Annotated in this window: 57 protein-coding genes and 1 pseudogene (1 of these 58 cut by a window edge); 34 read left to right on the top strand and 24 right to left on the bottom strand. The window is 63.3% G+C overall.

The genetic code is table 11. From position 1 onward, the window contains the following. The 4 genes from ychF to NKI01_RS15310 all read left to right on the top strand — a co-directional run. Nucleotides 1–599: the 3' portion of a redox-regulated ATPase YchF gene (gene ychF, locus NKI01_RS15325; protein ID WP_352963750.1), read on the top strand. 505 nt of this gene lie to the left of the window's left edge; the window shows 599 of its 1104 coding nt (coding positions 506–1104); its start codon lies off the left edge, out of view; it ends in the stop codon at nt 597–599. A 214-nt stretch (nt 600–813) separates the two neighbouring features. Then, entirely contained in the window at nt 814–1788 is a 975-nt protein-coding gene (corA, locus tag NKI01_RS15320; protein WP_023719200.1) for a magnesium/cobalt transporter CorA, read from the top strand. A 135-nt stretch (nt 1789–1923) separates the two neighbouring features. Next, complete coding sequence (locus NKI01_RS15315) at nt 1924–2385, top strand: MaoC family dehydratase (protein ID WP_023719201.1); 462 nt, start codon at nt 1924–1926, stop codon at nt 2383–2385. Next, on the top strand, nt 2382–2852 hold the full coding sequence (locus NKI01_RS15310; protein WP_023719202.1) for a MaoC family dehydratase: 471 nt from the start codon (nt 2382–2384) through the stop codon (nt 2850–2852). Before NKI01_RS15315 ends, NKI01_RS15310 begins: the two co-directional genes overlap by 4 nt. A gap of 43 nt (nt 2853–2895) precedes the next feature. On the opposite strand, the gene NKI01_RS15305 is transcribed toward NKI01_RS15310, so the two are convergent. From NKI01_RS15305 to petA, 4 genes are all read right to left on the bottom strand, one after another. Further along, nucleotides 2896–3441, bottom strand: coding sequence for an adenine phosphoribosyltransferase (locus tag NKI01_RS15305; RefSeq protein ID WP_023719203.1), 546 nt, complete (start codon nt 3439–3441; stop codon nt 2896–2898). 214 nt (nt 3442–3655) lie between these two features. Then, on the bottom strand, nt 3656–4528 hold the full coding sequence (locus NKI01_RS15300) for a cytochrome c1 (protein WP_023719204.1): 873 nt from the start codon (nt 4526–4528) through the stop codon (nt 3656–3658). Between the two features lie 89 nt (nt 4529–4617). Beyond that, on the bottom strand, nt 4618–5919 hold the full coding sequence (locus NKI01_RS15295) for a cytochrome b (RefSeq protein WP_352516104.1): 1302 nt from the start codon (nt 5917–5919) through the stop codon (nt 4618–4620). A gap of 16 nt (nt 5920–5935) precedes the next feature. Further along, the gene (petA, locus tag NKI01_RS15290) at nt 5936–6496 is read right to left on the bottom strand and encodes a ubiquinol-cytochrome c reductase iron-sulfur subunit (protein ID WP_023719206.1); all 561 of its coding nucleotides are present in this window, start codon (nt 6494–6496) and stop codon (nt 5936–5938) included. A 280-nt stretch (nt 6497–6776) separates the two neighbouring features. Here petA and NKI01_RS15285 point away from each other — a divergent pair, with 280 nt between their 5' ends. After that, entirely contained in the window at nt 6777–7121 is a 345-nt protein-coding gene (locus NKI01_RS15285; RefSeq protein WP_352963747.1) for a cupin domain-containing protein, read from the top strand. A gap of 27 nt (nt 7122–7148) precedes the next feature. Here NKI01_RS15285 and NKI01_RS15280 read toward each other — a convergent pair whose 3' ends face one another. The 4 genes from NKI01_RS15280 to NKI01_RS15265 are packed head-to-tail and all read right to left on the bottom strand — an operon-like array spanning nt 7149 to nt 11826. After that, nucleotides 7149–7463 carry a DUF6665 family protein gene (locus tag NKI01_RS15280; RefSeq protein WP_352846587.1) on the bottom strand — a complete coding sequence of 105 codons (315 nt, stop codon included), beginning with the start codon at nt 7461–7463 and terminating at the stop codon, nt 7149–7151. A gap of 24 nt (nt 7464–7487) precedes the next feature. Next, nucleotides 7488–9371, bottom strand: coding sequence for an ABC transporter ATP-binding protein (locus NKI01_RS15275; RefSeq protein WP_352963744.1), 1884 nt, complete (start codon nt 9369–9371; stop codon nt 7488–7490). After that, a complete protein-coding gene (locus NKI01_RS15270) occupies nt 9368–11257 on the bottom strand; it encodes an ABC transporter ATP-binding protein (RefSeq protein WP_352482081.1) in 1890 nt (629 codons plus the stop codon). The genes NKI01_RS15275 and NKI01_RS15270 overlap by 4 nt, the downstream gene beginning before the upstream one ends. Nucleotides 11258–11283: 26 nt before the next feature. After that, nucleotides 11284–11826, bottom strand: a complete 543-nt coding sequence (locus NKI01_RS15265; protein WP_352482080.1) for a hypothetical protein — start codon at nt 11824–11826, stop codon at nt 11284–11286. 283 nt (nt 11827–12109) lie between these two features. Here NKI01_RS15265 and NKI01_RS15260 point away from each other — a divergent pair. Beyond that, a pseudogene (locus NKI01_RS15260) lies at nt 12110–12470 on the top strand (tRNA (cytidine(34)-2'-O)-methyltransferase); the annotation flags it as partial. 260 nt (nt 12471–12730) lie between these two features. Continuing rightward, nucleotides 12731–13177, top strand: coding sequence for a redox-sensitive transcriptional activator SoxR (gene soxR / locus NKI01_RS15255; protein WP_023719213.1), 447 nt, complete (start codon nt 12731–12733; stop codon nt 13175–13177). Here the strand turns inward: soxR and NKI01_RS15250 are convergent. After that, nucleotides 13174–13431 (bottom strand): hypothetical protein, encoded by a 258-nt coding sequence (locus NKI01_RS15250; RefSeq protein WP_023679487.1) that lies wholly within the window; start codon nt 13429–13431, stop codon nt 13174–13176. The genes soxR and NKI01_RS15250 overlap by 4 nt on opposite strands. Before the next feature lie 105 nt (nt 13432–13536). On the opposite strand from NKI01_RS15250, the gene hemF reads away from it, so the two are divergent. The 3 genes from hemF (at nt 13537) to NKI01_RS15235 (ending at nt 15439) form a co-directional block, all read left to right on the top strand. Beyond that, nucleotides 13537–14451, top strand: a complete 915-nt coding sequence (gene hemF, locus NKI01_RS15245; protein WP_352912542.1) for an oxygen-dependent coproporphyrinogen oxidase — start codon at nt 13537–13539, stop codon at nt 14449–14451. Nucleotides 14452–14709: 258 nt separating this feature from the next. Then, entirely contained in the window at nt 14710–14970 is a 261-nt protein-coding gene (locus NKI01_RS15240; RefSeq protein WP_023679489.1) for a DUF1344 domain-containing protein, read from the top strand. Nucleotides 14971–15253: 283 nt separating this feature from the next. Beyond that, nucleotides 15254–15439, top strand: a complete 186-nt coding sequence (locus NKI01_RS15235; protein WP_023679490.1) for a DUF1059 domain-containing protein — start codon at nt 15254–15256, stop codon at nt 15437–15439. Between the two features lie 3 nt (nt 15440–15442). On the opposite strand, the gene NKI01_RS15230 is transcribed toward NKI01_RS15235, so the two are convergent. The 3 genes from NKI01_RS15230 to NKI01_RS15220 are packed head-to-tail and all read right to left on the bottom strand — an operon-like array spanning nt 15443 to nt 17983. After that, nucleotides 15443–16711 carry a CCA tRNA nucleotidyltransferase gene (locus tag NKI01_RS15230; RefSeq protein WP_352963740.1) on the bottom strand — a complete coding sequence of 423 codons (1269 nt, stop codon included), beginning with the start codon at nt 16709–16711 and terminating at the stop codon, nt 15443–15445. Continuing rightward, complete coding sequence (locus NKI01_RS15225) at nt 16708–17340, bottom strand: CoA pyrophosphatase (RefSeq protein ID WP_023719217.1); 633 nt, start codon at nt 17338–17340, stop codon at nt 16708–16710. The genes NKI01_RS15230 and NKI01_RS15225 overlap by 4 nt, the downstream gene beginning before the upstream one ends. Before the next feature lie 13 nt (nt 17341–17353). Beyond that, the gene (locus NKI01_RS15220) at nt 17354–17983 is read right to left on the bottom strand and encodes a DUF1285 domain-containing protein (protein WP_023719218.1); all 630 of its coding nucleotides are present in this window, start codon (nt 17981–17983) and stop codon (nt 17354–17356) included. Nucleotides 17984–18128: 145 nt separating this feature from the next. Between NKI01_RS15220 and NKI01_RS15215 the strand changes: the two genes are divergently transcribed. The 4 genes from NKI01_RS15215 to NKI01_RS15200 are packed head-to-tail and all read left to right on the top strand — an operon-like array spanning nt 18129 to nt 24957. Then, the gene (locus NKI01_RS15215; RefSeq protein ID WP_023719219.1) at nt 18129–19133 is read left to right on the top strand and encodes an AAA family ATPase; all 1005 of its coding nucleotides are present in this window, start codon (nt 18129–18131) and stop codon (nt 19131–19133) included. Further along, nucleotides 19133–20047, top strand: a complete 915-nt coding sequence (locus tag NKI01_RS15210) for a DUF58 domain-containing protein (protein WP_352546818.1) — start codon at nt 19133–19135, stop codon at nt 20045–20047. The genes NKI01_RS15215 and NKI01_RS15210 overlap by 1 nt, the downstream gene beginning before the upstream one ends. Next, nucleotides 20044–22866 carry a DUF4159 domain-containing protein gene (locus tag NKI01_RS15205; RefSeq protein ID WP_023719221.1) on the top strand — a complete coding sequence of 941 codons (2823 nt, stop codon included), beginning with the start codon at nt 20044–20046 and terminating at the stop codon, nt 22864–22866. The genes NKI01_RS15210 and NKI01_RS15205 overlap by 4 nt, the downstream gene beginning before the upstream one ends. A gap of 3 nt (nt 22867–22869) precedes the next feature. Next, nucleotides 22870–24957, top strand: a complete 2088-nt coding sequence (locus NKI01_RS15200; RefSeq protein ID WP_352963738.1) for a hypothetical protein — start codon at nt 22870–22872, stop codon at nt 24955–24957. Between the two features lie 40 nt (nt 24958–24997). Here NKI01_RS15200 and clpS read toward each other — a convergent pair whose 3' ends face one another. From clpS to NKI01_RS15185, 3 genes are all read right to left on the bottom strand, one after another. After that, complete coding sequence (clpS, locus tag NKI01_RS15195) at nt 24998–25303, bottom strand: ATP-dependent Clp protease adapter ClpS (protein ID WP_023719223.1); 306 nt, start codon at nt 25301–25303, stop codon at nt 24998–25000. A gap of 170 nt (nt 25304–25473) precedes the next feature. Continuing rightward, nucleotides 25474–25689, bottom strand: a complete 216-nt coding sequence (locus NKI01_RS15190; protein ID WP_023719224.1) for a hypothetical protein — start codon at nt 25687–25689, stop codon at nt 25474–25476. 36 nt (nt 25690–25725) lie between these two features. Further along, nucleotides 25726–26070 (bottom strand): hypothetical protein, encoded by a 345-nt coding sequence (locus NKI01_RS15185; protein ID WP_023719225.1) that lies wholly within the window; start codon nt 26068–26070, stop codon nt 25726–25728. A 236-nt stretch (nt 26071–26306) separates the two neighbouring features. On the opposite strand from NKI01_RS15185, the gene NKI01_RS15180 reads away from it, so the two are divergent. Together NKI01_RS15180 and NKI01_RS15175 are read left to right on the top strand one after the other, a co-directional pair. Continuing rightward, the gene (locus tag NKI01_RS15180; protein WP_023719226.1) at nt 26307–27023 is read left to right on the top strand and encodes a response regulator; all 717 of its coding nucleotides are present in this window, start codon (nt 26307–26309) and stop codon (nt 27021–27023) included. Then, nucleotides 27020–28429 carry an ATP-binding protein gene (locus NKI01_RS15175; protein WP_352963735.1) on the top strand — a complete coding sequence of 470 codons (1410 nt, stop codon included), beginning with the start codon at nt 27020–27022 and terminating at the stop codon, nt 28427–28429. Before NKI01_RS15180 ends, NKI01_RS15175 begins: the two co-directional genes overlap by 4 nt. Nucleotides 28430–28667: 238 nt before the next feature. Here the strand turns inward: NKI01_RS15175 and choV are convergent, their stop codons facing one another. The 4 genes from choV to NKI01_RS15155 all read right to left on the bottom strand — a co-directional run bounded on the left by choV (nt 28668) and on the right by NKI01_RS15155 (nt 31898). After that, complete coding sequence (gene choV / locus NKI01_RS15170; RefSeq protein WP_352963733.1) at nt 28668–29849, bottom strand: choline ABC transporter ATP-binding protein; 1182 nt, start codon at nt 29847–29849, stop codon at nt 28668–28670. Beyond that, nucleotides 29846–30700, bottom strand: coding sequence for a choline ABC transporter permease subunit (gene choW, locus NKI01_RS15165; RefSeq protein ID WP_352640762.1), 855 nt, complete (start codon nt 30698–30700; stop codon nt 29846–29848). The genes choV and choW overlap by 4 nt, the downstream gene beginning before the upstream one ends. Nucleotides 30701–30818: 118 nt before the next feature. Beyond that, entirely contained in the window at nt 30819–31754 is a 936-nt protein-coding gene (locus NKI01_RS15160) for a choline ABC transporter substrate-binding protein (RefSeq protein WP_023719231.1), read from the bottom strand. A gap of 15 nt (nt 31755–31769) precedes the next feature. Next, complete coding sequence (locus NKI01_RS15155) at nt 31770–31898, bottom strand: hypothetical protein (protein WP_280940418.1); 129 nt, start codon at nt 31896–31898, stop codon at nt 31770–31772. A gap of 93 nt (nt 31899–31991) precedes the next feature. Here NKI01_RS15155 and NKI01_RS15150 point away from each other — a divergent pair, with 93 nt between their 5' ends. From NKI01_RS15150 to NKI01_RS15110, 9 genes are all read left to right on the top strand, one after another. After that, complete coding sequence (locus NKI01_RS15150) at nt 31992–32603, top strand: thymidine kinase (protein WP_023719232.1); 612 nt, start codon at nt 31992–31994, stop codon at nt 32601–32603. 120 nt (nt 32604–32723) lie between these two features. After that, nucleotides 32724–33113 (top strand): c-type cytochrome, encoded by a 390-nt coding sequence (locus NKI01_RS15145; RefSeq protein WP_023719233.1) that lies wholly within the window; start codon nt 32724–32726, stop codon nt 33111–33113. A gap of 212 nt (nt 33114–33325) precedes the next feature. Continuing rightward, nucleotides 33326–34414, top strand: a complete 1089-nt coding sequence (locus tag NKI01_RS15140) for a hypothetical protein (protein WP_352494786.1) — start codon at nt 33326–33328, stop codon at nt 34412–34414. A 35-nt stretch (nt 34415–34449) separates the two neighbouring features. Continuing rightward, nucleotides 34450–35595 (top strand): hypothetical protein, encoded by a 1146-nt coding sequence (locus NKI01_RS15135; protein WP_023719235.1) that lies wholly within the window; start codon nt 34450–34452, stop codon nt 35593–35595. Between the two features lie 24 nt (nt 35596–35619). After that, on the top strand, nt 35620–37530 hold the full coding sequence (locus NKI01_RS15130; RefSeq protein WP_352546816.1) for an AAA family ATPase: 1911 nt from the start codon (nt 35620–35622) through the stop codon (nt 37528–37530). Between the two features lie 137 nt (nt 37531–37667). After that, nucleotides 37668–38084 (top strand): endonuclease domain-containing protein, encoded by a 417-nt coding sequence (locus NKI01_RS15125; protein ID WP_084642682.1) that lies wholly within the window; start codon nt 37668–37670, stop codon nt 38082–38084. 109 nt (nt 38085–38193) lie between these two features. Beyond that, complete coding sequence (locus NKI01_RS15120) at nt 38194–39498, top strand: DUF6638 family protein (protein ID WP_352494784.1); 1305 nt, start codon at nt 38194–38196, stop codon at nt 39496–39498. A 15-nt stretch (nt 39499–39513) separates the two neighbouring features. Continuing rightward, nucleotides 39514–40638, top strand: a complete 1125-nt coding sequence (locus NKI01_RS15115; protein ID WP_023719239.1) for a DUF2333 family protein — start codon at nt 39514–39516, stop codon at nt 40636–40638. Between the two features lie 303 nt (nt 40639–40941). Beyond that, nucleotides 40942–42621, top strand: a complete 1680-nt coding sequence (locus tag NKI01_RS15110; protein WP_023719240.1) for a formate--tetrahydrofolate ligase — start codon at nt 40942–40944, stop codon at nt 42619–42621. Between the two features lie 71 nt (nt 42622–42692). On the opposite strand, the gene NKI01_RS15105 is transcribed toward NKI01_RS15110, so the two are convergent. Then, entirely contained in the window at nt 42693–43340 is a 648-nt protein-coding gene (locus tag NKI01_RS15105; protein WP_352482061.1) for a cysteine hydrolase family protein, read from the bottom strand. Nucleotides 43341–43468: 128 nt separating this feature from the next. Between NKI01_RS15105 and NKI01_RS15100 the strand changes: the two genes are divergently transcribed. After that, nucleotides 43469–44455: a helix-turn-helix domain-containing protein gene (locus NKI01_RS15100; protein ID WP_352856584.1), complete on the top strand. Its 987-nt coding sequence runs from the start codon at nt 43469–43471 to the stop codon at nt 44453–44455. 6 nt (nt 44456–44461) lie between these two features. Here the strand turns inward: NKI01_RS15100 and NKI01_RS15095 are convergent, their stop codons facing one another. Then, a complete protein-coding gene (locus NKI01_RS15095) occupies nt 44462–45019 on the bottom strand; it encodes a sugar O-acetyltransferase (protein ID WP_023719242.1) in 558 nt (185 codons plus the stop codon). Nucleotides 45020–45165: 146 nt separating this feature from the next. Between NKI01_RS15095 and NKI01_RS15090 the strand changes: the two genes are divergently transcribed. The 3 genes from NKI01_RS15090 to NKI01_RS15080 all read left to right on the top strand — a co-directional run bounded on the left by NKI01_RS15090 (nt 45166) and on the right by NKI01_RS15080 (nt 48190). After that, nucleotides 45166–45627, top strand: a complete 462-nt coding sequence (locus NKI01_RS15090) for a DUF4126 domain-containing protein (protein ID WP_352482058.1) — start codon at nt 45166–45168, stop codon at nt 45625–45627. Next, nucleotides 45624–47000, top strand: coding sequence for an FAD-containing oxidoreductase (locus NKI01_RS15085; RefSeq protein ID WP_352856587.1), 1377 nt, complete (start codon nt 45624–45626; stop codon nt 46998–47000). The genes NKI01_RS15090 and NKI01_RS15085 overlap by 4 nt, the downstream gene beginning before the upstream one ends. A gap of 140 nt (nt 47001–47140) precedes the next feature. After that, a complete protein-coding gene (locus tag NKI01_RS15080; RefSeq protein WP_352963730.1) occupies nt 47141–48190 on the top strand; it encodes a M14 family metallopeptidase in 1050 nt (349 codons plus the stop codon). Between the two features lie 14 nt (nt 48191–48204). On the opposite strand, the gene NKI01_RS15075 is transcribed toward NKI01_RS15080, so the two are convergent. Then, nucleotides 48205–48975, bottom strand: a complete 771-nt coding sequence (locus tag NKI01_RS15075; protein WP_023719246.1) for an isocitrate lyase/PEP mutase family protein — start codon at nt 48973–48975, stop codon at nt 48205–48207. Between the two features lie 319 nt (nt 48976–49294). Here NKI01_RS15075 and NKI01_RS15070 point away from each other — a divergent pair, with 319 nt between their 5' ends. Both NKI01_RS15070 and NKI01_RS15065 read left to right on the top strand, forming a co-directional pair. Beyond that, complete coding sequence (locus NKI01_RS15070; protein ID WP_352494779.1) at nt 49295–51484, top strand: anthranilate synthase; 2190 nt, start codon at nt 49295–49297, stop codon at nt 51482–51484. A gap of 32 nt (nt 51485–51516) precedes the next feature. Further along, nucleotides 51517–52446: a cation diffusion facilitator family transporter gene (locus tag NKI01_RS15065; RefSeq protein WP_023719249.1), complete on the top strand. Its 930-nt coding sequence runs from the start codon at nt 51517–51519 to the stop codon at nt 52444–52446. A gap of 216 nt (nt 52447–52662) precedes the next feature. Here NKI01_RS15065 and NKI01_RS15060 read toward each other — a convergent pair whose 3' ends face one another. Continuing rightward, entirely contained in the window at nt 52663–52911 is a 249-nt protein-coding gene (locus NKI01_RS15060; RefSeq protein ID WP_023719250.1) for an antitoxin, read from the bottom strand. Nucleotides 52912–52935: 24 nt separating this feature from the next. Beyond that, nucleotides 52936–54036, bottom strand: coding sequence for a hypothetical protein (locus NKI01_RS15055; protein WP_352494778.1), 1101 nt, complete (start codon nt 54034–54036; stop codon nt 52936–52938). 102 nt (nt 54037–54138) lie between these two features. Here NKI01_RS15055 and NKI01_RS15050 point away from each other — a divergent pair, with 102 nt between their 5' ends. From NKI01_RS15050 to NKI01_RS15040, 3 genes are all read left to right on the top strand, one after another. Beyond that, a complete protein-coding gene (locus NKI01_RS15050; RefSeq protein ID WP_352450551.1) occupies nt 54139–54591 on the top strand; it encodes a DsrE family protein in 453 nt (150 codons plus the stop codon). Between the two features lie 72 nt (nt 54592–54663). Next, on the top strand, nt 54664–55461 hold the full coding sequence (locus NKI01_RS15045) for an SDR family NAD(P)-dependent oxidoreductase (RefSeq protein WP_352494777.1): 798 nt from the start codon (nt 54664–54666) through the stop codon (nt 55459–55461). Between the two features lie 49 nt (nt 55462–55510). Beyond that, the gene (locus NKI01_RS15040; RefSeq protein ID WP_352494776.1) at nt 55511–55819 is read left to right on the top strand and encodes a putative quinol monooxygenase; all 309 of its coding nucleotides are present in this window, start codon (nt 55511–55513) and stop codon (nt 55817–55819) included. Nucleotides 55820–56038 lie beyond the last annotated feature (219 nt).

Here is a 56038-nt window from a genome sequence, read left to right as displayed (position 1 = left end):
CGCTTGAACTACTGCAGGCCGGCAAGCCCGCCCGCATCCTGCTCAACGGCATCTCGGCTGAGGATCTGCGCATCCTGCAGGGACTGAACCTTTTGACGTCGCACCCGGTGCTTTACGTGTGCAACGTCGCCGAAGCCGATGCCGCCATCGGCAACGCCCATACCAGGGCGGTCGAGCAGATGGCGGCCGCGCAAGGTGCCCGCACCGTTGTGATTTCGGCGGCGATCGAGGCCGAGGTCGCCCAGCTCTCGGACGAAGAGGAAATGGAATTCCTGGCAACGCTCGGCCTGGACGAACCCGGCTTGAACAAGGTCATCCGCGCCGGCTACGAGCTGCTGCAGCTCATCACCTACTTTACCGTCGGGCCGAAGGAGACACGCGCCTGGACCGTGAACAAGGGCGCCAGGGCGCCGCAGGCGGCAGGCGTTATCCACACCGATTTCGAGCGCGGCTTCATCCGCGCCCAGACCATCGCCTATGACCACTTCGTCAGGCTGGGCGGCGAAGTGGCGGCTAAGGAGGCCGGCAAGGCGCGCGACGAAGGCAAGGAGTATGTCGTCCAGGACGGCGACATCATGCTGTTCAAGTTCAACACCTGACCAGGCGAGGGAGCCCAGCGGCCACCATTGCCGCCGCTCGATGCCAAACTTCAAAGCAGGGGTCGCGGTGCCTCTTGCGCTGCTTGACGGGCCGTCGTGCGGGGTCTAAGGGGCCTTTGCACCGGCCTCGCGCCTCACCTGCCCGTGTCCGTGCGATCTGACTGACGCGCCCCTCCAACGAACGCTCTTTGGCAACAGCAAGGGAGACCCGGCGATGATCAAGGCCTTCGTCGTCGACAATGATCGCCTGCGCCTGGTCGACGATCTCCTGCAGAACAGCGACACTGTGGTCTGGGTCGACCTCTTCAACCCGACAAAGGAAGAAGAGACGACAATTGAGACCTGGCTCGGCATCGCCGTTCCGACCCGCGAAGAGATGGAAGAGATCGAGATCTCGAGCCGTCTCTACGTCGAGGACGGCGCCTACTTCATGACCGCCATTCTGCCTGCGCAGACCGAGGTGGACGATCCGTTGATGTCGCCGGTTACCTTCGTGCTCGCCGGCAGCAGGCTGATCACCGTGCGGTACCACGAACCGAAGGCGTTTAAGACCTTTCCGCAGCGCGCCGAGAAGGTGGCGACCGGTTGCACCAGCGGCGACACCATCCTGATCGGACTACTGGAGGCGATCGTCGACCGCCTCGCCGACATTCTGGAGCGCGCCGGCCGCGACGTCGAGGCGATCTCGCGCGACATCTTCGAGGCACGCTCGACCAAGGTTTCCAAGCGCAACCGCGACTTCCAGGAGCTGTTGAAAGGCATTGGCCGCAAGGAGGATCTCGCCTCCTCGGTCCGCGACAGCCTGATCTCGCTGCAGCGCCTTGCCGGCTTCCTCGCCCATGCCTCCACGCAGACCAGGATGAGCAAGGATACCCGCGCCCGCATCAAGACCTTGTCGCGCGATGTGCTGTCGCTCGCCGACCACGCCACGTTCCTGTCGCAGAAGATCAGCTTCCTGCTCGACGCGACGCTCGGCATGATCTCGATCGAGCAGAACGCCATCATCAAGATCTTCTCCGTCGCCGCTGTCATCTTCCTGCCGCCGACGCTTGTCGCTTCAATCTACGGCATGAATTTCGACATCATCCCCGAGCTCAAATGGCACTTTGGTTATCCCTTCGCCATCGGCATGATGGTGCTTTCGGCAATCCTGCCCTTCTGGTATTTCCGCCGCCGCGGCTGGCTGTAGGGTCATCAATACCTCCGCTGCGGCTTGGGCGCCGCAGGCTGGCGCACTAGAAATTGCTTGACCAAATGCCGCGCTGCCTGCATCCGGGACCCCGACCCGCAGCGATCGTACAATCCTGAACAGGATTTCCAGACCATGACCGCAAAGACCTGGGCTTATGAGGATTTTGTCGAGGGCGCTTCGCTCGACCTCGGCACCAAGCTGGTAAGCGCCGCCGAAATCATAGAATTCGCCGGCGAGTTCGATGCCCAGGCGATGCATCTCGACGAGGCTGCGGGTAAGGCCAGCATCCTCGGCGGGCTGGCGGCTTCGGGTTGGCACACCTGCGCCATGTTCATGCGCATGCTGTGCGATGCCTTCCTGCTCGACTCGACCTCCCAGGGCGCGCCAGGCGTCGACCAGGTCAAATGGAAACGGCCGGTCCTGGCCGGCGACCTGTTGAGCGGCAGCACCACCGTCCTTGCCAAGCGCCTGTCTAGATCGAAGCCCCGGCTTGGCCTGGTGACCATGCGCAGCGAGTTATTCAACCAGCGCGGCGAAGGTGTTTTCGAGCTCGAAAACGCCGTCATGTTCCTCACCCGCGAGGGCAGTGCGTGAGCCTCGACGAATTCTTCTGCATCGGTATCACCGTCACGCTCGGTTCGCATCGATTCGAACCGGAGGCGATCAAGGCGTTCGCCCGCAAATACGATCCGCAAGTTTTCCACATCGATGAAGAGGCGGCGAGGAACAGCATATTCGGCGGGCTCTGCGCCTCGGGCTGGCACACCGCCGCCACCTGGATGAAATTGAACCTCCAGGCTGGCATAGAGGCAGAGGTCGCCCGCTGGCCCGGCCCCGGGCCGGTGCCGGAATTCGGCCCCTCGCCCGGCTTCAAGAACCTCAAATGGCCCAAACCTGTCTATGCCGGGGAAACCGTGACTTTCACCCGCACGGCGCTGGCCCACCGCCCCATTGCCTCGCGACCGGGCTGGCGGCTGCTGACGCTCCGCTCAGAGGCCTTCGATTCGACGGGCGACAAGGTGATCGAATTCGAAAGTGCCGTGCTGGTGAAGGTGGGGTGAGCGGAATTCTTCCCTTCTGCCACGGGGGAGAAGGAAGAAACGCTCAATGCCCCTCAAACCCGATCAGCGTCCTCACCGGCACGCCGAGCCCCTCTAACCTCTCGCGGCCGCCAAGGTCCGGCAGGTCGATGACGAAGCAGGCGGCGAGAATGTCGGCGCCGATCTGCCGCAATAGCTTGACGGCCGCCTCCGCCGTGCCGCCGGTGGCGATCAAATCGTCGACGAGGATTACCTTCTCGCCCGGAGAAACACCGTCCTTGTGCATCTCCATCTCGTCCAGCCCGTATTCCAGGCTGTAGGCGACGCGCACCGTCTCGTAAGGCAACTTGCCCTTCTTGCGGATCGGCACGAAGCCGGCTGAGAGCTGGTGGGCGATGGCGCCGCCGAGGATGAAGCCGCGCGCCTCGATGCCGGCGATCTTGTCGATCTTCAGGCCGGCATAGGGATGCACCAGTTCGTCGATCGCGCGGCGGAAGGCCCGCGCATTGCCGAGCAGCGTGGTGATGTCGCGAAACAGGATGCCCGGCTTGGGATAATCCGGAATGGTGCGGATCGCGGCAAGCAGCGTCTCTTCGAGCGAGGACTTCATCAAGCGGCTCTCCGGGCCATTCAGATTCGGCTAAAGACGTGAAAGGAATTGGCCAATCGTAACCCGGTGCAGCCAAGTCCGGCTACCGCCATGTGACGCCTGACGGAAAATTGTCCGGCAAAGGGCCTTGTTCAGCGCCGGCTGCGATGAATCGACATGCCTGCAATGAAAAGGGCGCCTTTCGACGCCCTCGCATTCTCTTATATCGCAGGGCTCAGTGCGCCACGCCGGCCCACACCTTGCGCTTGGTCAGGTAGACCAGTGCGCCGAACAGCAGCAGGAAGACCAGTACGCGAAAGCCGGTCTTCTTGCGGTCCTCGAGGTGCGGTTCTGCCGCCCACATCAGGAAGGCCGACACGTCGCGAGAATACTGGTCGACCGTCTGCGGCGCCCCGTCATCATAGGTAACCTGGCCGTCGGAGAGCGGCTTCGGCATCTTCAGCGACACGCCGGACAGGAAGTACGGATTGTAGTGCGTGCCTTCTGGTATGACCATGCCCGCCGGCGGCTGTTGGTCGTAGCCGGTCAGCAGCGAGTGGATGTAGTCGGGGCCGCCCTGGGCATATTGCGTAAAGATGTCGAACACGAAGCGCGGGAAGCCGCGCTCGACGCCGCGCGCCTTGGCCAGCAGCGACATGTCGGGCGGTGCTGCACCGCCATTGGCCGCCGCCGCCGCTTCCTCGTTGGGGAACGGCGGCGGAAAATGGTCGGACGGCTTGCCGGGACGATCGAACATGTCGCCGGCATCGTTCGGGCCGTCATGGATCGTATATTCGGCCGCCAGCGTCTTGATCTGCGCATCCGAATAGCCAAGGCCTTCCAGCGTACGGAACGCCACCAAATTCATCGAATGGCAGGCCGAGCAGACTTCCTTGTAGACCTTGAGCCCGCGCTGCAGCTGGGCCTTGTCGTAGGTGCCGAATGGCCCGGCGAAGCTCCAGTCCATTTCCTTCGGTTCGTCAATCGGGAAATGCGTCGGCGCCGCCTCATTGTGCGCCTCTTCCTGGGCGCTCGCTCCAGTGCCTGTGGCCCCAATGCCCGCGGCCACAAGGCCAAGCAGCGCCAACGAGGCGAGAATCTTCTTCATGCCATATCCCCTTGAGATTCTCTGACGCGCGGTCATCGTCCCGAGCATGATCTTGTCCGAAAACCGGTTTCCACTTTTCGGGATCATGCTCAGCCTTTGGTTTCCGGCGCGGCCGTGGCGCCGGCAGGATGTCCACCGCCACCCTTGTTCTTCTCGAGCACCGCCTCGGTGATCGAATTCGGCAGCCGCCGCGGCGTCTCGATCAGCCCAAGCACCGGCAGCGCTACCAGGAAGAAGGCGAAGTAGAACAGCGTCGCCATCTGCGCCATGAACACATAGCTGCCCTCGGCCGGCTGCGAGCCCAGCCAGCCGAGCAGGATGGCGTCGGCCATGAACAGCCAGAAGAACAGCTTGTACCAGGGCCGGTAGACAGCCGAGCGCACCTTCGAGGTGTCGAGCCACGGCACCAGGAACAGCATTACAATCGCGCCGAACATGCAGAGCACGCCGCCGAGTTTGGAGTTGATGGGCCCGATATTGAAGGTGATGGCGCGCAGGATCGCGTAGAACGGCAGGAAGTACCATTCCGGCACGATGTGGGCCGGCGTCTTCAGCGGGTTGGCCACGGTGTAATTGTCCGGATGGCCGAGATAGTTCGGCAGGTAGAACACGAAATAGGCGAAGACGAACAGGAACACGATCATGCCGAACCCGTCCTTGATGGTCGCGTAAGGCGTGAAGGCGAGCGTGTCGGTCTTCGATTTGACCTCGATGCCGGTCGGATTGTTCTGGCCGACGACGTGAAGCGCCCAGATGTGCAGCACGACGACGCCGGCGATCATGAACGGCAGCAGGTAATGCAGCGCAAAGAAGCGGTTCAACGTCGGATTGTCGACCGCGAAGCCGCCGAGGAGAAGCTGCTGGATCCAGTCGCCAACCAGCGGTATGGCGGTGAAGAAGCCGGTGATGACGGTGGCGCCCCAGAAGCTCATCTGGCCCCAAGGCAGCACATAGCCCATGAACCCGGTCGCCATCATCAGCAGGTAGATGATGCAGCCGAGGATCCACAGCAGCTCGCGCGGCGCCTTGTAGGAGCCGTAGTAGAGGCCACGGAAGATATGGATGTAGACGGCGACGAAGAAGAACGACGCGCCGTTCGAATGCAGGTAGCGCAGCAGCCAGCCCGAATTCACGTCGCGCATGATCTTCTCGACCGAATCGAAGGCGAGAGTGCTGTCGGCCGCGTAGTGCATGGCCAGCACGATACCCGTCAGGATCTGCGCCGCCAGCATGAGCGCGAGGATGCCGCCGAAGGTCCAGGCATAATTCAAATTGCGCGGCACCGGATAGGCGATGAAGCTGTCATAGACCAGCCGCGGCAGGGGCATGCGCGAATCGAACCAGCGTCCGATGCCGGTCTTGGGCGTATAGGTCGAGTGTCCCTCGCTCATCGAAATATCCCTTGCCTCAGCCGATACGGATCTTGGTGTCGGAAATAAACTGGAACACCGGTACCGCCATGTTCTCGGGTGCCGGCCCCTTCCGGATGCGGCCGGCGGTGTCGTATACGGAACCGTGGCACGGGCAGAACCAGCCGCCGAAATCGCCTTCCTGGCCGAGCGGGATGCAGCCGAGATGGGTGCAGACCTGGACCATCACCATCCACGCTTCCTTGCCCGGCGTGGTGCGGTTGGCGTCGGTCGCCGGCGCGTCGGCCGGCAAATTGGCATTGCGGGCAATTGGATCCTTGAGCTCGGCGAGATTGACCGCCTCGCCGTCCTTCATCTCTTGCTCAGTGCGGTTGCGCACGACCACCGGCTTGCCCCGCCACTTCACAACGAGCGACATTCCTGGCGTCAGCGAAGAGACGTCGACCTCAACCGAGGCAAGGGCCAGCGTCGAGGCATCCGGACGCATCTGATCGATGAACGGCCAAGCGACGGCGCCCGCGCCGACCACCGCGGCCATGCCGGTGGCGACGTAGAGAAAATCACGACGGTTGGGATCCTGGGTGTCGGTTGCGCTCACGGGTGCCTGATCCTTTCGCCTCTTCCATGCCGGCGGCCGAGCCTTGTTCCCGCTCAATCGCGCCGGCCCGACAGCGCATGGCGAACAGGCTAGCGAATTCCTCCGGCATTTGGGACTTGGGTTTATGCGTGAAGCCTGTTTTTGTCCAGACGGGTGAAGGCACAAGGGCAGATTGTCGCGGGGACGGAATTTGCCCGATGGAATGATTGGAAAATCGCAGGAAAACCAAACGACTGCGTTCGCCTCGACAGCGGGCGCTGGCGCGGTTTATCCTCGCCCTATGGCGCATGTTATAGACCGCGACAAATGGGCCGAAGCGCCCGACCACTGGCAGGGCGAGTTGCAGTGCGGCGCCTACGGCTCCAACAGCTGCCTGATCTTCAACTACCTGCCTGAGATCGGCGGCGGCCCCAGGCTGCACAGCCATCCCTATTGCGAGATTTTTATCATCCGGACTGGGACCGGCCTGTTCACCGTCGGCGACCGGCATATCGAGGCCACATCCGGCCAGATCCTGATCGTACCGCCGGACACGCCACACAAATTCACCAATCTCGGGCCAGGCCCGCTGGAAACCACCGACATACACGAGAACGGCAGCTTCATCACCGAGTGGCTGGAATAACGCCTCCCAAACCGATTCCGGTTCGGATCATACGCTGGCGCCGAGCCTGGCCAGCACGGCCTTGGGAATATTGTATTCCCGGATCACCGCGTCGTGCTTGCGCAGGCCGCAGAGTTCGCGCTGGATGAAATAGCCGTGCACCGCGTCGGCTGCGTCCTTGAGCAGCCGGGGTCGATCGTCGCTGTCGCCATTCTCGCGCAGCCTCGTCAGTGTTTTCTCGACGCGCCGGCCGGCGCGGCCGAGCGCTGCCGCCTTTTCGCCGAGGATTTCATGGCCAAGCAGATCCAACGCGCTCTCCTGCGCGCCGGACCGTCCAAAATTCGATGGCAATCTCACCGCCATGATTTCACTCCGGTCTATGGAAAACTACTCCGCCGGCCGGGTCTCGGCCAACGCGCTCTCTTCGTTGAACAGGAAGCCGCCGGACTGCCGTTTCCACAGCCGTGCATAGAGCCCGTCGAGCGCAACCAGTTCGTCATGCGTGCCTTGTTCGACGATGCGGCCCTCGTCGAGCACCACCAGCCGGTCGAGTGCCGCGATGGTCGACAGCCGGTGCGCGATGGCGATGACTGTCTTGCCTTCCATCAGCCTTGCCAGATTCTCCTGGATTGCCGCCTCGATGTCGGAATCGAGCGCCGAGGTCGCCTCATCGAGCACCAGGATCGGTGCGTCCTTGAGGAAGACGCGGGCGATCGCCACGCGCTGGCGCTGGCCGCCCGAGAGCTTGACGCCGCGCTCGCCGACAAAGGCTTCATAGCCAGTACGATCGCGACTGTCGCGCAGGCCGAGGATGAACTCCTGCGCCTCGGCCTTCTCCGCTGCCGCGATCACCTCGGCGTCGGTTGCTTCCGACATGCCGAGCTTGATGTTGTCGCGCAAGGAACGGTGGAAAAGTGCCGTATCCTGGCTGACGACGCCGATATTAGCGCGCAGCGAATTCTGCGTGACCCTGGAGACGTCCTGCCCGTCAATGGTGATCTTGCCGCTCTCGAGGTCGTAGAGGCGCAGGATCAGGTTGACCAGCGTCGTCTTGCCTGCGCCGGACGGCCCGACCAGTCCGACCTTTTCACCCGGCCGCACCACGAGGTCGATGCCGTTGAGCACGCCGGACCCCTTGCCGTAATGGAACTCGACGTTTCTGACGTCGATGCGCCCACCGCCAACGAGAAGCTCTTTCGCGTCGGGCGCATCGGTCAGGCCGAGCGGCTTCGAGATCAGCGCCTTCGAGTTTTCCAGCACGCCGAGGTTCCGCAAAATACTGTTGAGCTGCATCATCAGCCGGCCGAGCAGCATGTTCAGCCGCAGCACCAAGGACAGCGTGAAGGCGACGGCGCCGACGGTGATCGAGCCTTCGACCCAGAGATAGACGGCAAAGTAGGCGATCGCCGTGATCATGATCCCCGACAGCATGGTCAGCGCCATGCGCACGCCGGTCAGCCGGCGGGTGAACGGGCGCAGCGCGTCGAGATAGATGTCGAAACCGTTCCTGATATAGCGGTCGTCGCCATCGGCCGAGAACAGCTTCAGCGTCTGCACGTTCGAATAGGAATCGACGATGCGGCCGGTGATCATCGAGCCGGCTTCGGCGGTGGCCTCGGCATGCTTGCGGATCGCCGGCAAATAGCGTCTGGCCAGCAGGCCGAAGGCTGAGATCCAGATCACCACCAGCACCGCCAGCCTGAGATCGAGCCCGGCGACCAGCGCCAGCGTCGTCACCGTATAGACGACCATGAACCAGACGACCTCGATGAAGCTTTCCATCAGATCGCCGGTCGCCTGCCCCGCCTGCCAGACCTTGGTCGCGATACGTCCGGCAAAATCGTTCTGGAAGAAGGCGTAGGACTGGCGCGACACATGGCGATGCGCCTGCCAGCGCACCAGATTATAGAAACCCGGCGTGATCGTCTGCTCGTCGACCAGCGCCGACAGGCCGACGACGATGGTGCGGATGACCAGCACCACGGCGATCATGAAGACAAGTTCGGGGCCGGCGGCAGTCCACAAGGCATGCCAGCTGCGTTCGCCAGGAAGCTGGTCGAGGATGTCGACCAGCCGCCCGACGAAGTAGAACAGTCCGGCCTCGACCAACGGCGCGATGCCGCCGATCACCAGCATGGCGAAGAAAGCGATCTTCGCCTGCCCGACATAGTGCCAGAGGAAACCCCTGACGCCGGCAGGTGGCCGAAGGTCCGCGGGCTCCCGGAACGGATAGACCCAGTTCTCGAACCAGCGGTAGATGGCAGTCATCATTCGGCGGCTTCACCCTTGGCGAGTGCATCGTTGGCGGCTGCATCGTTGGCAGAGGGGCCGTCGTCGAGCAGGAAGCCGCCCGACTGGCGCTGCCAGAGCTGGGCGTAGAGCCCGCCGCTGGCAACGAGTTCCTCATGCGAACCTTCTTCGATGACGCGGCCCTTGTCCATCACGACGAGCCGGTCCATGGCGGCGATCGTCGACAGCCGGTGCGCGATGGCGATGACGGTCTTGCCTTGCATCAGTTTGTAGAGGTTCTCCTGGATGGCCGCCTCGGCCTCGGAATCGAGCGCGGACGTCGCCTCGTCGAGAATGAGGATCGGCGCGTCCTTCAGCATAACGCGGGCAATGGCAATGCGTTGCCGCTGGCCGCCGGACAATTTGACGCCGCGATCGCCGACATGCGCGTCGAAATTCTTGCGGCCACCGGCGTCCGAAAGCCCTGATATGAAATCAAGCGCTTCGGCGCGGCGTGCCGCCTCGACCAGCATCTCGTCACTGGCGTCCGGCCGGCCATAGAGGATGTTCTCGCGCACCGAACGATGCAGCAGCGAGGTGTCCTGCGTGACCATGCCGATCTGGGCGCGCAGCGAGTCCTGCGTCACCGCCGCGATGTCCTGGCCGTCGATCAGGATCTTGCCGCTTTCAAGGTCGTAGAAGCGCAACAGAAGATTGACCAGCGTCGACTTGCCGGCACCCGAACGGCCGACGATGCCGACCTTCTCGCCCGGCTTCACCGTCAGCGACAGGCTTTCGATCACGCCCTTCTGCTTGCCGTAGTGGAAGCGGATGTCCTCAAAACGGATCTCGCCCTTGGTCACGGCAATATCCTTGGCCCCAGGCCTGTCTTCGACGAGGCGGGGCAGCGAGATCGAGCTGATGCCGTCTTGCACCGTGCCGATATTCTCGAACAGCGTGGACATCTCCCACATGATCCATTGCGACATGCCCCACAGCCGAAGCACGAGGCCGATGACTAGGGCGACGGCGCCGATCGTCACGGCCTGGCCGAGCCACAGCCACAGCGAGATCGCCGTGACCGAAAACAACAGCAGCGAATTCAGGATGTAGAGCAGGCCGTAGAGCTGCGTCACCAGCCGCATCGACCGATAGACGGTATCGAGAAAGCCGGCCATGCCTTCCCGGGCGAAGGACGCTTCGCGCCGCGCATGCGAGAACAGCTTGACCGTCTGGATGTTGGAGTAGCTGTCGACGACACGGCCGGTCATGGTCGAGCGCGCATTGGCCTGCTCCTCACCGACCTTGCCCAGCCGCGGGATAAAATAGCGCAAGAGCAGGACATAGCCGGCAAGCCAGACGGCAAGCGGCGCCGCCAGCCGCCAGTCTGCCGAGCCGACGATGAACAGCATGCCGAGAAAATAGACGACGATATAATTGAGCACGTCGATGAGCTTGATGACGCATTCGCGCACCGCGAGCGCAGTCTGCATCAGCTTGGTCGCGATGCGTCCGGCGAACTCGTCCTGATAGAAGCTCATCGACTGCTTGAGCAGATAGCGATGCACCTGCCAGCGGATACGCATCGGATAGTTGCCCATCAGCGTCTGCTGGTTGAGGAGCGAATGGAACCAGACCGTCGCCGGCAGCGCGAAAACCACGATGAAGGCCATGCCGGCCAGCTTCAAGCCTTCGGTCTGCAGGAACGTCTCGCGATTCTGCGCCGACAGCCAGTCGACAATCCGGCCCATGAAGCCGAACATCCACACCTCAGCCAGCGCGATGGCCGTCACCAGCACCGCATCGAGAGCGATGTAGGGCCACGCGCCGCGCGTATAATGCACGCAGAAGGCGATCAGCGTCCTCGGCGGCTCGACCGGTTCCGCAGCCGGAAACGGATCGAGTCTTTTTTCAAACCAGCTAAACATAGTGATGCTCACAATATTGTTTCCGCTCACGCGGCACGGGAACGGACGACGTGCCCAGACCGCATGGCGTCAAGGACCGGCGATACGGAATCGTCCGCCTCGCCGGTCCTGCTTCGGGCTATATAGGTTGTCGCGGGCCTTTCGCCGACAGTTTCGTTTGACGATGCTGACGACGTTTTGACGATCCGGATTTTCGCGCCGGTTTTTGCACCAGGCCGGATGAGCCTGATGATCCGGCGCACCAGCGACGGCCGGCTATAGTCCGGAACGGCATGCGAGAAATCGACGTCCGGCAGCATGCCGCGATGCGGACGCTGGCGGGTCTCGGCGTGAACCGCCGACGAGTAGGTCTCGCCGATTAAAAGCGCCCAAGTCGCGGTTTTGCGCTCGTGCAGGCTTCTTGAGCCGGGTATTCTACAGGGATCGAACATCGGTCCGTCCTCCAGTTGAAGATGCAGATAGAAGGGTGAACCAACCCGGACCGTGGGCACGCGCCGCGCGGCAAGGGTGATATCGGTCGAAGCACGTTCAGGTGGGGCGTTCAGCCCCTTCGACAGCTTGAAAAACATCGCCGGATTCCTTCGAAGGCCGAAAAAGGTTTCGGCGGGAATCGGTGCGATTGAAGTCTAGAAGTTCAGGAGAATCGTCGTACCGAAACCGCCGTCGGGCTGGTAAGCCCACGAGAGGGGTGGTGGATGTGCATGGCCATCATGAATTACCCCTTCATCGGTTCGGGTTGACAATGCTGGCCGTATAACCGACTTCGCAGAAAATGACCACCCGCCAGTCCAGGAATTTCCAAAACCGCGAGAGCTCTGTGGCTGATCTGCCACTTATTAGAAAGACGCGGAAATGAACGACCGTCTCCGCATTGCGCTCTACCAGCCGGATATCGCCGGCAATACCGGGACTATCCTGCGCTTCGCCGCTTGCCTCGGCCTTGGGGTCGACATCATCGAACCGACCGGCTTCCCGCTCTCCGACCGGGCGCTGAAACGGGCCGGCATGGACTATCTCGAAATGGCGGCGCTGACCCGGCATGTCGACTGGCACGGACTGGCGCAAAGGCGAAGCGCGGCGGCTGGTGCTGCTGTCGACCAAAGCCGCGAGCGCCTATACGGATTTCGTCTTCACCGGCGCCGACGTTCTTCTGTTCGGCCGCGAATCCGCAGGCGTTCCGGATCATGTCCACGAGGCGGCGGATGCGCGACTTACCATCCCGATGCAGGGCACCGCGCGCAGCATCAACGTCGCGCTTTCCGTCGCCATGGTGGCCGGCGAGGCGATGCGGCAGCTTGGATAGGATTTGCAGACCGTCGGCGCGCGCGGCGAGTACGGCCGCTTTCTGGTCGACGACTGCGCCCTCGCTTGTCATTCTAACCCAGGCGCACATCGCCTTCTCCTGCGGTTTGCCTATCCAGAATTTCTTCGTTACAAGCTCAACTTAACTTGAGGTCAAGCGGAAAATCGGAGATGGCTGCGGCAACGGAATTAACAGTCGGCCAGGTGGCGATGCGCAGCGGCGTCGCGGTGTCGGCGCTGCATTTCTACGAAGCGCGCGGGCTGATCCGCAGCCACCGTACCGCCGGTAATCAGCGGCGCTACGGCCGCGACGTGCTGAGGCGTGTGGCGATCATAAAGGTGGCGCAGGAGGTCGGCATTTCGTTGGCCGAGATCGGCACAGCACTTCGATCACTGCCTGAAGGCCGAACGCCGACGCGCGAGGACTGGAATCTGCTGTCGACGGCTTGGCGCGACGAACTCGACCAGAAGATTGCCCAGCTCAAGAAGCTGCGCGACGGGCTGACGGACTGCATCGGCTGCGGCTGCATGTCGATTGACAAATGCCCGCTGCGGAACAAGGGCGATCGGCTGAGCACCCGGGGGCCGGGAGCGAGACGGCTGTTGATCGAGCGTTAATCCGCCGCCGGCAGCCGCCTGATGGTGAATTCGATGACGTCGCCCGGCCGCTCGAACCAGCTTTCGATCTCTGTCCAATAGGCCTGCTTGGGAAAACGCTCGAACCACTCTTTCGCCTTGAGGCGCGCGTCGGAGCGCGGCAGCACGAAGGTCTCGCGCAGGAAGCCGTCGCGCGGCATGCGCGCGTTCTCGGCGCGTGAACGGTCGAGCCTCTTCTTCAGGCCATCCAGCGGCGGTCTTGCCGGGGTGCGCACGAAAGAACTCCATTCACACTTGACCCTTGCACCTAAGAGATTAGGGATCGCGGCCGGAAAAGACGAGTCATTTGTCGGGGTACGCCCCGCAACCGGAGACAGGATTTGCAACGACCCGAGATACCGGCGGGGCTGCCAGCCGACATCGAACAGAAGAAGATGAAGGCACGGCTGTGGTTCGAGACGTTGCGCGAGCGCATCTGCGCCAGCTTCGAGCAGATCGAGCAGGACCTGCAGGGGCCGCAGGCCAGCTGGTCGCCCGGTCGCTTCGAAAAGACGCCGTGGCAACGCGATGCCGGCAAGGGCGGCGGCGGCATCATGTCGATGATGCACGGCCGCGTCTTCGAGAAGGTCGGCGTCCACACCTCGACCGTCCATGGCGAGTTCTCGCCCGAATTCAGGAAGCAGATGCCGGGCGCCGAAGAGGACCCGTCCTTCTGGGCGAGCGGCATTTCGCTGATCGCCCATCCGTGGAACCCCAACGTGCCGGCCGTGCATATGAACACGCGCATGGTCGTCACCTCGCGCCAGTGGTTCGGCGGCGGCGCCGACCTGACACCGGTGCTCGACCGCCGCCGCAGCCAGGACGACCCCGACACGATCGCCTTCCACAGGGCGATGCAATTTGCCTGCGAGAAGAACGCGGCGATCGCCGACTACGCGAAATTCAAGGCCTGGTGCGACGAGTACTTCTACCTGCCGCACCGCGACGAGCCACGCGGCACCGGCGGTATCTTCTTCGACTGGCTGCATTCGGGCGAGGACAAAGGCGGCTGGGACGCCGATTTCAACTTCGTCCAGGACGTTGGGCGATCTTTTCTCGTCGTCTACGGACATCTGGTGCGCGCCAACTTCAATGATAACTGGACCGATGGCGACCGTGACGAGCAGCTCATCCGTCGCGGCCGCTATGTCGAATTCAACTTGCTTCACGATCGCGGCACCATCTTCGGGCTGAAGACCGGCGGCAATGTCGCGTCGATCCTGTCCAGCCTGCCGCCTGAGGTGAAATGGCCGTAAAATCTCGGTGAGCGCAACGTGAGCCGCAATCGGGTCCAAATCCCCAGAATTTGACGGCGAATGTGGCGCAACGCGCACCAGAAAATATCTTTTTCGTCTAATATTCTATTGAAAAGATTGGGCTATTTGTCGCGTCGGGCCGGGAAACGCCGGCGGTTCTTTACTCCCGAGCGCCGCGACCCGACGTGACCGGACGGCCCATGATTGAATGGGGCACCTTTCCCAAGCGGGTGCCCGCATTTTCCAGGAGAGCATGCCATGCGCAAGCTTATTATGACCGCAGCCGCCGCTGCCGTTCTCGCCTCTGGTACCGCCGCATTCGCCGCGGTCAAGCACACCACCGGCACGATCAAAAGCTTTGATGGAACGGCGATGAGCCTAGTTCTGGACAACGGAGCCACCTTTACGTTGCCCCAGACCTTCAAGGATCCTGGCCTGAAGGTCGGCGAAAAGGTCCGCGTCACGTGGGATATGAGCGGCAAGGACAAAATTGCCGAGGCAGTCAAGATCGTGAAGTGATGGCCTGCCCGCTGGAGCAAGACAACGTCTTGCCTCGGAGGTAGCGTAAGAGGGCGGAGCAGCGATGCTCCGCCTTTTCGCAATCCGTGCCCTTGAGCACTGCGTGTCGGCTTGGACGCGCGGCGCTCTAAGGCAACCAAAACCGTTCGATCGTGTTATGCTAAGCTGGCCAGCGTGTAACCCGGATACCGGACCCGGTTTCCGGATGCTGCGCAAGATCAAAGGTCTGGAGCTTCCGTGTCAGTGCGCTGCGGCGCTCCAAGGAGGAGATGAGGAGAAGCCGATGAAGGAATTCCATTGCGGGTCGCTCGTACCCGGCTGCGAGTGGCACACACGCGCCGAGGAGGAGGCAGAGGTCATGCGTCGTGCCGTCGAGCATCTGCGCGAGACGCATGGCGAGACGGTGATCCGCGAGACGATGATCGAGGCGATCCGCTCGCGCATCGAAAAGGTCCGCGACGCAGCGTGATGGTTAGGATTGGAGTGCCTCTGCGGCGCGCTTGAGCAGCGCGCCGCGATCAAGCGCAAAACCGGACTCGACCCATTCCTTTTCAAGATTCTTCAACGTTGCACCAAGCTTCGGCCCCGGTGAGGCGCCAAGTGTCGTCAGATCGGCGCCCTTGACCGGAAAAACAGGGCTTTGCCATTTTGCGGCGAAGGCAAGCAGGCGCGAGAAGCCGCCGGCTTCGAGCAGTGCGTCATTGTCTTCGACCGCGCGGGCTCGAGCGGAAGCGAGCGACAGCCGCAACCGATCGACAAAGCCTTGGCGGTCGCCAGAATAGAGCTTTTTCGCCAACTCTCCTTCGGTTGTTTTCGGATCGATGGCAGCTGTCATCGCCCAGTACCGCAGGCGGCTTGCCTCGCTCACGGAAAGCCTCAATCTCTCGGCAAGCGTTTTCATGCGCGCGGCATCCGGCGGCACGATGGCTTCCAGCCTGAGCAGCGGGTCCGGCGCCCAGGCCAGATCCTTCTCGGTCTTGGTCAGCCCGTGGATGGCATCAATGCCCCATTTCTCGCTTTCCGGCAAAACGCCGGTCAGAACGCCGGCCTGGCGCATCCACAGCAGCGCCCGCGACGGATCTGGCGCTGACAGCAATTTCTTCAACTCCCACCAGACGCGCTCGACCGAGAGCTGGTCGAGCCCCTGCTTCAGCCGGGCGCAAGCCTTCAACCCTTCGGCATCCGGCCTGCCGTCCCCATACCAGGCGAAAAAGCGGAAGAAACGCAGGATGCGCAGATAATCCTCGCGGATGCGCGCTTCCGGATCGCCGATGAAGCGCAGCCGCCGCGCTTCGATATCGGCGATACCGCCGACCAGATCGACGACAGTTCCGTCAGCTTCGGCGTAGAGTGCATTGATGGTGAAATCGCGCCGCTCCGCGTCGGCTTTCCAGTCGCGGCCGAACGACACTTTGGCGCGCCGGCCGTCGGTTTCGATATCGGCACGAAGCGTGGTGATTTCATAGGCCTTGCCGTGGGCGACCGCGGTGACGGTGCCATGCTCGATGCCGGTCGGCACCGTCTTGAAGCCTGCCGCCTCGGCGCGCCGGATGGTTTCCTCGGGCACTGTGGTGGTGGCGATGTCGATGTCGGCAACCGGCTGTCCGATAAGCGCATTGCGCACGGCACCGCCGGCGACACGCGCCTCCTCGCCACCGTCGGTCAGCGCGGCGAGGAGGCGCTGCAAGTGGCTTTCGTCGAGCCAGCCGGCCTTGCCCGCGATCGACACCGGATCGCTCACGAATAGAGCCTTTCATAAAGCGTTCGGATGATGCCCGCAGTAACGCCCCAGATGCGCTGGCCGCCATAGGGCATCTCGTAAAAGAACCATTCGAGGTCGTTCCACATGCGGCTGTCCCTGGTGTGGTTGGCGGGGTCCATCAGAAAGCCCAGCGGCACCTCGAAGACGGCATCGACTTCGTCGGAATTCAGCGTCAGGCTGAAACCGGGCCGCACAATCCCGAGCACCGGGGCGATGCGATAGCCGCTGCCGGAGACGTAGTCCGGCATGCGGCCGAGGATCTCGATATGATCCCCATCGAGACCGATCTCCTCGAACGTCTCGCGCAATGCCGCCGCTTCCGGGCTCACATCGGTTGGATCGATGGTTCCGCCGGGGAAAGCCACCTGCCCCGAATGGTTGCGCAGCTTTTCCGCCCGCCGGGTCAAAAGGACCGTGGCCTCGTGGCCATGGTCGACCACCGGGATCAGCACGGCGGCATCGCGCAGCGCCTTGGCCAGTTTCAGCCTGGGATGACCCGGATTGAAGCGGTGGTCGCCAAAATCGTCACCGGCATGCGCCTGCGGCTGCGCCACGACGCGCTGGCGAAACTCGGCGGCGGAAAATGGCACCGGCGTCACCTGATCCATCATAGGCGGTCCATCATGCGCTCAGCCGTTTCAGTTTCTCAGCCGGCATGATCGGATAGACCTCGCCTTTGGAACGGACGGCAAACATCGTCTTGCCGCCGATGTCGATCTCTTCGCCGTGCTCGACCAGCTCGTACATCACTGGCCGCGCCACCAGCGCTTCCAGCCGCCCGCGCACCAGCACATAGGGCTTCAGGCCACCTGTCTCGTCCTCGTCGACGAATCGCAGCGGATGCTCCGCCCCAGCCTCGACCACATCGCCGACATTGGTACGAAAGGTGATGATTTGCCCGTCGCCGGCGCCCGACACATCCATCTCGACGGCGATGAAGGGCGCGTCGGCGACGCGGATGCCGACCTTTTCCACCGGCGTCACCAGATAGGTCTTGCCGTCGTCGTCCTTGCGCAGCACCGAGGAGAAAAGCTGCACCAGCGGCATCCGGCCGATCGGCGTTCCCAGATAGAACCAGGTGCCGTCCTGCTTGATCTCCATGTCGAGATCGCCGCAAAATGCCGGATTCCAGCGTTCCACCGGCGCCGGCCCCTTGCCGGCGCGCGTCGCGCGCGAGACCAGCGCCTCTAGCCCACGCGCCTCGGTCGCGGCCGTCAGGCTCTCTTCACGATGCTCGGCGGCTTCTGTCATGGTCACGAAATAGTCACTGTTGTTCCGCTTGTCAGCCTAAGTCTGTGATTTAAGTTCTTTGCAGGCGCCATGCGAGGCCGAATCGCGGCATTCTGCGGCCCCCAAGGTGCCAAGCGGTATTTCCAACCAGAAGGATCGATGCTGCATGAGCGTTATGATCAAGGAAAGCCCGATCAGCGAAAAGGACATGGTGGCGCAGGCCGAGAAGGCGCTGGCTGACATTTCGAGGGTCCGCGACGGCGTCGGCCGGGTCATCTTCGGCCAGGAAAGCGTCGTCGAGCGCACGCTCGTCGCATTGCTGGCAGGCGGCCATGCACTGCTGGTCGGGGTGCCCGGCCTTGCCAAGACCAAGCTGGTCGAAACGCTAGGCATCGTGCTCGGCCTCGATTCGCGCCGCATCCAGTTCACGCCCGACCTGATGCCATCCGACATTCTCGGCTCAGAGGTGATGGAGCAGGATGAATTCGGCAAGCGTTCGTTCCGCTTCATTTCCGGACCGATCTTCGCGCAACTGCTGATGGCCGACGAGATCAACCGCGCCTCGCCGCGCACCCAGTCGGCGCTGCTGCAGTCGATGCAGGAATACCACGTCACCATTGCCGGCGTGCGCCATGACCTGCCGGCGCCGTTCCATGTTCTGGCGACGCAGAACCCGCTGGAGCAGGAGGGCACCTATCCGCTGCCCGAGGCTCAGCTCGACCGCTTCCTGATGCAGGTCGACATCCTTTACCCCGAGATCGAGGCGGAGCGCCGCATCCTGCTGGAAACCACCGGCATCGAGGATGCCAAGGCCGAAAACGTGCTGCAGCCGACGCGGCTGAAGGACATCCAGACGCTCATCCGCCGCATGCCGGTGCCTGAAAGCGTCGTCGAGGCGATCCTCAAGCTGGTGCGCTCGGCGCGTCCCGGCCAGGGCAACGCCGATACCGACAAGCACGTCGCCTGGGGCCCGGGCCCGCGCGCCAGTCAGGCGCTGACGCTGTGCGCCCGCGCCCGCGCCCTCTATGACGGCCGGCTGGCGCCGTCGGTCGACGATGTCCGCGCACTGGCCGAGCCGGTGCTGCAGCACCGCATGGCGCTGACCTTCGCCGCCCGCGCCGAGGGCACCACGGTACGCGACGTCGTGGCGAAGCTCGCGAAAGGGATTTGATGGCGCGCATCGGTGAAGCGCAGGCACCGACAGCGACGCGCGATGCGCTCGCCAGAGGCCGGTTGCGGGCTTCCCTGGTGCCGGACCTGCTGGTCGAGGCGCGCCGCATCGTCAACACGGTGATTGCCGGCTGGCATGGCCGTCGCAAGCGCGGCATCGGCGAGAATTTTTGGCAGTTCCGGCCCTATGTCGAAGGCGATTCCTCGCGCATCGACTGGCGCCGCTCGGCGCGCGACGACCACACCTATGTCCGCGACCGCGAATGGGAGGCCGCCCATACGGTGTGGCTGTGGGCCGACCCCTCGCCTTCCATGCTCTACAAATCGACCGGAGCCAGCGTTTCCAAGGAGTCGCGCGCTCTGGTGCTGGCGCTGGCCATGGCCGAGCTTTTGTCGCGCAGCGGCGAGCGCATTGCCTGGCCGGGCCTGACCGACCCGTTCACCGCCCGCAATGGCGCCGAGCGCATCGCGGCGCAACTGATGCACGCCGCCGACCTGCCGGCAAAGCCCGACCTGTCCGGCATCCGCCGCTTCTGCGACATCGTCATCGTCAGCGATTTCCTCGACCCGGTTGAGGACACCATAGCCTGGCTGGACGTGCTCGCCCGCCACGGCGTGCGCGCCCATCTGATCGAGGTCGCCGATCCGGCCGAGGAAAGCTTCCCCTATGCGGGGCGCACCGAATTCACCGATCCTGAGACCGGCGACAAGCTGACCGCCGGCCGCGCCGAAATGCTGGGCGAAGAATATCGCCTGCTTTATGCCGCCCGCCGCCAGGAACTGGCCGCGTGGTGCAAACGGCTTGGCTGGAGCTTTACCGTCAATCATACCGACCGCCTTGCCTCCGAGGCGCTGGTGCGCATCCACATGGCGATGACCGCCGAGGGCGCCTTTGCCGGGAGGGCTCGCGCATGAGTTGGCTGCCGCTCTCCTTCGGGGCGCCGATGGTGCTGTGGGGCCTGCTGGCGCTGCCGGTGATCTGGTGGCTTCTGCGGCTGACCCCGCCCAGGCCGCAAACCGAGGTGTTTCCGCCGCTCAGGATTCTCGCCCGCGTGCTGAGGCGCGAAGAAACGCCGCAGCAGAGCCCGTGGTGGCTGACGTTGCTCAGGCTGCTGATGGCCGCGCTTATCGTGGCAGCACTTGCCGAGCCCGTCTTCAACCCGCGCGAAAAGCTGCCGGCCGAGGGCGCTGCCCTGGCGCTGGTGATCGACAATGACTGGGCAAGTGCCGCCGACTGGGGTAAGCGCGTCGCCACCGCCGAGCGGCTGATCGCCGATGCCAATTCGAACGGTGTGCCGGTGCTCATCGCTTTCACCGCCGAGAAGCCGAATGCCGAGATCGGTCCCTTCGATGCCGCTGCCGCGCTCAATCGGCTGCGCGCGGCAAAGCCGCGCCCGATCCCGACCGACCGCCCCGCCGTCTATGCCCGCGTCGCATCAGCCCTGGAGTCGCTGCCGGGCACCAGCGTTGCCGTGCTCGCCGATGGCCTGGCGGCGCAAGGCGACGAAGCCGCCTTCAACACGCTGTTGTCGAAGAACGCAGCACGCGTCGTCTGGGCCGTCTCCGACCGACTGTCGCTGACCGGCCTGACCGGCGCCGATAACCAGGTCGACGGCTTCGCCCTGACCGCCATCCGCGCACCGGGCGATCCGGCACCTGCACAGGTGACGGCCGGCGCCTTCGACGACAAGGGCCGCCGCATCGCCGACGCGACGCTGACCTTTGCCCCGGGCATAACCACCGCCACCGCCACGATGGCGGTGCCGTTCGAACTCCGCAACGACTTCGCCTACATCGCGCTCGATGGCGAACGCCAGGCCGGTGCCGTCCGCGTGCTCGATGAGAGCTCGAAACGCCGCCGCGTCGGGCTGCTGTCGCAGGCCGAGGCCGACCAGGCGCAACCGCTGCTGTCGCCGCTCTACTACATCCGCCGCGCCCTGCAGCCCTTCGCCGATCTCGTCGAGCCGTCCAGCGTCGATCTCGCCGATGCCATCCCGCAACTGCTCGATCAGAAACCGGCGATGATCGTCATGGCCGATGTCGGCACCATTCCGGAACAGGCCCGGGAAAGGCTGGTCGACTGGGTCGACAAGGGCGGCACGCTGGTGCGTTTTGCCGGTTCGCGGCTCGCCGCTGCCGGCAATGACGACGACCTGCTGCCGGTCCGGCTCCGCACAGGCGAGCGCTCGCTGGGCGGCGCGCTGTCATGGACGGCGCCGCAGCCGGTCACCGAATTCCCGAAAACCGGCCCCTTCGCCGACCTCGCGCCGCCCACCGAGGTCACCGTCACCAGGCAGGTGCTGGCCGAACCGACGCCCGATATCGTCGAGCGCACCTGGGCCACCCTTGCCGACGGTACGCCGCTGGTGACCGGGATGAAGAAGGACAAGGGTACGCTCGTGCTGTTCCACGTCACCCCCGAGGCGACATGGTCCAACCTGCCGATCTCCGGCAGCTTCGTCGAGATGCTGCGGCGCATCGTGCAACTGTCGCGCAACCAGGGAGCGGCGGTCGCCAATGCCGAAGCCGCCGCCACGTCGCTGGCACCTTATCGCATGATCGCCGCCGACGGCACGCTGGTGCCGCCGACGCCGGACGCCAGGCCGCTGGTGCCCGGCGCCGGCCCGCTGCCGGTGACGCTGGAAAACCCGCCCGGCCTCTACGGCTCCGAGACGGGGGTATTCGCTCACAATCTGCTCGGTGGCGACAGCGCATTCACGCCGCTGGCCCGGCCTGAGATCACCGTGCCGGTCACCACCGTCCAGTATGCCTTCGACGAGCAGCGCAACCTCAAAGGTCCGCTTGTCACGGCCACCCTGGTGCTGATGGTGCTCGACACGCTTGCCGTATTCTGGATGGGCGGCCTGTTGTCGCGCCGCCCGCGCCGTCCCGGTGCTGCGGCGACGGCAGCCGTCCTGCTGATTGCGCTCGGCGCCTTGATTGGCCACGCGGACGTCGCGCGTGCCGACGACGCCAAACCGGGAGATACGGAGGCGATCGGGGACATTTCAAAGACCCGGATCGCCTATGTGCTGACCGGCGAGCCGGGTGTCGACTCGATCAGCCGCGCCGGGCTCGAAGGCCTGACCCGCTTTCTCATCGAAAAAACCGCGCTCGAACCCGGAGCACCGGCCGGCGTCGACATCTCGAAGGACGAACTGTCCTTCTACCCGCTGATCTACTGGCCGATCGATCCCGCCGCCCCGATGCCGAGCGAGGCCGCCATCGCCCGTATCGACGCCTATATGCAGCAGGGCGGAACGGTCTTGTTCGACACCCGCGACCAGTTCGCCAACGGCATTGGTGCGGATTCGACCAGCCCCGCAACGGAGCGGCTGCGCGACATCCTCGGCAACCTCAACGTGCCACCGCTGGAACCGGTGCCTTCGGACCACGTGCTGACCAAATCCTTCTACATCCTTCCAGAGTTTCCCGGCCGCTTTGCCGGCAGCCCGCTTTGGGTCGAGGCATCGCTCGAAGCCAGCAACACCGAGCACCGCCCGGTGCGCACCGGCGACGGCGTTTCCCCGATCATGATCACCGCCAATGATTTCGCCGGCGCCTGGGCGGTCGACGAGAATGGCGACCCGCTATTGCCGACCGTGCCGTCGGATCCGATGCAGCGCATCTATGCGCTGCGCGCCGGCGTCAACATCATGATGTACATGCTGACCGGCAACTACAAATCCGACCAGGTGCACGTCCCGGTGCTGCTCGAACGGCTGGGGCAATAGACCATGAATTGGTCGCTCGCCTTCGAACCGCTCATCACTTGGCCGCTGCTCGCCGTGGTTCTGTTGCCGCTGCTGCTGCTGGCGCTGGTCGGCCTTTGGTTTCGCCAGCGCGGCGCGATCTTCCGCCTGGCAGCCCTGATTGCGCTGGCTGCGGCGTTGCTCAATCCGGTATTCCTCGACGAAGAGCGCGAGCCGCTGAAAAGTATCGTCGCCGTCGTCGTCGATCGCAGCCAGAGCCAGGATATAGGCGACCGCACCAAGCAGACCGACGCGGCCTTGGCCGGGCTTCAGCAGCGTCTCGGCCGCTTCAAGCAGTTCGACGTCCGTGTCGTCGAAGCCGGCAAGTCCGAAGCCGCCGACGAGCGCACCGAGACGCGGTTGTTTTCCTCGCTCGAAAATGCTTTCCGAGACGTGCCGCCGTCGCGCATTGGCGGCGCCATCATGATCACCGACGGCGAGGTGCATGACGCGCCGCTTGGCGCACCCGACTTCAATGCCCCTCTGCATGCGCTGATTACCGGCAACGACCATGAAAAGGACCGTCGCATCCGCTTCGAGAATGCGCCGCGCTTCGGCCTCGTCGGCAAGCCGCTCGACATGACCTATCGCGTCATCGCCACCAACAACGAAACCGGCCCGGTCGATGTCCGCGTATCGGTCAACGGCGAGCAGGTATCGGTCGAGCACGCCAACATCGGCCAGGCGATGCCGCTGCAGGTGACCATTCCCAGCGCCGGGCGCAACATCGTCGAACTCGCCATCGACCACGAACCGGGCGAACTCACCGATACCAACAACCGCGCCATCGCGCTGATCGACGGCATCCGCGAAAATCTGCGCGTGCTGCTCGTGTCCGGCGAACCACATGCCGGCGAGCGCACCTGGCGCAATTTGCTGAAATCCGACGCTTCGGTCGACCTCGTGCACTTCACCATCCTGCGCCCACCGGAAAAGCAGGACGGCACGCCGATCAACGAGTTGTCGCTGATCGCCTTCCCGACACGCGAGCTGTTCGTCGAGAAGATCAAGGATTTCGACCTGATCATCTTCGACCGCTATCAGCACCGCGACGTGCTGCCGATCCTCTATTACGACTACATTTCCGAATATGTCGAAAAAGGCGGCGCGCTGCTAATCGCGGCAGGCCCCGAATATGCCGGCGAAAGCTCGATCGCCCGCACGCCGCTGATGTCGGCGCTGCCGGCAATGCCGACCGGCGAGGTCATCGACAAGGCCTTCTACCCACGTCTCACCGATACCGGCCAGCGCCATCCGGTCACGCGCGGGCTCGACGGCTCCGCAACCGAGCCGCCGCACTGGAGCCGCTGGTTCCGCACCATCGGCGTCGAGAACCCCGAGGGCGAGGTGGTGATGAAGGGCGCCGACAACCGGCCGCTGCTGCTGCTCGACCGCAAGGGCGAAGGCCGCGTCGGCATGCTTTTGTCCGATCAGGGCTGGCTATGGGCGCGCGGCTTCGAGGGCGGCGGCCCGCATGTCCAGCTCTACCGACGCATCGCCCACTGGCTGATGAAGGAGCCCGAACTCGAGGAGGAGCGGCTGACCGCCGACGGCCGCGGCATGGTGCTTGAAATTCGCCGCCAGACGATGAGCGACGACCCCGGCCCGGCGCAGGTCATCACGCCGTCCGGGAAGGCACTGATCGTCAGGCTCGAGAAATCCGAGCCAGGCGTCTTCCTCGGCAGCGTCGAGACCAGGGAAATCGGTCTCTATCAGGTCGGCAATGGCGACCTGACGGCATTGGCCCATGTCGGGCCTGTCAACGCGCCGGAATTCACCGACGTCGTCTCCACCGAGAACCGGCTGAAACCGCCGGCTGAGGCAACCGGCGGCAGCGTTCGCCGGCTGGCGCCGGCCTCGGCGATTGGCAATCTCACCAGCACTGTCACGCTGCCCTCCATCGTCCCGGTTCGTGCCTCGGGCGCTGCCTCCGGCAACGACTGGATCGGCCTGCGCACCACCGACGACAGCGTGCTCAAGGCCGTCTCGCGCGTGCCGCTGTTCGGCGGCTTCCTCGGCCTCGGCCTGCTGCTTCTGGCGATGGGCTCGATGTGGTACCGCGAAGGACGGTAGTTCCCTTCTCTCTCCCTGCAAACGGGGCGAGGGAGGAGCTCTATTCCTCCGGCTCCGTCGTGAACATCAGCGGGTAGCCCTTGGCCTTGCCGGCATCGGTTGCCCGCGCCGCCTTGGTCTCGGCGACATCCCTGGTGAAGACGGCGACGACACAGACGCCGCGCCGGTGAGCGGTGATCATAACCCTATGTGCCTGGTCTTCACTGAGCTTGAACTCGGCCTTGAGCACCGTCACGACGAATTCGCGCGGCGTGAAGTCGTCATTGACCAGGATGACCTTGTAGAGCTTCGGCCGTTCGACCTTCGGCTTCGTGCTGGTACGGGGTTTTGTCGTGATTTCAGGCATTGGACCGGCAATTGCGTACGACAGCTTTGCGGTCATTTTGACATGGGCAAAAGCGGTCGTCCATTCAACCGCGCGCGATCGGCCGTAGTGTCTGCACGCCAACAAAGATGACCGCTCCAGGCAAATCGCAACTGGAGCGGTCTTCTCATACGGCAGAAGATGTCGCTTGATCAGGCCTTCGGAGCTGCCTTGACCGCGTGCTTCTTGTGCTTCTTGACGGTCTTCTTGGCAGCGACCTTCTTCACGGCCTTGGCCGGCGCAGCGGTCGTCGTTGTCGTCGCAGCCGGGGTGGTGGTCGCGGCATTGGCGCTGCTGGCGCCGAGAACCGGCATCGAGAGGGCCAGCGCGATGGCGAGACCGAGGGCGGAGAGGAGGGACTTTTTCATGGCTTCACTTCCTTTTTGTGCAGATCGGATTGAGTGTCACTGAACGGGATCGATCGGTGTCACTCCAAGCAGCTTCAAAGCGTTCGCGAGCATCCGGATTCCCTGTGCCTGTTTCTTGTTGGCGCAGAACCGGTTTCCCTTTCTTTGAAGTGCTTTCGCCGCGGTGACCTGCGTTGCCGCGGCATGGGTTTCGAGGGCTTCGTCAAACTGGCGGTTCAGATCGATGCAACGCTCGCTGCGGGTGGTCGCCACCTTTGCATCGGCCGCCTTTGAATTGGCCGCCTTTGCATCGGCCAGCTTTGCATCGGCATGTTCGACCGCAGCCGTGACGAGCGAAATGGAAAGCAACGCACCCATCAGACTGATCGAGAACCTTTGCATTGGTCTGTCCGTAATCCCGTAACGCGTGTCGCAGCCGATGACCCGACCGCCACGGCACCACTTATGCCTTTGATTTTTTTCGGCAGTTTTTCCGGATTGTAGAATTTTGTTTCTGGATTGTTTCTGGGCGGCCGGATCAAGCCGCCGATCTCCACTGGCCAACTTATGGCCTGAATTCTATCGTCTGGCTGACGGCCGAAGCACCGCTTGGGCGATCCACAAATGACAGGTTTCCTGTGAAATCCGACCCCCACATACTGATCGTCGACGACGACAAGGGCATTCGCGACCTGCTTCAGGAATTTTTCCAGAAGCGAGGGCTGCATACATCGGTCGCCGCCGACGGCACCGAGATGGAGACCGTGCTGCGCCGCGCCCAGGTCGACCTGATCGTTCTGGACGTCATGCTGCCCGGCAAGAGCGGCCTGGAGCTCTGCCGCGAGTTGCGCGCCAATTATTCGACACCGATCATCATGCTGACCGCGGTCACCGAGACCACCGACCGCGTCGTCGGCCTGGAGATGGGCGCCGACGACTACGTGCCGAAACCCTTCGATCCGCGCGAGCTGCTCGCACGCATTCGTGCCGTCTTGAGGCGTAATGGCACCGCCGAACCACGACGTGCCGCTTCGCGGCAGATCTACCATTTCGCCGGCTGGACGATGGACTGTTCGCGCCGCCGGTTGATGGCGCCCGGCGACGTCAGGATCGAGCTGACGATGGCCGAATTCAATCTGCTGCAGACCTTCGTCAAGAGCGCGCAGCGCGTACTGAGCCGCGAGCAGCTCATCGAGCTGTCCGGCGGCGACAGCGGCTACAGCTTCGACCGCAGCGTCGACATTCTGGTCAGCCGGCTGCGGCGCAAGATGGAGGACGACCCGAAAACGCCGAAGCTGATCCTGACGGTGCGCAGCGGCGGCTATCAGTTCCTGCCTGAGACGACCTCCGAATGAGACGCATTCTGCCGCAAACGCTGCCGGCCTGGGTGCTGCTCATCGTCATCGCCGGCCTGCTGATCAGCCAGATCGCGACCCTCTACATCGTTTCGCGCGACCGTGCCGCCGCCAATGACGTCGTCGATCTCTACCGGCTCAACGACCGCGCCTTCTCGCTGGTACAGCTGATGCATGATGCCACGCCGGAACAGCGCAAGGCGACGGCCTCCGGCTTGTTCAACGCCACTTACGCGCTCACCGTCTCCGGCACGCCCGCTGTTACTTCGTCGATAGCCGGCGACGACGAGCTGGCCGAATTGGAGGACATATTGGTCGGCCGGCTATCGAAGTTCGGCATCACCGACGCGCGGGTCCGCCGCGACCCGGCAACGCACGAAGCCGACGCTCCCGGTGGGACGGTCGCCGGTCCCGATGTTGGCCAGGTCGAGCGCGACCTGCTGGTGCTGGCCGCCGATTTCGCCCAGAGCGACAAGCTGACCGCTTCGCTTCGCTTTGCCGACGGCCAATGGCTGAACTTCACCGAACCGAACACGCCGGCCGGGCCGATACTGAGCTTCGATAGCCTGCCACTCTATGCCTTGATCGCCGGGCTGGTGGTGGCTTCCTCGATCTGGTCGCTGCGCCGGCTGACGGCGCCCTACCGGATGATGGAGACCGCGGTGAAGCGGATCGGCGAGGACCTGAAGAGCCCGCCGATCGCCGAGAGCGGCAGCCGCGAGGTGCGTACCGCGGCGAAGGCGGTCAATGCCATGCAGGCAAGGCTGCGCGCCTATGTCGAGGACCGCGAGCACCTCGCTGCGGCGCTCGCGCACGACCTGCGCACGCCACTGACCAGGATGCGGCTGCGCCTCGAACTGCTCAGGAATTCGACCATTCGCGCCGCACTGGCGCACGACCTCGCCGACATCGAAGGCATTGCCAGCTCGGTCATCGACTTCGCCACTTTCGAAGTGACCGAGGAGAAGAGCGAGAGGATCGATTTCTGGTCGCTCGTCGAATCGGTCGCCGACGGCTACAAAGAGGTCTCGTTCGACAATGACGATGCGCGCTCGCGCGGCCTGATCTGCATAGCGCGGCCGGTCGCGCTGCGGCGCTGCGTCACCAACCTCGTCCAGAATGCGGTGACGTACGGCAAGAAGGCGCATCTCAGCCTGCGCCAATCGGACAGGACCATCACGCTGGCGATCCGCGACGAGGGGCCGGGCATACCGCAGGCCGAGCTCGACGCCGTGTTCGGCTCGTTCGTGCGCCTGGAACAGTCGCGCAACCGCCAGACCGGCGGCCTCGGCCTCGGCCTGACCATAGCCCGCAATATCGCCCGCGGCGCCGGCGGCGAAGTCAGCCTGTCCAACCATCCCGATGGCGGCCTGTTGACGGAGCTGCGCCTGCCGCTGGCGGTTTAGCTTGCGGTATCGGGCTAAGCTGGCGTTCCTTCGCGCCCCCCCTCTGTCCTGCCGGACATCTCCCCCACAGGTGGGGAAATTGGCTGTCGCCGCCGATTTCGCCAACTACAAACGTTGGAGTGTGAGAGCCGTCTGCGAAACCGCCGATCTCCCCCCAAGTGGGGGAGATGTCCGGCAGGACAGAGGGGGGCGCGACAGAACTCGGCGTTGGTCTTGGTTCTCTCCCCAAGGAGAAAAACTACCTTCGAAGCACCGCGCTCAGCACATCCCTGACGCCGATGGCACCGACGAAGCGCGACTGATCGTCGAACAGCGCCACGGGTGCTGTCTGTGAGCGATGCATGGCCAGCATCACCGTCTTCAGCGAGGTGCCGGGATTGGCCCAGAACACCTGCGCCGTCTCCTCCGGCTGAGCCTCGACGTCGGCGCAGGAGACCCACACCGCCGGCTTGCCGTCGCGCTCGGCCGCCGCCACCAGCCCATGCTCGTCGATCTTGAAGCGCGTCGTCTTGCGGCGGTCGAGCCACACCCAGCCGTTTTCGCCATGTTCGAGGTCGCGGCGGTCGCGCATGACGTTCCAGGCGGTCAGCACCGAGAGCGGGTTCACATTGGCGATGAAGTCGCGGACATAGTCGTTGGCAGGCCGCAGCACGATGTCTTCCGGCGCGCCGGTCTGCACGATGCGCCCGCCCTCCATGATGGTGATGTGGGTGCCGATCTTCAGCGCCTCCTCGAGGTCGTGGCTGACGAAGATGATGGTCTTCTTCAGTTCGGCCTGAAGCTGCAGCAGCTCGTCCTGCAGCTTGGTCCGGATCAGCGGATCGAGCGCCGAGAACGGCTCGTCCATCAGCAGGATCGGCGCCTCGGTGGCGAAGGCGCGCGCCAGGCCGACGCGCTGCTGCATGCCGCCGGAAAGCTCATGCGCGTATTTCTTCGACCACTGGTCGAGATGAACCAGCTTCAGCTGTTTGCTCACCCGCTCCTTGCGCTCGGCTTCCGGTACGCCGGCGAGCTCGAGGCCAAGGCCGACATTTTCCTCCACTGTGCGCCAAGGCAGCAGGCCGAACTGCTGGAACACCATTGCCACCTGCTTTTGCCGCAACCGCCGAAGCGTCGCCTCGTCGCAGGTGACGACGTCGACCGTACCATCGCCGTCCTTGACCAGCACCTGGCCGCGCGAGACGACGTTCAGCCGGTTGAGGGCTCTGAGCAGCGTCGATTTGCCGGAGCCGGACAGGCCCATCAGCACCGAAATCTCACCCTCGTGCACGGTGAGGCTGGCACCGGCACAGCCCAGCACGTTACCGGTCTGTTCGAGGATCTCGGCACGGGTGGCGCCGCTGTCGATCAGCGCCAGCGAACCGGCCTGGTCGGCGCCAAAGACGATGTCGACATTCCTGAAATCGACGGCGACGGTCATTTCTTGCCTCCCACGCCGATGCGCGTCATTCGATCAAGCACGATGGCGAGCACGACGATGGCCAGACCTGCCTCAAGCCCGAGGTCGATCCGGCGCGACCCGAGCGCCCGGTTGATTTCTGTGCCGAGGCCGCCGGCGCCGATCAGGGCGGCGAACACCACCATCGACAGCGACAACATGATCGATTGGGTCAGCCCAGCCATGATGGTCGGCAGTGCCGAAGGCAGCTCGACCTTCCACAGCAGCTGGCGCTTGGTGGCGCCGAACGCTTCGCCCGCCTCGACGATCGATTTCGGCACCGAGGTGACGCCGAGATGGGTGAGCCGAACCGAGGTCGGGATGACGAAGATGATGGTGACGATCAGGCCGGGCGCGTTGCCGAGGCCGAACAGGGTCAGCACCGGGATCAGGTAGACGAAGGTCGGCAGCGTCTGCATCAGGTCGAGCACCGGCAGCATGACGCGATAGATCTTCGGCTTGTGCGCGGCCCAGATGCCGAGCGGCACGCCAATGGCCATCGAGACGGCGGCGGCGGCAACGACCAGCACCAGCGTCTCCACTGTCTGCTTCCACAGGTTCTGGTTGAGGATGAACAGCAACCCGATGAACACCGCCAAAGCAAGGCCTTTCGAACGCTGCAGGAAATAGGCGAGCAAAGCGATCAGGGCGATCAGCAGAACCGGCGGCAGCAACAGCAACCCGTCGACGATGCCATCGAGCAGGAAGTTGAGGCTGTTGGAGAAAGCCCTGAAGACGGTGTCGAAATTGTCGGTGAGAAAGCCGAAAAACGCCTTCCCCCACGCGCCTACGGGGATCTTGTAGCTGACCAGGAATTTGGAGATCGGATCCATCTAGCCCCTCTTCTGCCGGCGCCGTCCTTTGCCGGACGGTCATCTTGTCACAGGATATGAAAAAGGGCAGCCATTTCTACCGTGGCTGCCCCTTGTCTCGTCATGCCAGATGGTCGGGTCAGCTTCCGAGCGCTGTTTTCACCGCTGCCGCCGCGTCGCCGCCGTCGAAGGTGGTGACGCCGGCGATCCAGGGAGCAACCGCGTCCGGGTGCTTCTTCAGCCAGTCGGTCGCGACCGTATTGGCGTCGCCACCCTTCAGGATCGCGTCCATCATCTCGCCTTCCATGTCCAGGTTGAACTTCAGGTTGGTGATGAACTTGCCGGCATTCGGGCACTCGGTCGTATAGCCCTTGCGCACGATCGTATGCACGGTGGCGGCGCCGAAGCCAGTGTCGCCCATGCCGTCGAGATAGGTGATCTTCATGGCGCCCATCACCGGATGCGGCGTCCAGCCGAGGAAAGCGATCCATTCATTGTTTTTGATCGACTGCTCGGCCTGGGTGAGCATGCCGGCTTCGGAGGATTCGACCAGCTCGAAGCCTTCGAGATTGTCGGCCGGGTTCTTGATCATGTCGAGGATGATGCGGTTGCCGTCATTGCCGGCCTCGATGCCGTAGATCTTGCCGTCGAACTTGTCCTTGAACTTGCCGAGATCTGTCAGCGTTTTGACGCCGGCGTCGGCGACATAGGTCGGCACGACGATGCCGTAGCCGGCACCGCTCAAATTCTCGCTCACGGTCTCGATCGAGCCTTCTGCGGTGTAGTCCTTGATGTCGTTGGTCATCGACGGCATCCAGTTGCCGAGGAAGACATCGAGGTCCTTGTTCTTCAGCGACGCCATCGTCACCGGCACCGAAAGCTGGATTACCTGCGGCTCGTAGCCGAGCGCGGTGAGCAGCACCGAGGCTATGCCGGTTGTCGCCTGGATGTCGGTCCAGCCGACATCGGACATGCGCACCGTCTTGCAGCTTTCCGGATCGCCGGCGAAGGCCGCAGTCGTGGATAGAAAAGCCGCCAGGCCGAGACCGGCGACGAATGAATTCATGCGCGACATCAAAATTCTCCCATTTCAGTTCTCGGTGAAGCGAAGTGGCGGTTTTATCTCCACCTTTGTTCCGTCAGCCAAACACCATTCTGCTGCGGTTTCAAGCACTAAGGCAACCACGATCAACGGCGCAGGCTGGTCGATCAACGACACGCCCGCCGCTTTCCGGATGGAAGTCGTCTTTTCCCGGTGGAATGTAGGCGCTCCCCCTCCCCGCTTTGTTGCAACTCGGCTTAAAAGGACGGCATGGCCAAGCTGTACTTCCACTATGCAACGATGAATGCCGGCAAGACGACGATGTTGTTGCAGGCCTCGTATAATTACCGCGAGCGCGGCATGACGACGATGCTGTTCATCGCCGGCCACTATCGCAAGGGCGATACCGGGCTGATCTCGTCGCGTATCGGCCTGGAGACGGAAGCCGAGATGTTCCGCGACGGCGACGACCTATTCGCCCGGGTCGCCGAGCATCATGACCACGCCACGGTCCATTGTGTCTTTATCGATGAGGCGCAGTTCCTCGAAGAGGAGCAGGTCTGGCAACTCGCCCGCATCGCCGACCGGCTGAACATCCCGGTCATGTGCTACGGCCTGCGCACCGATTTCCAAGGCAAGCTGTTTTCCGGCTCGCGCGCCCTGCTGGCGATCGCCGACGACCTGCGCGAGGTGCGCACCATCTGCCGCTGCGGCCGCAAGGCGACGATGGTGGTGCGCCTCGGCGCCGACGGCAAGGTGGCCAAACAGGGCGAACAAGTGGCGATCGGCAAGGACGTCTATGTCTCGCTCTGCCGCCGCCATTGGGAAGAGGAAATGGGCCGCGCCGCCCCAGACGATTTCATCGGCTTCACCAAAGCCTAAACCAGCGCTATTGCTTTCATCCGACGTCCCGGCTGACATTCGTTCCGCAATCGCGCCATTGCGGCCTTTGTTGAGCGTGCTGCCTATTTTGATCCACTGCCAGAGCCGTCGGGAGTTCCCATGCTTCGAGTAATTTCGTCTGCAACTGCTTTCCTCATTGCCGGCATCGTTGCCGCGCATGCCGACGGCGATGCTGCTCTCGGCAAGAAGGTCTTCAACAGATGCATGGTCTGTCACGAGGCAACGAGCGACCGCGACAAGGTCGGCCCGCATCTGCTTGGTGTCGTCGGCCGCACCGCCGGCACCGCGGACAGTTATCTCAGCCGTTACTCGCAGGCGATGAAGGATGCCGGCGCCGCCGGTTTGGTCTGGGACGAAGCAAACCTTGCCGAATACCTGCGCGCGCCCCGGCAGAAGGTCCCCGGCAACAAAATGGCCTTCTCCGGCCTGACCAGCGACGAGGACATCGCCAACGTCATCGCCTACCTCAAAGCCGATCCCAAGCCTTGAGCGTCGCTCCCGAGCAAAAATCCAGCCGAGGTCGAAGCGGTGCCTGACCGGCCGGCAGTTACAGCGTAATCATGGCTTGATTATCCTGCAGTCGCCTCCTGAAATTCTTTGTTTTCCTGTAATCCCATGTCTTCCGTCTTTCATTCGCCAAACCCGGCACATATATTCGCGGCGGTTTGCGAAACGAAACCGATGCCGAAGCGGAGGCCCCAATGGCGACATTGCAGAATTTCGATGCCGAGATTGCCAAGACCAAGCAGGTCGTGCAGGACATGCGCACCAAGATTGAGCAGTCCGGTGCCGTGCTCGACACGCTCGCCACCGCCGACAAGAAGATCGGCGATGCCAATTTCGACATCGAGAATGCCCGCATCGAGGATGTGCTGAAGCAGCAGAAGGTGATGGAAGGCAATATCGCCGACCTGATCATCGGCCTCGAGGACGCTACCAACGTCTTCGGCGCCGAATTCGAGAGCATGAAGAACTACACCGGCTGGGAAAGTTTCGTCGGCGTCTTCTCCAGCCAGCGCAAGCAGCGCATGCGCACCGACCGCGTCCGCAACATGTCGCTGGCCGGCAATTTGCAGGAACTGCTGGCGAAGTCCGACACCATCGTCGGCATCCTCAAGGCGCAGAAGCAGGTTCTCGACACGCGCTACAAAACCTCCGAGGCCAGCCTGTCGCAGGTGATCGAGCGCCGCAAGACCACGATGTCCAATCTCGAGACCGTGCAGAAGCGCATCGAGGAGCTCAACCCGATGCTGCTCGACATCGAGAACAAGATCGCCGCCTCGACCAGCCAGAAGGGGCGCACGCAGCTTGAAGGCGAGCGTTCGAAACTGGCCACGGAATACAACGAGAAGCAGGCCAAGGAGCAAGAATTGCTGGCCGAAAGCCAGACGCTGGAGCGCTACACCTCGATGTTCCAGACCTTCGTCGATTCGCTCAACAACCAGATCGCGGCGCAATCGACGCTGATCAACAAGCTGACCATCGATACCGAGCAGCGCATCGTGCTGTACAAGGCGCTGGAAGATTCGCTGAAGACCGCCGCCCAACAGGATGTCGCCCACAAGATCAACACGCTGGGCAGCCAGGTCGACAACACCGCCGAAGAGACCATGGCCGGCATTGGTGCTGCCTCGCAGAAGCACATTGGCGATCTGCTTGAAATGCACGAGAAGAACATGGTCGCCACCGCCGACATCCAGCGCCGCAAGAAGCTCGCCGACGATGCCTTCGCCCGCCGCTTCGACGACGTGATGAAGAAGCACAATTCGGCAAATTACGTGCAGTCGTAATTGCTGCACGTGCACTGCTCCCAAGGGCTGGCAGCATGACCCCCGAAAACGAAGCGGCGGCGCGCTATTTCTCGGCGATCGCGGCGGCACTTGGCGGCCTCGAAGTGTTCATGCGCGACGATCGCTCGCCGCTCTACCGGCACGGCATCGTCGCCAAGATCGTCGCCGAATATATTGCGCGGCTCGACAAGTCGTTCTCATGCTGGCGCAACCGGCTGGGCTTCACCGAGACGTTCCGCATCTCGCGCGCCGAAAGCGGTTTTCCGGTCTTTCAGAACCTGCTCGAGCTGGAAAACGACCGCCTCCAGGCCGATGCGCGCCTCGCCAACCTCCCGCTGGCCGGCGAGCTGCGCGAGGAAATGGCGGACTTCATCCTGCGCCACAAGGAATTTCCCGAAGCGCTGCAGAAATCGATGGCCGAGCGGCTCTACCTCGAAGACGTCAAGAGCGAGACCACCTTTGGCCCGTTCACGCTGGCCCAGACGGCCAAGGTTTCGGTCAATCCGAAGACGTTGCGGCCCTATTATCTGGTCCACTGGGCCTGCTTCGATGGCAGCGCCAACCTGCCGCTGGTCTATATGGTGACGGTCGAGGATTCCTCGGATGACATGATCCGGCAACTGGTCGACTCCGGCGGCAAGCTTAACGAGAGGGTCGACATTCCGCTGCCGGTCGACGGCCTGCTCAATCCCGAGCTCGCCCACCGTTTCGACGATTTCACCGAGAAGAATTCCGCCTACACGCTGTCGCCGGCGACCATCGCGGTCAACCTCGACAAGGATTTCGAACCGCTGCATCCCAAGCAGCTGCGTCGCGTCGTGCTCGGCCCGTTCTATTCTGCAGGGATTACCGACAACAATTCGACGGTAAGCGAAGTGCTGGCCAAGGTGCGCAAGCCGGAAAACGCCTGGCTGCTGACCTGGACCATCCAGGAGGTCTTTTCCAAGGCCGAGAAGCCAGGCCGCAAGGGGCTGTTCTCGAGCGAAAAGACGACGCAGGAATTCTTCATCAATACCGACGATCTCGAGGCCGCGCGCCAGGGCGTGTCGAGCTATGAGAACCATGCGCTGATCCCGCACGAGGCCTATCAGGCGCTCTATGCCGCCGGCGAGGCGCAGAAGATCTTTTCGGGCTACAAGGTCCACATCCTGTCCAAAGGGCAGGTCATCAGCGACGTCTGACCGTCAAATCGCGGAGCATCTTCCATGGACACCGGCCTGACCACCATCCCGGAAGCGGCAATTGAAAAGCACCGCGCCACTGCGCAAAGTTTCATCACCCGCATCGTCGTGCTGGAAGACCCATCGCGCGAGTCCGGCACAGCGCTTGCCGGCACCAACCGCCGCTTCGTCTCGACCGTCTCGGTCGGCTCGGTTCGCCGCACGCGCGAGGTCGAGCTCGCCAAAACCGTCGCCGCCGTCCATCCCGACGACCAATTGCTGACCATACCGCAGCACATGCTGTTGTTTCGCGCTCGGCGCGGGGCGGCAATAGCGCTAGCCATATCGGATGTCTTCGCCGAAGGCTCGGACCTCGAAAGCCTGCAGGCGAAAAACGCCCGCGCGCCGCTCGAAGGCGACGAAGCTGCCACCTTCAAGAAGCTGCTGTCGGCCTCTGCCTACATCTCCGCCTTCAGCCTCGCCTCCTATTTGTTCCAGCTGATCGACAGCGACGGCGAGGCGCCGAACGACACGCCCGAGCCGGACTTTCTGTTCGACACCCCGCAGGATGCGGTGAAGTCGATCGTGGCCGGGCTCGACAGGGCGATAGCAGGTTCGAAGGACGACGCCGACCTGATGACCCGCGCCCGCGCCTTTGCCCGCGTAGCCATCGACGGGCTGTTGGCGCGAAAGGGCCGCTTCGACGGCATCGGCCCGTTCGAGAACGCCCATATCCGCATCGACGTCGACGATTTTACCCTCGATGGTTTCGACGTCGCCCCTGGCAAGCGGGCAAAACCGCTGGTGATGACCTTCAAGAAACCGGAAGAGGTCGTCGGCAACCACATCGCCAAGTACCAGTCGGTAAAGCTCGCCAAGATGCTGATGGCGTACGACTTCGAGCGCGAGCTGAACCCATTCGTCGAGCTTGGCGGCTTCCTGTTCACGTTTATCGGCGACGGCGCGCCCGGCACCGGCAAGACGACGCTGATCCAGATGATCGCCGGCCTTCTCAACGGCTACTGCCAAGTCGCCGGCTATCCCTTCGCCTACGAAAATTTCGGCGTCGACCAGATCTCCTCCTACCAGGGCAAGTCCGGCCAGAACTGCCGCCAGTTCATCAACAATGTGCTGAACCCGCGCGTCATCGGCTTCGGCACCATCGACGATATCGACCAGGTCGCCGCACGCCGCTCAGACGACCGCGCCTCGGCCGGCCAGCAGGAAATCACCGGTGTGCTGATGGACGCATTTGCCGGCGCGGCAACCGTGGTGCGCGGCAATTGCTCGTTCGGCATGTTTTCCAACTATCCCGAAAACGTTGACGACGCATTGCGCCAGCGCGCCGGCGCCCGCTGGCTGGTCGACGGCCCGCAGAGCCGCGACGACTACATCGACATCTTCGTCCTGCTCGCCGGCAAGAACCACAAGATCCCGCTCGGCGACCACAAGCTCTATGCCGCTCAGGAAATCCAGCGCGCGGTGATGGAGGCTTACGAGGAGCATGAGAAGCCGCAGGAAGACGGGCTGATGAAGGTCTATGAGCGCTACATGAAGGACAACGGCGCGCCGAAGTCGATGGCCGATATCGGCACCTATCTGCACTTGATCAAGGATGCCGAGCCGCGTTTCACCGGACGCGCCATCAAGAACGTCACCGACGCGATCAAGATGCGCGCCATGGACATCGAATTGCCCGACGAGTGGTTCGAGAAGCCGGAAGCCTTCATGCACAAAAGCTACGACGACAAGAAGGCGATGATCGAGGAACTGCGAGGGCCGTTCTCGATGGACATGGTCATGCAGGAGATCAACCGCTATGCGGATTCCGAATTCCGCTATTCCGACAAGTCGGACGATGCGGCGGTGAGCAAGATGATCCGCGACACCCGTCTGCGGGAGCGTGCCGTCCGCGAGATCGAGGAGTTGAAGAAGAAGGGAATGTGGAATGCGTGATCTTCCTTCTCACCGGATAGCACTGTTTCCGGTGCGATGCATAAGCTCCCACAGCAACGCTGAAAGACGTGGCTCAAACGCTGACGCCCCCCTCTCCCCGTTCTTCACGGGGAGAGGGTAAGGGTGAGGGGCAGCGCATGCGTGGGCCAGAAATAGACACAACCAAGCGCGCAAGGCGCCTGCGTCAATCCGACAACGATGCAGAAACCGCGCTCTGGCTGGAGTTGCGCGACCGCAGACTGAACGGCCATAAATTCGTACGGCAGTTGCCGATAGGCTCTTACTTCGTCGATTTCGCCTGCAGAGACTGCCAGCTCGTCGTCGAAGTCGATGGCAGTCAGCATGTCGGCAGCCAATATGATCGAATCCGAGATCGCTTCATCGTCTCCGATGGCTGGTCTATCCTTCGCTTTTGGAACGTAGACGTATTGAAGGAGCGGGAAGCAGTCCTTGAAACAGTGGTGGCTGCGATCGAAGGGCGCCTCGAACGCCATATCGAAACGCGTGATCTTCGATTTGTCGCCGCCAAAGGCTATGGAGAGACATGTCCTTGACCGTTTGCGCTGCCCCTCACCCTTACCCTCTCCCCGTGAAGAACGGGGAGAGGGGGGCGTCAGCGTTGGAGCTCGGTCATCCAGCGCAAGATCCGTTGGGACTACGCGCATGAGTCCTGCCAAGAAACCCGACCTGCTACGCGACAACGAGCTGATCTACGGCCGGCTGCTGACGGTCGACGAGCCGCATCTGATCCAGCGCTACAACAAGGCGATGGTCGCCTTCGGGCTGAAGCCGACCAAGCTGAAAAGCTTCGAGATCGACCGTACCGGCTTTTCGCCGCAGGTCGCCGAGGAATGCGGCGACTACAGCTACCTCGATCCGAACGAGGTCAACCGCCGCTTCATCATCCTGACGCCGTCGCAGATCGACCTGCCGGTGGTGCACACGGCTTTCTCCAACACCTCGCTGCTGATGTACGAGTTCATGTCGAAGAACCAGCGCGCCATCGATGCGCTGACAATCAAGGACGTCATCTACGGCGAGATCGAGGATTCAGTCCCCAAGGTCGACGACATCGAGGATCTGCTGTCGATCAACCAGGTCGAGTTCAAGGTGCTGTCGGCCGAGGACGTGCTGGGCAAGGCCGCCGAGCTCGGCAAGCTGGTCGACCGGCTGAAGCAGGAACCGGATGCCTGGCGCGACAATGCCATGCTTGCACACATGGTCGAGCTGGCGAAGGTCTGCGGCGACATCCGCGAGAATGCGCTGGTGCCGGACCAGGTGATCTTCCGCCACAACGCCTATTGGACCAGCCATTTCGGCGGGCTCTATGTGTTCGTCGATCCCGACGTGACGACGGTGATCAGCGACCCGGCAGCGCCGGGTTTCCGCCGTTCGCGGCCGTGGCAGGTGAGCTACCTCTCGATCCACGACGCCGACAAGGTGTTCAAGTTCCTCGCTTCGACCGGCCGCATCGAGCTGCCGCGCGCCTCATGGATCGAAACCTCCGGCTATCTCGAGCATCGCGCCGAAATGGTGGTGCGCGCGCTGATCCGCGACGCCGAGCCCGACCGCAATCTGACCGACGTCGACAAGGTCTGGCTGCAGACCTGGATCCACGGCCATGCCGATCTGATCGCCAGGGATGGCAATTTTCCCTTCCTCAACGCCGCCAAGCGCGAGATCGCTCAGCTCGGCCATCTCAAGATAGAGGATGTGTTCCCGCAGCAGCGCTTCCTGGTGATCCGCGCCAAGCCGGACCATCAAGACGCCTGGCTGACCAACCAGCTGATCTCGGACTTCGTGCCGCAGGACTTCGTTTCGCGTTACGTCTTCAACAAGCCGGGCTTCTACAGGGATTATGACGGCTTCAGCGACGCTTGGCGATCGCATGTTGTGGACGTTCTGAAAACCACATATTTGAAGGACAAGGTGGCGTTTCGCACACGCCTCTACGGCTTGACTGACTGAGGGGGTGACATCGCCATGCTTGATCCGATCGTGAATTTCTTCACCCGGATTTTCCAGTGGATTGGCCGCGGCATCGGCTTGCTCATCGGCGCGATCCTGTGGCCGTTCCTGTGGGCGGGGCGCTGGTACACGCAACGCGGCTGGATCCTGAAGGCGGTGCTCGGCCTGGCTGTCGTCGTGCTGATCGGCCTCTACATTAATTTCTTCTACGCCACCCAGTGGTGGAACAATTTCGACCCGAATTACGTCGACAAATACACGTTCGAAAAGCGCAACAGCTCCGCCGGTGAACAGGTCTCTGCAGGCGCCGGCACCGACACGGCCAAGACCTGCGGAAATTCAGCCATTGCCCAGGTTGCGGCCGACCTGACCGACTTCAACGTCAACCAGAATGCCTGGGTGTCGTCGATGATCCTCTACAAGCTCGGCCTGTTCGGCATCGACTGGGACCACACGCCGTTCATGGACAACAAGGCTTCGTTCCAGCGCGGCATCAACCAGGCGGTGCGGCGCACGGCGACCGAGCTTGCCGACAATCTCGGCCGCGTCCGCACCACCTCGCAGATCGACGCCGACCTGCAGGACGCCCGCGGCAATCTGCAGTTCGATGAGGAAACCTGGTACTTCGGCTTGAACCCGTTTGGTCCCAAGACGCCGACCCCGAGCTATTATCGCGACGCGGTGCGCAAGCTGCGTTCCTTCAACGCCCGTCTGGCAGCCTGCCAGGCCACGTTCGATGCCCGCGCCGACAATCTCAAGCAGTATATCGACCGCATCTCGTCCGACATCGGCTCGACCTCGGCGATCCTCAAGGAGCGTGCCGAAAACCACAACAATGGCTGGTTCGACACCCGTGCCGACGACCGCTTCTGGTTCGCCTATGGCCAGCTTTATGCCTATTACGGGCTGATGAAGGGCGCGCAGGCCGACTTCGAGGACGTCATCAAGGAAAAGCACCTGCAGAACCTGTGGGATACGATGGACGCGCAATTCGTCTCGGCGCTGCGCATCCAGCCCTTCATCATCGCCAATGGCCGCGAGGACGGCTGGCTGTTGCCGACACATCTGACGACGATGGGGTTTTACATACTCAGGGTCCGCTCGAACATGGTCGAGATCAGCAACGTGCTGACGCAGTAGCGGATCGTTCCGCGCAGCCGGCGCTGGTGAATTTGCGCCGTTGCTTCTGTCGCTTTTCGCGTATTACGCGGCTGTTTTGAGACGGCGGAACCGCGCCTGCTCTGGCTTCTATACGGCGCGGCGACCGGCGCGAAAAAAGAACCTGTAGCAGGGCAGCCGACCGCAGAGGCACTTTCTTCGTAGGAAACATAGTTGCATGAAAGTTGACGCCGCGGCAGCGACAGGGGTAGAACATGCCCGCGCCTGCAGTGCCGGGCTTGCGACCACAGTAATCGAATCCGTTCAATTCAGAGGGAAGCCGTCATGGCCGAAGTGAAGTCCGACATCGAGATCGCGCGCGGCGCCAGGAAGAAGCAGATCCAGGAGATCGGCCAGAAGATCGGCATTCCGAGCGAACATCTTCTGCCCTACGGCCACGACAAGGCGAAGATCTCGGCCGAGTTCATCAAGTCGGTGAAGGGCAACAAGGACGGCAAGCTGATCCTCGTGACCGCCATCAACCCGACACCGGCCGGCGAAGGCAAGACGACGACGACGGTGGGCTTGGGCGATGGCCTCAACCGCATCGGCAAGAAGGCCATCGTCTGCATCCGCGAGGCTTCGCTCGGACCGAATTTCGGCGTCAAGGGCGGTGCCGCCGGCGGCGGCTATGCGCAGGTCGTGCCGATGGAGGACATGAACCTCCACTTCACCGGCGATTTCCATGCCATCACCACCGCCCATAATCTGCTGTCGGCGCTGATCGACAACCATATCTATTGGGGCAACGAGCTCGGCATCGACACCCGCCGTGTCGTCTGGCGCCGCGTCATGGACATGAACGACCGGTCGCTGCGCGAGATCATCTGTTCGCTCGGCGGCGTCGCCAACGGTTTCCCGCGCGAGGGCGGTTTCGACATCACAGTCGCCTCGGAAGTCATGGCCATCCTGTGCCTGTCGACCGACCTGAAGGACCTCGAAAAGCGCCTCGGCGACATCATCGTTGCCTATCGCCGCGACAAGTCGGCCGTCTATGCACGCGACCTCAAGGCCGACGGCGCGATGGCCGTGCTCTTGAAGGACGCCATGCAGCCCAATCTCGTGCAGACGCTGGAGAACAACCCGGCTTTCGTCCACGGCGGCCCCTTCGCCAACATCGCGCATGGCTGCAACTCCGTCGTTGCCACCACGACGGCGCTGAAGCTTGCCGATTACGTCGTCACCGAAGCCGGTTTCGGCGCCGATCTCGGTGCCGAAAAGTTCTTCGACATCAAATGCCGCAAGGCCGGCCTGAGGCCGGCAGCGGCGGTCATCGTCGCCACGGTTCGCGCCATGAAGATGAATGGCGGCGTCAAGAAGGAGGAACTCGGCAAGGAGAACGTCGAGGCGGTCAAGAAGGGATGTGCGAATCTCGGCCGCCACATCGAGAACATCCGCCAGTTCGGTGTGCCGGCCGTGGTCGCCATCAACCATTTCTACTCCGACACCGAGGCAGAGATCCAGGCGATGAAGGATTATGTCGCCTCGATGGGCGAAGAGGCGATCCTGTGCAAGCACTGGGCTCAGGGATCGGCCGGCATCGAGGAACTGGCCAAAAGAGTCGTGGCGTTGGCCGAATCCGGCGCGTCGCAATTTGCCCCGCTCTATCCTGACGCCATGCCGCTGTTCGAGAAGATCAACACCATCGTCCAGCGCATCTATCGCGGTTCCGAAGCGATCGCCGACAAATCGGTGCGCGACCAGCTCCACGCCTGGGAGCACGCCGGCTACGGTCATTTGCCGGTCTGCATGGCCAAGACGCAATATTCCTTCTCCACCGATCCGAATCTGCGCGGCGCGCCGACCGGCCACACCGTGCCGGTGCGCGAGGTCAGGCTGTCTGCCGGCGCCGGCTTCGTCGTCATCATCTGCGGCGAGGTGATGACCATGCCCGGTCTGCCCAAAGCGCCATCCTCGGAAAAGATCTTCCTGAACGAAATGGGCCAGATCGAGGGCCTGTTCTAAGGATATCAACGCTCGAACGGCAAAGGGCGCCGCAACGCTGCGGCGCCCTTCTGCCTGCTCGCAATAGTCTCCTACGCCGCGCTTCGCGCCAGCGCGCGCTGGTTGGAGGCATAGGGTGTGTCGTGCTGGGGTACCACGCCGGTCTTCAGGCAATCGATCCATTCGGCGGTTTTGAGAACGGCCGCGAAGCGCGACTGCAATACGATCGTCACGACGCGATGGATTTCCTCGCCCGAAGCGTAGCCGGCGCTGTTGGCGTAGGGCAACGACCCCGTCGCGTCCGACAGGAACTCGACCTCAAAACCCATATGCACGGCATGGATGACCGTGGACAGATCGCAATTATGCGTCATGTAGCCGATGACCGTGATCGTATCGATAGAGTTGGCGCGCAGCCACTCCTCTAAATCCGTGCCGGTGAAGGCGCTGGGCAAGTTCTTTTCGATGTAGTGGTCGCGGTTTCGCCTGGCGATTTCCGGGTGCAACTCGGCGCCATGGCTGCCCTTGGCGAAGACCGATGAGGTTTCCGGTGCCAACTGCTTGATGACCACCACCTTGACGCCTGCCTCGGTGGCCGCGTCCATCGCTCGCGCCACATTGACGACGCTCTCGCGGAACGGCGGATGCTGGATGGCGAGGTTGCCGCCGTCATAGTCGTTCTGAACATCGATGACGATGAGGGCGCGGCGTGGAGCTTTGCCTTTGGCTGGGTCCGACATGGGGTTTTCCTTTCCCGTTTGGCATTGATGGGTGGACGATAAGCGCGGCGCCGGATCGCAAAAAGTGTCCCGATTGACATTGTTCGAAAGAATTGGGACAATCGGTGTCACCCTTTGCTGGAGCTCCCATGGCCGATCCTGTCGTTGCCGCCATCGCCTTCGATGGCATCAGCCCGTTTCATCTCTCCGTGCCGTGTCTCGTGTTCGGCGCGGATCGCACGACGCTCGGCCTGCCGCGCTTCGACTTCCGGGTCTGCGCGATTGAGAACGGGCCGATCCGCACTGATGCCGGGCTGACCATCAGCGTCCCGCACGGGCTTTCAGCGCTCGATGATGCCGACATCGTCATCGTGCCGAGTTGGAAGAATCTCGGGATCTCACCGCCGACGACACTGATCGAGGCGTTGCTTGGCGCGCACGAGCGCGGCGCGCTGATTGTCGGACTGTGCTTGGGAACGTTCGCTGTCGCGGCGACCGGATTGCTTTCGGGGCGGCGAGCCGCGACGCACTGGGCCTACGCGGATCAGCTGCAGGAACTCTATCCCGACATTCTCGTCGAACCAGAAGTGCTCTACATCGACGATGGCGATGTCGTGACATCCGCCGGCGTCGCCGCCGGGCTTGACTGCTGCCTGCACGTCGTACGGGCTCGTTACGGCGCGGAGGCAGCGCTTCGCCTTGCCCGGCAGATCGTGCTTTCTCCGCATCGGCAGGGCGGGCAGGCGCAATTCATCGAACGTCCCATCGCCAGAACCGGCAATGCGGACCGCTTCACCCAGGCTCTCGAAACGGTGCGCAAAACCCTGGGTGATCCGCACAGTCTGGACAGCGTTGCCGGTCTCGCCGGCCTCACCCGCCGGACGTTCACGCGCCGTTTCCAGAAAACGATCGGCACCAGTTTCGGCGACTGGCTGACCGACCAGCGTGTGCAACTCGCACAGCGGCTGCTGGAAGCAACGGAAAAATCGATGGATACGGTTGCCTTCGAGGCCGGCTTCGGCAGCGCCACCTCGCTGCGCCAGCATTTCGCGGCGCGGCTCAGAACCTCGCCCGGGCAGTATCGGCGCGAATTCTCGAGGAGTGTCGATTTGGATAGACGCGGCGCTTCACGCTGATCCGGCTCACCCGCTCCTGATTACCCGTGCCGGATTGCCGACCACCGTGGTGTTCGCCGCCACATCGCGCGTCACCACGGCACCGGCGCCGACGATGGCGCCATCACCGATCCTGACCCCGCCGAGGATGATGGCACTGCCGCCGATCCAGACATTGTCGCCGATCTCGACCGGCCTGGCGATCTCCAGCCCTGCCCGCCGCCCGGCAGCCTGCTTGTGGTGCTCGGCGCAATAGATCTGCACATTCGGGCCGAGCAGCGTTCCCTTGCCGATGCGGACTTGCGCCGTATCGAGAATAGTGCAGCCGGCATTGAGGAAGACGCGGTCGCCGAGAAAGATGTTGAAGCCATAAGCGCAGTGGGACGGCGCTTCGATCCGGGCGCCCTCGCCTGCAGCGCCGAGCAGCGCCCGCAAGGCAGGCCCGATATCGCCGCGCTGTCGTGGTGGCAGGCTGTTGTGCTCGAACACCGCGTCGCGTGCCGTGATCCGCAGCGCCTCCAGTTCCGGGTCGAGGCAGCAATACCACTCGCCCGCCGCCATTTTCGTGCGTTCGCTCCCCGTCATGGCCGCAACTCCAGTCTCAATCTTTGCCAAGCACAACTGGTGAAAATACGGAAGCGCCGGCGGCGACACCACCTCTGGTCAAATACCGGACCTATGGTAGCTTGCTCTCTCGGACCTGTCCCAAGCCGGCCATCGAGGGATCAATCATGCTGTACATTCTTGCACTCCTGATTGGCATCGTTGCCGGGCTTCGCGCCATGACTGCGCCCGCCGCGGTCGCCTGGGGCGCCTGGCTAGGCTGGTTGCCGGTCACCGGCACCTGGGCGAGTTTCATGGGTCACTGGATCGCCGTCGGCATCTTCACCATCCTGGCCATCGCCGAACTGGTCACCGACCAGCTGCCATCGGCGCCGAGCCGCAAGGTGCCGCAGCAATTCGGCACGCGCATCGTCTTGGGCGCTTTCACCGGCGCGGTGATCGGCGCCACCGGCGGCGCCACCATCGGCGGCCTGATCGCCGGCGCCGTCGGCGCGGTGATCGGCACGTTGGGCGGCGCCGAGGCGCGTAAGCGCCTGGCCACCGCCTTCGGCAAGGACCCGCCCGCCGCCTTCATCGAGGACGCGGTGGCGATCGTCGGCGGACTTCTGATCGTGGCGGCGGTGGCATGACGGCAAAGACATTCGACGCCATCATCGTCGGTGCCGGGCAGGCCGGCCCACCGCTCGCCGGCCGGCTGAATGCGGCCGGCATGAGCGTGGCGCTGATCGAGCGAAAGCTGGTCGGCGGCACTTGCGTCAATACCGGCTGCACGCCGACCAAAACGATGGTGGCAAGCGCCTATGCCGCGCATCTCGCCCGCTGCGCCGCGGACTACGGTGTGACGCTCTCCGGTCCCATCGGCGTCAACTACAAGGCGATCAAGGCGCGCAAGGACAAAGTCTCGAACGATGCCCGCGGCAATCTCGAAGACTGGATTGCCGGCATGGACAAATGCACGCTCTATCGCGGCCATGCGCGCTTCGTGACCGCCAATACGGTGCGCGTCGGCGACGATCTGCTGAGCGCCGAAAATATCTTCCTCAACACCGGCGGCCGCGCCTCGGTGCCCGACCTGCCCGGCCTCGACGGCATTTCTTACCTGACCAATTCGTCGATGATGGATCTCGACGTGCTGCCGCGCCATCTCATCGTCGTCGGCGGCAGCTATGTCTCGCTCGAATTCGCGCAGATGTTCCGCCGCTTCGGTTCCGAAGTCACGGTCATCGAAAAGAGCCCGCGCCTGATCGGCCGCGAGGACGATGACGTCTCGGACGCCATTTTGTCGATCCTCGAAAACGAAGCCATTGCCGTCCATCTCGGCGCCGACGATATCCGCTTCGCCAGGCGAGGCAACGAAATCGCCGTGACCTTCTCGCCAGGCAAGGCGGCTGCGGTCGGCTCGCATGTGCTGCTGGCCCTGGGCCGCACGCCAAATACCGACGATCTCGGCCTCGACAAAGCCGGCGTCGAGGTCGACAAACGCGGCTTCATCGTCGTCGACGACCAGCTGCGCACCAGCGTGCCCGGCATCTGGGCGATGGGCGACTGCAACGGCAAGGGCGCCTTCACCCACACCTCGTACAATGACTACGAGATTGTCGCCGCCAACCTGCTCGACAACGATCCGCGCAAGGTCAGCGACCGCATCGAGGCCTATGCGCTCTATATCGACCCACCACTCGGCCGCTGCGGCATGACCGAAGCCGCGGTAAGGAAATCCGGCCGCCGCGCCCTTGTCGGCCAGCGGCCAATGACCCGCGTCAGCCGTGCCGTCGAAAAAGGTGAGACGCAAGGCTTCATGAAGATCCTGGTCGATGCCGACACCAAGGAAATCCTCGGCTGTTCGGTGCTCGGCCCGGGTGGCGACGAGGCAGTGCACTGCGTGCTCGATCTGATGTATGCCAAGGCGCCAGTCAGTACGCTGGCGCGCGCGGTGCACATCCACCCGAACGTCTCGGAGCTTCTGCCGACCATCGCCCAGGAATTGAAGCCGCTGGCATAGGCCGGGCGCAGGCGTTATCTCGCGATCCTTTGAGCGCCAAGCCCGGATAGAGCCGTGCGCCCATAGCGCGAAAAGCCGGACCAATCGACAGTGTATTGGCGAAAGGGCATGTGTTCGGTCTCGTTTCCTGGAGACAGTCCATGCAGAAATCCATCGAACGCATCGCCGGCGACAGCGAGGGCGTTTCCTACGAATTCCCCGTCTTCCGCTTCACCGGAACGGACAAGACAGCGCCTTCGGCCTATCTGCAGGCGGCACTTCATGCCGGCGAATTGCCGGGCGTCGTTGCCATCGATGCGCTGATGCCGATGCTCAGCAGGGCGGAAGCCGAAGGCCGCATCAGCGGCAATATGACCATCGTGCCCTGGGCCAATCCGATCGGCCGCGCGCAATATCTCTATGGCGACCATCAGGGCCGCTTCCATCTGGGGACGCGCACCAATTTCAATCGCGGCTTTCCGCGGCTCGCCGCGCCCGACCTCACGCTCCTGCCGGCGCACGGCACGGTCGATCAGCGGCTGAAGACGCGGCTGCTGCAGCTCTCCATCGGCCACGACATCGTGCTCGACCTGCACTGCGACGATGAAGGCCTCGCCTACCTCTACGTCCACACCAGCCTGTGGCCGGCCATGGCGGATTGTGCGGCGGCTATGGGCCTCGATGCGGTGATGCTGTGGCACGAAGATCCCGACGGCACCTTCGAAGGCGCCTCGATCATGCCGTATCAGAACGTTCCCGCCGACGTCGCGCGCCTCGATCGGCGCGTCGCCACCACCGTCGAATATCGCGGCATACTCGACGTCGACGGCGCCCTCGCCAGCGCCGACGCCGAAGGGCTCTACCGGCTGCTGGTGGCGCGCGGCGTCATCCGGGATCAGACGCTGCCCGCGTCTGGCAGCTTCGGAGGACTCGTCGCGCCGATCGAAAATATCGAGATGATGCCGGCGCCCCGTTCGGGCGCGATCCTCTACCACGTGAAGCCGAGCGACCGCGTCACCAAGGGTGCGCGCCTTGCCACCATCGTCCACGCGCCGGGTGAGCCCGACGGCCGCACGGAAGTGTTGGCGCCCCAGGCCGGCCTCATCCTGACACGCCGCTCGCGCCGCATAATTCGCGCCGGCGAGGACCTCTTGAAGCTGGTCGGCGACAGGAAGAGTGCCGATGCAAGGTCGGGGACGCTGGAGGACTGACGCAACCCGCCAGGCTACCCCGAAATCGCCTGTCGCGCCTTGGACTCCAGCCATTCGGCCATCTGCCGGTAAGGCACCGGACCATGGCTCACGCGGGCGACGCCGAGTTCGGCAAGCCTCTGGCGCGGCGGCACATGCGCCAGTGCAATGATGTTGACCGGCAATGCCGTTGCCTGGCAGAGCGCCTCGATCAGGCCTTCATCGGCAAGCCCCGGCGCAAAGAAGCCATGCGCTCCGGCCCTTTCGTAGGCGTGCGCCCGCTCGATCGCCTGATCGAGGAGAGCCTTGTCGTGCGCATCCGGTTTCGCCTTCAGGAAAATGTCGGTTCGGGCGTTAATGAAGGCCGGAATACCCGAGGTCTTCACGGCCGCCGCGGCGGCTTCGATCCGCCTCACCTGTATGGCGATGTCGTGCAGCCCACTGCCGCCGACAATCTGATCCTCGAAATTAAAGCCGACGGCTCCAGCCTGCACGGCGAGCCCCACGCTGCGGGCGACAACCTCCGGAGCGACCCCGTAACCGCCCTCGAGGTCCATGGTTACCGGCAGATCCACCGCCGCAACGATGCGTTTGATGTTTTCGAGCGCCAGTTCCAACGGGATTTTCTCGCCATCGGCGAATCCGAAAGCGGCCGCGACCGGCCAGCTTCCGGTGGCGATGGCCTTGGCCCCTGCTTGCGCGATGATCTTGGCGGAGCCTGGGTCCCAGGCATTGTAGAGGACAATCGGGTTGCCCTTGACATGGAGGGAATGGAACGTCCGTGCGCGGTCGATCTGCTCGGTCATCGATGTTTTCCCGTCTTCCTGCTGTTTGATGCAGAGTCTAGGCAGGACTGCCGGTCTTGGCCATGTGCCATGGGTTGCGAAAGCAGCAGCCACCCCACAGACTTTCAAACCTGTTGCGCATACCGCTTTTCGCGGCTATGGATTTCGCCATGAATATGCGTTCGATCAAGACCATTTGGTGGTGGGCTCGCTGACAGCGGCCTGTTCGAACGCGTTCGCGTGACAATAGAAGGTGGCCGCAGCGGAATGTCCGGGCGGCCATTTGTTTTTTCAAGCCATTCCCGGGTCCGTTGCCCCAAAGACGCTGATGGAGACGGCAATGACGACGAAAATTCTGGAGAATGGCGCCGAGCGCTTCGTCACCGCGGGTGGCGTGGCGATTACCCGCCAGCGCCATGACCGGCCATATGAGGGCGCGATCGACGGCTATGTCGATGGCCTGAATTCGCGCCGCGGCGCCGTGTTTTCCTCGAATTACGAATATCCCGGCCGTTATACGCGCTGGGATACCGCCATCATCGATCCGCCGCTGGTGATCTCGGCACGCGGCCGCGCCATGCGCATCGAGGCGCTGAACCGCCGTGGCGAGGTGCTTTTGCCGGTGATCGGTACGGTGCTTGCCGGCCTTGACGATGTCACGATCGCCGAGACGTCGAACAAACTCATCCGCCTCGAGGTCGCCAAGCCCGGCCGTGTCTTCACCGAAGAGGAACGCAGCCGCGTTCCCTCCGTGTTCACCGTGCTGCGCGCCATCACTGCTTTGTTCAAGACCGAGGAAGACGCCAATCTCGGCCTCTATGGCGCCTTCGGCTACGACCTCGCCTTCCAGTTCGATCCGGTCGACTACAAGCTCGAGCGCAAGCCAAGCCAGCGCGATCTCGTGCTGTTCCTGCCCGACGAGATCCTCGTCGTCGACCACTATTCCACCAAGGCCTGGACCGACCGCTACGACTATTCCGGCGACGGCTTTTCGACCGAAGGCCTGCCGCGCGACGAAATCGTCGAGCCGTTCAGGACCGCCGACCGGATCCCGCCGCGCGGCGACCACGAGCCCGGCGAATATGCCAAGCTGGTGCGCAAGGCGATGAAGAGCTTTGAGCGCGGCGACCTGTTCGAAGTGGTGCCGGGGCAGATGTTCTACGAACGCTGCGAAACCCAGCCCTCCGAGATTTCCCGCAAGCTGAAGAGCATCAATCCCTCGCCCTATTCCTTCTTCATCAATCTCGGCGAGGGCGAATATCTGATCGGCGCCTCGCCGGAAATGTTCGTTCGCGTCAACGGCCGCCGCGTCGAGACCTGCCCGATCTCCGGCACTATCAAGCGCGGCGACGATGCCATTTCCGATAGCGAGCAGATCCTCAAGCTGCTCAATTCCAAGAAGGACGAGTCCGAACTCACCATGTGCTCGGATGTCGACCGCAACGACAAGTCGAGGGTCTGCGAGCCGGGCTCGGTGCGCGTCATCGGCCGTCGCCAGATCGAGATGTATTCGCGCCTGATCCACACCGTCGACCACATTGAGGGACGGCTGCGCGAAGGCATGGACGCCTTCGACGCCTTCCTGTCGCATGCCTGGGCCGTCACCGTCACCGGCGCGCCGAAATTATGGGCCATGCGCTTCATCGAGCAGAACGAGAAGAGCCCGCGCGCCTGGTATGGCGGGGCGATCGGCATGGTCAATTTCAACGGTGACATGAACACCGGCCTGACGCTTCGCACCATCCGCATCAAGGACGGCATTGCCGAGGTGCGCGCCGGCGCCACGCTGCTCTTCGACAGCATACCCGAAGAAGAAGAAGCCGAAACCGAACTGAAGGCATCCGCCATGATCTCCGCCATCCGCGACGCCAAGTCAGGCAATGCCGCCAGCACCGAACGCAGCACCGCGCGGGTCGGCGATGGCGTCAACATCCTGCTGGTCGACCACGAGGACTCCTTCGTCCATACGCTGGCCAACTATTTCCGCCAGACCGGCGCCAATGTCTCGACGGTGCGCACGCCGGTGCCGGACGAGGTCTTCGACCGGCTGAAGCCAAACCTGGTCGTGCTGTCGCCCGGCCCCGGCACGCCGAAGGACTTCGACTGCGCCGCCACCATCAAGCGAGCCCGTGCGCGCGACCTGCCGATCTTCGGCGTCTGCCTTGGGCTGCAGGCGCTGGCCGAGGCCTATGGCGGCGAGCTGCGGCAATTGCACATCCCGATGCATGGCAAGCCGTCGCGCATCCGCGTGTCGAAGCCGGGCATCATCTTCTCCGGCCTGCCCAAGGAGGTGACGGTCGGCCGCTATCATTCTATCTTCGCCGATCCGGTGCGGCTGCCCGATGGTTTTGTCGTCACCGCCGAGACCGAGGACGGCATCATCATGGCCTTCGAGCACCGCAAGGAGCCGATCGCCGCTGTGCAGTTCCACCCGGAATCGATCATGACGCTCGGCCACAATGCCGGCATGCGCATCATCGAGAACATCGTCGCGCACCTGCCGCGCAAGGCCAAGGAAAAGGCCGCTTAATTCGAGGGCTCAGTGTTGGGATTTCTTCCCCAGTGACCGCGGCAGAAATCAAAGCAGCCGCCAGGCAGAAGGTCGCCAGCCTCGCTTTCTGGTCGATCGTCGTCGCCTTCGTCGTGCTCGGCCTCAAGCTGGTGGCCTGGTACGTCACCGGTTCGGTTGCGCTTTATTCGGACGCGCTGGAATCGATCGTCAACGTCATTGCCTCGGCCGCCGCCTATTGGGCGATCCAGGTCAGCTACAAGCCAGCCGACCAGGACCATCCGTTCGGCCACCACAAGGCCGAGTATTTCTCGGCCGTCCTGGAAGGCGTGCTGATCGTGCTTGCCGCCCTGCTCATCCTCAACGAGGTCTGGTGGTCGTGGCAGCATCCGGCCCCGCTCGAACAGCCATGGACCGGCCTTGCCGTCAACGGCGTCGCAACCGTCATCAACGCCGTCTGGGCCTTGACGCTGATCCGCACCGGACGGAGTGAAAAATCACCGGCGCTGGTTGCCGACGGCAGGCATATCATGACCGACGTAGCGACCTCGGTCGGTGTCTTCATTGGCCTGGTCGGCGCCGTGCTGACCGGCTGGCAGGTTCTCGATCCGGCTCTTGCGGTGATCGTGGCGCTGAACATCCTGTGGCAGGGCTGGCACGTCATCGGCTCGTCGATGAACGGGCTGATGGACCGCGCCGTCGACACCCAGGAACATATCCGTATCCGCGACATCATCTCTGCCAATTGCAAGGGCGCGCTCGAGGTCCACGACCTGAAGACGCGCATCGCCGGCCGCGCCACCTTCATCGAGTTCCATCTGGTCGTCGACGCCGACATGTCGGTCGGCGCCAGCCACGTCATCTGCGACCGCATCGAGGACGCGCTGCGGGCAGAGATTCCTTCGGTTCGCGTCATCATCCATGTCGAGCCCGACGACGAAGCGAAACTGCCCAAGGGCACGACGGCCGTGCCGTTCGCGTGAAGCAATTCGCGCAGAAAAATCGCTCAGTCGTGACCCTTCGCGCCCCCTCTGTCCTGCCGGACATCTCCCCCACAAGTGGGGAGATTGGCCGTCACCGCGGCTTTTGCCAATAGCCATAGTCGCAGGAGTGAGTGACGCGAGGAAGCTGCCGATCTCCCCCCAAGTGGGGGAGATGTCCGGCAGGACAGAGGGGGGCGCGAAGGATCGCTGTAGCCCTCATTCCGAGCCGCTGCGCGCCATGGATTCGAGGATCTGATCCGACGGACTTTCCAGAGCCGCCTCCGCGAAATCGTCATCAAGCGGACCGATCACTCTGTCCAGCCAAGCCCAATCCTGCGCAAGAGGCTCGATAATGACGCTCTGGCCGTGGCGGCTGATGAAAACCTCTTTGGTGTCGAAACGGTACTCCTTTGGCAAGCGCACCGCCTGCGAGCGGCCGGACCAAAACACCCTTGTCTTGCGCATGGCATCCACCTCCTCGTCACATGATCAAGGCCCGCAGGCGGCCTGCGGCATCGGCTCCAGCCGGTAGACCTTGTCGTCGGAGCTGGTGTCGCCTTCCGCCGCCTTCGAGCACAGATCGACGATCGGCAGGCCGCTGTTTGGGTTGGCCAGCATCATCGTGCCGTTGGCGCCGCGGCGGAGGAAAATCTCCTTTTGCGCGATATCGCAGGAGGCACCACCCGTCTTCGCGCTCGCCGCGCAGCGCCACTGGTCGCCCTCGCCCTGGCAGTTATAGACCTGCGTGACCTTGGCCGATTTCTGCCGCGTGGTAACCGAAACGGCGATGTCTGCGCCGCTCGGCCAATTGGCGAGGTCGCCGCCCTTGGCGAAGGATGCCAGCTCGACCGGTCCGCGGAAAACCCGGATCGTCTGGGTCAGCTGATCGGGATGCGAGCCGAGATGCGCGGCATCATAGTCACGCCCGTAGCAGAAGGCCTGGTCCGGCTTCAGCCGCTCGCGCAATGGCGGGCCAAGTGCCGGATCGATCGGGTCGATGCGGGCGAACTCCGCCTTGCAGGTCGCGGCCGGCATCGGATCGAGCCTGAAGCCGTTGTCGTCCTTGCCCAACGCCTGCCGTTCGTACTCCGCCTTGCCGAGCTCGTCTTCCGATCCGGCATCGAGATAAAGATCGGGCTGCACGTCCGAGACGATCAGCCGGCCCTTGTCGTCGACCTTCAGCGAAGCCATGGTGCGATCGCAGTCCATGCCGCAACGGATCGGACCGGTTTTGCCGTCCTCCGATTCATGGCTGCACCAACCGCCGAGCCATTCCGGCGCCTTGGCGCCGCGTACCGTCGTCGCCATGAAGCCATTGTAGGAGGAATCGATGCCGGTGCTTGGCTCCTCGTTTGGCCGGCTGACCGGATCGCGGCCGTAATAGAAGAAGATGCGCGCCACCTTCTGGTGCGGATGCGACTTGAGATGCGCGGCGTCGTAGACGCGGCCGAAACAGGCGTCCTTGCCGTCGGGGCTGAGCTCGGTGAGTTTGAGCGTGTCATCGGCGAAAGCAGCGCCGCCGACGGCGGAAAGCAAGGCAGCCCCAAGCCCGGCGCCCACAATGGTCCCCGTTATGGTCCTCGACGTCATGCTACCCCTCCATTGCCCCGACAAGACGTGACGTCAATTTATGCTAGGATCGAGGCCGAGGCCACGCAATTTGCGCGGGCCGGCTAAATGGGAGATGAAGCCATGCGACGCCGCGATATTTTCCGCGTCGGTCTTGCCGGGGCCGCCGGGCTTTTCGGGCTGCGCCCCACCAAGGCGGCAGCCATTGAAGTCAAGGCCGTCGAAGAGGAAAGGCAAAAGGTCGCCTATCACCTCAGCGATCTCGACAAGGTCAATTTCGTGCTCGGCAACATCAAGAACCACTTCGAAGGCACCGACGGCAAGGTCGACATCGCGCTTGTCGTGCACGGCCCAGCACTTGCCGCCTTCAAGTCGAAGGGCATATCCGCCGCCATTTCCGGGCGTTTCGCCGGCCTTGTCCAGGATGGGCTCAGCCCGCACGCTTGCGCCAACACCATGCACGGCATGGATATCGGCCTGGCCGACCTGCTCGACGGCTTCCATGCCGCCGACAGAGGCGGTGTCGTCAAGCTCGCCGAATTGCAGCGCCAGGGCTACGCCTATCTCAGGCCATAGGCTTTTACGGACTTGAACGCGAGGACTGCGAGGGCCTACGAAGAGCAGGCCGAGTCCCCCGGAGGAATAGACGTGCCAGCCACCACCACCCTTGTCAGCCCCTCTCTGGTCATCCCCGACCTTGCCGGAAAGGCGGTGCTGGTCACCGGCGCGTCGACCGGCATCGGCGCGGCGCTTGCACTTGCCTACGCCGCGCAGAAATGTCGCGTCGCACTGCACTACAATTCGAGCCGGGTGGCTGCCGAAAACCTGGCGGCGACCATTCGCAACGGTGGCGGCGACGTGTTCCTGACCCAGGGCGATTTCTCGATCCCCGCCGATGTCGAGCGCGTCGTCGAGGACAGTGCGCAACATTTCGGCCGGCTCGACGGCCTCGTCAACAATGCCGGCGGCATGCTCGGCCGCGTGCCCTATGCCGAGCAGACCGAGGCGCATTACGACGCGGTGATGGACCTCAACGCGCGTTCCGTGCTGACAGCTTCGCGCAAGGCGATCCCATGGCTGAAGCGGCAGGGCGGCTTCATCGTCAACACCTCCTCGATCGCCGCGCGCAACGGCGCCGGTGGCGGCGCCGGCCTTTACGGCTCCGCCAAGGCCTTCGTCTCCAACGTCACGCGCGGCATGGCCAAGGAGCTGATCGGTTTCAACATCCGCGTCAACGCGGTGGCGCCCGGCACGATCGCGACACCTTTCCACGAGCGCTACTCGACCGACGACCAGATGAAAGGCATGATCGCCACCATCCCGCAGGGCCGCGCCGGCACCGCCGAGGACTGCGTTGGCGCCTATCTGTTCCTCTCCTCCGCTCTGTTGAGCGGCTACATCACCGGCCAGGTGATCGAGGTGAATGGCGGCCAGTTGATGCCGTAGACGGCGAACTGCATACTCCTGGTTGCGTAATCTCAACGGAGCAAAGCGAATGTACGGACTGATCGGCAAGATGCGGGCGACGCGCGGCCAGCGCGACGCGGTCATGGAGGTCCTGCTCGCCAGCACCGGCGCCATGCCCGGCTGCCTGAACTACATCATCGCCACCGACCCGGCCGACGCCGACGCGATCTGGGTGACCGAAGTGTGGACCGACGCCGAAAGCCATAAAGCTTCGCTGCAGCTGCCCGAAGTCCAGGCGGCAATCGCCAAGGCACGGCCGATCATCGCCGGCTTCGAGTTCCAGGTGGAGACGCGTCCGGTTGGTGGGTTTGGGTTGCCGGCGGTGAAGGCGGGATAGAGGAGAGGCCGGCGGGACAGCGCCCCCCCTCTGGCCTGCCGGCCATCTCCCCCTCAAGTGGGGAGATTGGCAGCTTCGCCGACAGCTCTCTTTTTGGAGATTGGCGAAGGCCGACGTGACATCCAATCTCCCCACTCTCATGATTGCTGACAATGGCCTTTGACATAAGCTGCAGCCCGCCGATCCGATCGGCGGTCGAGGCACTTGTACGGCGGATAT

The sequence above is a fragment of the Mesorhizobium sp. M0815 genome (assembly GCF_040319995.1).
GTDB lineage: Bacteria > Pseudomonadota > Alphaproteobacteria > Rhizobiales > Rhizobiaceae > Mesorhizobium.
Note: the sequence above shows the minus strand (reverse complement) of the source record. Positions and strands in the feature narration are given on the sequence as shown.

Excerpts from the sequence above, each read along its gene's own strand:
- corA (WP_023719200.1), top strand. The coding sequence starts at position 814 with ATGATCAAGGCCTTCGTCGTCGACAATGATCGCCTGCGCCTGGTCGAC.
- NKI01_RS15300 (WP_023719204.1), bottom strand. The coding sequence starts at position 4,528 with ATGAAGAAGATTCTCGCCTCGTTGGCGCTGCTTGGCCTTGTGGCCGCG.
- NKI01_RS15215 (WP_023719219.1), top strand. The coding sequence starts at position 18,129 with ATGAGCGTTATGATCAAGGAAAGCCCGATCAGCGAAAAGGACATGGTG.
- clpS (WP_023719223.1), bottom strand. The coding sequence starts at position 25,303 with ATGCCTGAAATCACGACAAAACCCCGTACCAGCACGAAGCCGAAGGTC.
- NKI01_RS15270 (WP_352482081.1), bottom strand. The coding sequence starts at position 11,257 with ATGTTTAGCTGGTTTGAAAAAAGACTCGATCCGTTTCCGGCTGCGGAA.
- NKI01_RS15135 (WP_023719235.1), top strand. The coding sequence starts at position 34,450 with ATGACCCCCGAAAACGAAGCGGCGGCGCGCTATTTCTCGGCGATCGCG.
- NKI01_RS15130 (WP_352546816.1), top strand. The coding sequence starts at position 35,620 with ATGGACACCGGCCTGACCACCATCCCGGAAGCGGCAATTGAAAAGCAC.
- NKI01_RS15070 (WP_352494779.1), top strand. The coding sequence starts at position 49,295 with ATGACGACGAAAATTCTGGAGAATGGCGCCGAGCGCTTCGTCACCGCG.
- NKI01_RS15120 (WP_352494784.1), top strand. The coding sequence starts at position 38,194 with ATGAGTCCTGCCAAGAAACCCGACCTGCTACGCGACAACGAGCTGATC.
- NKI01_RS15225 (WP_023719217.1), bottom strand. The coding sequence starts at position 17,340 with ATGGATCAGGTGACGCCGGTGCCATTTTCCGCCGCCGAGTTTCGCCAG.
- NKI01_RS15100 (WP_352856584.1), top strand. The coding sequence starts at position 43,469 with ATGGCCGATCCTGTCGTTGCCGCCATCGCCTTCGATGGCATCAGCCCG.
- NKI01_RS15265 (WP_352482080.1), bottom strand. The coding sequence starts at position 11,826 with ATGTTTTTCAAGCTGTCGAAGGGGCTGAACGCCCCACCTGAACGTGCT.
- NKI01_RS15145 (WP_023719233.1), top strand. The coding sequence starts at position 32,724 with ATGCTTCGAGTAATTTCGTCTGCAACTGCTTTCCTCATTGCCGGCATC.
- choV (WP_352963733.1), bottom strand. The coding sequence starts at position 29,849 with ATGACCGTCGCCGTCGATTTCAGGAATGTCGACATCGTCTTTGGCGCC.
- NKI01_RS15305 (WP_023719203.1), bottom strand. The coding sequence starts at position 3,441 with ATGAAGTCCTCGCTCGAAGAGACGCTGCTTGCCGCGATCCGCACCATT.
- NKI01_RS15190 (WP_023719224.1), bottom strand. The coding sequence starts at position 25,689 with ATGAAAAAGTCCCTCCTCTCCGCCCTCGGTCTCGCCATCGCGCTGGCC.
- choW (WP_352640762.1), bottom strand. The coding sequence starts at position 30,700 with ATGGATCCGATCTCCAAATTCCTGGTCAGCTACAAGATCCCCGTAGGC.
- NKI01_RS15050 (WP_352450551.1), top strand. The coding sequence starts at position 54,139 with ATGCGACGCCGCGATATTTTCCGCGTCGGTCTTGCCGGGGCCGCCGGG.
- NKI01_RS15140 (WP_352494786.1), top strand. The coding sequence starts at position 33,326 with ATGGCGACATTGCAGAATTTCGATGCCGAGATTGCCAAGACCAAGCAG.
- NKI01_RS15090 (WP_352482058.1), top strand. The coding sequence starts at position 45,166 with ATGCTGTACATTCTTGCACTCCTGATTGGCATCGTTGCCGGGCTTCGC.
- NKI01_RS15275 (WP_352963744.1), bottom strand. The coding sequence starts at position 9,371 with ATGATGACTGCCATCTACCGCTGGTTCGAGAACTGGGTCTATCCGTTC.
- NKI01_RS15105 (WP_352482061.1), bottom strand. The coding sequence starts at position 43,340 with ATGTCGGACCCAGCCAAAGGCAAAGCTCCACGCCGCGCCCTCATCGTC.
- NKI01_RS15080 (WP_352963730.1), top strand. The coding sequence starts at position 47,141 with ATGCAGAAATCCATCGAACGCATCGCCGGCGACAGCGAGGGCGTTTCC.
- NKI01_RS15175 (WP_352963735.1), top strand. The coding sequence starts at position 27,020 with ATGAGACGCATTCTGCCGCAAACGCTGCCGGCCTGGGTGCTGCTCATC.
- NKI01_RS15060 (WP_023719250.1), bottom strand. The coding sequence starts at position 52,911 with ATGCGCAAGACAAGGGTGTTTTGGTCCGGCCGCTCGCAGGCGGTGCGC.
- NKI01_RS15205 (WP_023719221.1), top strand. The coding sequence starts at position 20,044 with ATGAGTTGGCTGCCGCTCTCCTTCGGGGCGCCGATGGTGCTGTGGGGC.
- NKI01_RS15220 (WP_023719218.1), bottom strand. The coding sequence starts at position 17,983 with ATGACAGAAGCCGCCGAGCATCGTGAAGAGAGCCTGACGGCCGCGACC.
- NKI01_RS15160 (WP_023719231.1), bottom strand. The coding sequence starts at position 31,754 with ATGTCGCGCATGAATTCATTCGTCGCCGGTCTCGGCCTGGCGGCTTTT.
- NKI01_RS15055 (WP_352494778.1), bottom strand. The coding sequence starts at position 54,036 with ATGACGTCGAGGACCATAACGGGGACCATTGTGGGCGCCGGGCTTGGG.
- NKI01_RS15295 (WP_352516104.1), bottom strand. The coding sequence starts at position 5,919 with ATGAGCGAGGGACACTCGACCTATACGCCCAAGACCGGCATCGGACGC.
- NKI01_RS15115 (WP_023719239.1), top strand. The coding sequence starts at position 39,514 with ATGCTTGATCCGATCGTGAATTTCTTCACCCGGATTTTCCAGTGGATT.
- NKI01_RS15240 (WP_023679489.1), top strand. The coding sequence starts at position 14,710 with ATGCGCAAGCTTATTATGACCGCAGCCGCCGCTGCCGTTCTCGCCTCT.
- NKI01_RS15075 (WP_023719246.1), bottom strand. The coding sequence starts at position 48,975 with ATGACCGAGCAGATCGACCGCGCACGGACGTTCCATTCCCTCCATGTC.
- NKI01_RS15150 (WP_023719232.1), top strand. The coding sequence starts at position 31,992 with ATGGCCAAGCTGTACTTCCACTATGCAACGATGAATGCCGGCAAGACG.
- NKI01_RS15280 (WP_352846587.1), bottom strand. The coding sequence starts at position 7,463 with ATGGCGGTGAGATTGCCATCGAATTTTGGACGGTCCGGCGCGCAGGAG.
- NKI01_RS15110 (WP_023719240.1), top strand. The coding sequence starts at position 40,942 with ATGGCCGAAGTGAAGTCCGACATCGAGATCGCGCGCGGCGCCAGGAAG.
- NKI01_RS15085 (WP_352856587.1), top strand. The coding sequence starts at position 45,624 with ATGACGGCAAAGACATTCGACGCCATCATCGTCGGTGCCGGGCAGGCC.
- soxR (WP_023719213.1), top strand. The coding sequence starts at position 12,731 with ATGGCTGCGGCAACGGAATTAACAGTCGGCCAGGTGGCGATGCGCAGC.
- NKI01_RS15040 (WP_352494776.1), top strand. The coding sequence starts at position 55,511 with ATGTACGGACTGATCGGCAAGATGCGGGCGACGCGCGGCCAGCGCGAC.
- NKI01_RS15095 (WP_023719242.1), bottom strand. The coding sequence starts at position 45,019 with ATGACGGGGAGCGAACGCACGAAAATGGCGGCGGGCGAGTGGTATTGC.
- NKI01_RS15210 (WP_352546818.1), top strand. The coding sequence starts at position 19,133 with ATGGCGCGCATCGGTGAAGCGCAGGCACCGACAGCGACGCGCGATGCG.
- NKI01_RS15315 (WP_023719201.1), top strand. The coding sequence starts at position 1,924 with ATGACCGCAAAGACCTGGGCTTATGAGGATTTTGTCGAGGGCGCTTCG.
- NKI01_RS15185 (WP_023719225.1), bottom strand. The coding sequence starts at position 26,070 with ATGCAAAGGTTCTCGATCAGTCTGATGGGTGCGTTGCTTTCCATTTCG.
- NKI01_RS15125 (WP_084642682.1), top strand. The coding sequence starts at position 37,668 with ATGCGTGGGCCAGAAATAGACACAACCAAGCGCGCAAGGCGCCTGCGT.
- NKI01_RS15200 (WP_352963738.1), top strand. The coding sequence starts at position 22,870 with ATGAATTGGTCGCTCGCCTTCGAACCGCTCATCACTTGGCCGCTGCTC.
- NKI01_RS15285 (WP_352963747.1), top strand. The coding sequence starts at position 6,777 with ATGGCGCATGTTATAGACCGCGACAAATGGGCCGAAGCGCCCGACCAC.
- NKI01_RS15235 (WP_023679490.1), top strand. The coding sequence starts at position 15,254 with ATGAAGGAATTCCATTGCGGGTCGCTCGTACCCGGCTGCGAGTGGCAC.